Below are 55,166 nucleotides of genomic sequence, written 5' to 3' on the forward strand. Positions count from 1 at the left end.
GCCAGCGCCAGCGCGTCGCGGCCGTGCGCGTCGCGCGGCGCCGGCGAGGCCTTGGCCTCGGCCAGCGCGGCGATCACGCCGGCGGCGCCGGCGCGCGCGGCCTCCATCAGCGCGGTGGTGCCGTGCTGGTCGGCGCGCGCGGGATCGGCGCCGGCGGCGAGCAGCACGCGCACGCATTCGCGATGGCCTTCCAGCGCGGCGTGCATCAGCGCGGTGCGGCCGAGCGCGTTGGCGGCGTCGACGCGCGCCCTGTGCTTGAGCAGCAGGCGCAGACCGGTCGGGTCGTCCTCGGCGATCGACGCGGCGGCCAGCAACGCCGGTTCGCCGCGTGCCGGTTCCGGCTTGGCGCCGCGCTCGAGCAGGAAGCGCACCAGCGGCCAGTTGGCGGCGCGGCAGGCCACCGCCAGCGGGCTCAGGCCGGCGCGGTTCAGCGCGTCCAGCGGCGCTCCCGCGTCCAGCAGCATCGCGGCGACGCCGGCGTCCGCGCTGAGCGCGGCGCCGTGCAGCGGGGTGTTGCCCTCGACGTCGGCGGCGGCCGGATCGGCGCCGTTGGCGAGCAGGGTCATCACCGCCTCGGCGCGGCCGTGGTAGCTGTCGCGGGTGGCGGCGAGCAGCGCGGTCAGGCCGTCGCGTGCGCGGTTGACGTCGGCGCCGCGGGCGATCAGCGCGCGCAGCAGGCGCGTGTCCGGCAGCAGCGCGGCCAGCACCAGCAGCGGACGGCGGTCGCGCGCGCCGGGCTCCGGCTCGGCGTTGGCGTCGGCGCCGGCTTCCAGCAGCGCCAGCGCGCGTTCCGTCTGGCCGTTGCGCGCGGCTTCCAGCAGCGCCGCCTCGCGCGCGCCGGGCAGGGTCTCGGCGGGGCTGAGCCGCACCGGCGGCGCCGCGCCGGGCGTGCCGGCGTGCGCCTTCGCGCCGCCGCCGTGGCGGGCGCGGCGGCGGTCGCAAAGCAGCGCGCGCAGGGTGCGGTCGGCGATCACCAGGCCGCCCAGCGGCAGCACCGCCAGGCCGTACAGCAACAGGGCGGCAGTGCGCAGTTCCTGCGGCAGCACGCCGTACAGCCCGGTCAGCGCCAGCGCGCCGAACGCCAGCACCAGCAGCGCGATCGCGGTGGGCAGGAAGTGGGTGAAGAAGCGGTGCTCCTGGTCGGTGGCGAGGTGGCGCGCGAAGGCCACGCTGCGCGCGATCGCGGTGAAGATCCACGAACGCTCGCCCGGCTCGGGAAAGGCGTCGTCCCACAGCACCAGCAGGCCGAACGCCGGCCACAGCCGCCACAGCGCGGCCAGCGCCACCACCAGCGCGGTGGACAGCAGCAGCGTGCCGGCGAGCGAGGGCGCGCGGGTCAGCGTGACCAAGGGCCAGGCCACCAGCAGCAGCACCAGCGCCACGTAGGCGGTGAACAGCACCAGGTGCGCGGCGCCGCGGCGCAGCACGGTGGAGCGGAAGTCCGGCTCCGGCTCGAAGCCGATCGCGTGGCAGACCGCCGCCAGCGCCAGCGTGTTGGCGGCCAGCAGCGGGATCAGCACCAGCGGATGCACCGCCAGCGCCGCCAGGGCGACGCAGACGAGGGCGGGGAGGAAGTAGGGCAGCGATTTCGTGAGCGGCGGACGGCGGCGCGGCTTGGCGTTCGGCATGGGGAAGGGCACGTTCGTCGGCACGAAATGGCCGCGAGTATACGAAGCGAACCCCGCCGGCGCGGTAACGTGCCGTTAATCGTCGACGGCGTCGAGCGCCTTGCCGGGCGGCAGTTGCAGATGCCAGCCGCGCGCGCCGAGGTTCGCGCGCACGGTGGCGGCGTCCTCGCGCGCGAGCTTGCGGCCGGCCGTCAGCTCCACCGCCAGCACGAAGCGCAGCTCGCCGAGCATCTGCGCCAGCGCGGCCGGCAGCGCGCCGAAGCCGTCGCGCTCGCGCAGGTAGACGTAGGTGTCGGCCTTGGCCAGGCTCTTGTAGACGAAGGCTTGCATGCGCGGGAGCTTAGCAGCGCGGGCGCCGGCGCGCGGCAACCGGTCGCGCATGCTGCACCCGCACTTGCATCCCCGGCACGGCCCGTCCAAAGTGCTGCCCCGCGTCCATGCTCGACCGTATGGCGCGCCGGACTGCCCCGGCACCGTCACCACGCATCAGGGGAAAAACCAGGAGTGTCACGCATGACCAAGAACAACCGCACCCGGCCGGGCTTCCGCCCGCTCGCCGTCGCGGCGCTCGCCGCCGCCGTGCTCGGGGCGCTGGCGCTGTCCCAGCAGGCGTCCGCCGCGGGCTTCCAGCTGAAGGAGAACGACGTCAAGTCGATGGGCCGCGCCTACGCCGGCTCGCAGACCGCCGGCGACGACGCCGCGGTGGTCTCCAACAACCCGGCGGCGATGAGCGCGCTGAAGGGCACGCAGTTCCAGGCCGACATCACCGCCATCAACGTCAGCGCCAAGTTCAGCGGCGGCGGTACCGACGCGCTCGGCCGGCCGCTGACCGGCGGCAACGGCGGCGACGCCGGCGATCTGATCCCGGTGCCGGCGTTCGACTTCGTCACCCAGGTCGGCGACCGCTGGCACCTCGGCGTCGGCGTGCACGCGCCGTACGGCTTCAAGACCGAATACGACCGCGACTGGGTCGGCCGCTACCAGGCGGTGAAGTCCGACATCAAGGTGCTGGACGCGGTGTTCTCGGCGTCCTACGACGTCACCGACAAGTTCGCGCTCGGCTTCAGCGCGATCGCGCAGCGCACCAGCGCCGAGCTGACCCAGGCGATCAACTTCGGCACCATCCTCGCGCTCAATCCGGCGGTGCCGCCGGGCCTGTTCCTGCCGCAGTCGGCCGACGGCTACGGCCGTCTGAAGGGCGACGACTGGGGCTACGGCTGGCAGGTCGGCGCCTACTGGCGGCTCTCCGACGCCGACACCCTGGCGGCCAGCTACCGCAGCAAGATCAACCACACCATCACCGGCAACGCCGAATTCACCGTGCCGGCGCAGGTGCGCGGCGTGTTCGCGCTGAACCCGCTCACCGCCGGCCTGTTCACCAACACCAAGGGCACGGCCGACTTCGACACGCCGGCCTACGCCGAACTGAGCTACTGGCACAAGGTCAACGACGCCTTCGGCCTCGGCGCCGACCTCGGCTGGACCAAGTGGGACTCGCTGCAGACGCTGGTGGTCGACTACGACAACCCGGCGCAGCCGAACAGCACCGAGGTGTTCGACTACAAGAACGCCTGGTTCGTGTCCTTCGGCGGCGAGTATGCGCTGAGCGACCAGCTGAGCCTGCGCGCCGGCGTGGCTTACGACAAGACGCCGACCCGCGACGCCACCCGCGATCCGCGCGTGCCGGACAACACCCGCAAGTGGCTCTCGCTGGGCCTCGGCTACAAGCCGACGGCGAACACCGAGTTCAACCTCGGCTACTCGCACCTGTTCGTCAGCGACGCCAGCATCAACGACACCAGCCCGACGGGCGACCACCTGGTCGGCAAGTTCTCCGACAAGGGCGACCTGTTCGGCGTGTCCGGCCGCTTCGTGTTCTGAGCCGGTGCCGCCCGCACGGGCGGTGGCGTCACGCATGCAGCCCCTCCCCGTGCGCGGGGAGGGGTTTTCTTTCCGACGAGCGCGCGTTCCTAGGCGCGATGCCGCTGCTGGAAGCGGCGCACCTTGGCCGGGTTGCCGCAGGTGCGCATGCTGCACCAGCGGCGCGAGCGGTTCTTGCTGACGTCGTAGAACAGCCAGCCGCAGCCGTCCGGCGCCGGGCACTGCTTCAGTCGCGAGAGGTCGTCGCCGGTCAGCACCTCCGCCGCGGACGCCAGCACCTGCCACAGCGGCAGTTCCAGCGCGTCCTCGGGTTCCCAGCGCCATTGCCAGCCCGCATCCGGCGCCAGCCGGCGGTGCGCCAGCGCTTCCGCCAGCGCGCGGTTCAGCGCGTCGAGATCGGCGCGGTCCGGCGCCGCGCCGCGCGCGGCCGCCTCGAACACCCGGTACAGGCGGTCGCGCAGCGCGCGCGCCGCGGCCATCGTCGCCTCGGTGCGGCGCGGATGCGCGCGGGCCGCGCGCGCCAGCCGCCGCGCCTGCGCCGGCGAAAGCGCGCCGACGCAGTCCTGCGCCCAGCGCAGCAGGTCGGCGTAGTCGCCGAGGTAGTCGCGCGGCTGCGGATCGAAGTGCGAATGGCGCGTGTTGACGAAATCGAGGCAGAGGCGGCCGCCGACCACTTCGATGTCCGCGGGTTGGAGGCTCATGCGCAGGGCTCGCTAACCGGTGAATTCAGTTTGACAGGTTATGACGGCTGGCGCATCATAACCGCCGAATTGCATATAGGCGGTTAGCGCGATGGCCTCCCGGAACCCGCAAGAACACGTCGACGCCGCGCGGCGGCGCCTGCTCGGCGCCTCCGTCGCCGCTCTGGCCTGGCTGGGCGCGGGCGCGCCCGCGCGGGCGCAAGCCGGACCGGGGCCGGTGCTGATCGACGCGCCCTCCAACCTCGGCCTGCGCCCCCTGCGGCCGGGCCACGTGCCGGGCGCCTGGCGCGCGCCGCAGGCGCTGCGCGCGCGCGGATTGCAGGCGCGCCTCGGCGCCGAGGACGGCGGCGCGGTGCCGGCGCCGGCCTACGCACCGGCGCCGGATCCCGCCACCGGCTACCGCAACGGCGCCAACCTCGCCGCCTACACGCCGCGGCTCGCCGCGCGCATCGGCGCGGTGCTGGACCGCCGCCGCTTCCCGCTGGTGCTGGGCGGCGACTGCAGCGTGCTGCTGGGCGGCGCGTTGGCGCTGCGGCGGCGCGGCCGCTACGGCTTGCTGTTCATCGACGGCCACAGCGACTTCTACTTCCCGCGCGACGCGCGGCCGCTGACCGCCGCCGGCATGGATCTCGCGCTGGCCACCGGCCACGGCCCCGACACGCTGGTCGCCATCGACGGCCGCAAGCCCTACTTCGAGGAGCGCGACGTGGTGGTGTTCGGCTACCGCGACTACGGCACGCCGGACGTCGTGCAGACCGAACGCTTCGAGCGCGCGGCGTTCACGCGCCGGCCGCTGGAGGCGGTGCGCGCGCAGGGTGCCGCCGCGGCGATGCGTGCGGCGCTGCCCGTGCTGGAGCGCGCGGAACTGCAGGGCTTCTGGATCCATCTCGACGTCGACGTGCTGGACCCGCAGACGATGCCGGCGGTCGATTCGCCCGATCCCGGCGGCATGACGCTGGCCGAACTGGAAGACGCGCTGGCCGCCGCGCTGGCCTCGCCGCGCGCGACGGGCATGGAGCTGACCATCTTCGATCCGGACCTCGATGCGGACGGCGCGCTGGCCGAGCGCCTGGCCGGGCTGCTGCAGCGCGCGTTCGCGCGGGCGGGCCGCATCGCCGCGAAAACGTCAGCGACGGCATGATCGCGCGGCTGTGGCACGGCACCACCTCGGCGGCGGCGGCCGACGCTTATCTCGCCTTCCTCGAGACGCGCGCGATTCCGGACTACCGCAGCGTTCCGGGCAACCTGTCCGCGCAGGTGCTGCGGCGCGTCGACGGCGCCGTCGCGCACTTCTACACGCTGACGTTCTGGGAGTCCGAGGCGGCGATCCGCGCCTTCGCCGGCGCGGACATCGCGCGCGCCAAGTACTATCCGGAGGACGCGGGTTTCCTGCTCGCCTTCGAGCCGCGCGTGCAGCACTTCGAGCTGCGCGGCGAGCGCGATCCGGCGCTGCCGCTGCGCTGGTGAGGCGCCGCGCCCGCCGGGGCGCGGCGCGCGTTCATTCGCCGAGGGTCAGCAGCGAGGCGTTGCCGCCGGCGGCGGTGGTGTTGATGGTCAGCGTGCGCTCGGTGGCGAAGCGCAGCAGGTAGTGCGGACCGCCGGCCTTGGGCCCGGTGCCGCTGAGGCCCTCGCCGCCGAACGGCTGCACGCCGACCACCGCGCCGATCTGGTTGCGGTTGACGTAGCAGTTGCCGGCGCGCACGCGCTTCTGGATGTGCTCGACGGTGGCGTCGATGCGGCTGTGGATGCCGAGCGTCAGGCCGTAGCCGGTGGCGTTGATCGCGTCGATCACGCGGTCCAGCTCGCTGGCCTTCCAGCGGATCACGTGCAGCACCGGGCCGAACACCTCGCGCTTGAGCACGTCCAGCGAGGGAATCTCGTAGGCGCGCGGCGCGAAGAACGTGCCCTCGGCGCATTCCGCCGGCAGCGCCACTTCCTTGATCAGCTTCGCCTCGCCGCGCATGCGTTCGGCGTGGGCGGCGAGCACGCTGCAGGCGTCGGCGTCGATCACCGGGCCGATGTCGGTGGACAGCAGGCCGGGGTCGCCGACCTTCAGCTCGTCCATCGCGCCGGCCAGCATGGCGATCACCTTGTCGGCGATGTCGTCCTGCACGAACAGCACGCGCGCGGCCGAGCAGCGCTGGCCGGCGGAGTCGAACGCCGAGGCGATCGCGTCCTTGACCAGCTGCTCGGGCAGCGCCGAGGAATCGGCGATCAGCGCGTTCTGGCCGCCGGTCTCGGCGATCAGCGCGGCGATCGGCGCGTTGCGCGCGGCCAGCGCGCGGTTGATCGCCCAGGCGGTCTCGGTGGAGCCGGTGAAGGCGACGCCGGCGACGCGCGGATCGCGGGTCAGCGCCGCGCCGACGGTGGCGCCGTCGCCGGGCAGCAGCTGCAGCACGGCTTCCGGCACGCCGGCCTCGCGCAGCAGCTTCGTCGCCTGGTACGCGATCAGCGTGGTCTGCTCGGCCGGTTTGGCGATCACGCTGTTGCCGGCGACCAGCGCCGCGGTGACCTGGCCCATGAAGATCGCCAGCGGGAAGTTCCACGGGCTGATGCAGACGAACACGCCGCGGCCGTTGAGGAACAGCTGGTTGGATTCGCCGGTCGGACCGGGCAACTGCTCGGGGTGCGCGAACAGCTTGCGCGCCATCGCCGCATAGTAGCGGCAGAAGTCGGCGGCCTCGCGCACCTCGGCGATCGCCGCCGGGATGGTCTTGCCGGCCTCGCGCACGGCGAGCGCGATGAACTCGCCGCGACGCTGCTCGAGCAGGTCGGCGGCGTGCTCGAGGATGGCCGCGCGGCTGGCCGCCGGCAGGCGGTCCCACTGCGGCTGCGCGGCGACGGCGTTGGCCAGCGCGCGTTCGACGGTGGCGGCGTCCGCCGCCTGCCAGCTGCCGACCGTGCGCGAGCGCTTCGCCGGATCGGCCACCTGCACGGTCGGTCCGCCGCTGCTCGCGCCCGGCACCAGCGGCGCGGCGCTCCACGGCGCGCGTGCAGCGTTGACCGCATCGGCGAGCGCCTTGAGTTCGTTGTCGTTGGCCAGGTTCACGCCCATGGAATTCTTCCGAAGTTCACCGTACAGGGCCACCGGCTGCGGGATGCGCGGATGCGGTTTGGAGACGAAGCCGCGGCTGGTCTCGCAGGGATCGGCGACGAGGTCGCGGATGGGGACGTCCTCGTCCACCACGCGGTTGACGAAGGAGGTGTTGGCGCCGTTCTCCAGCAGGCGGCGCACCAGATAGGGCAGCAGGTCCTCGTGGCTGCCGACCGGCGCGTACACGCGGCAGGGCACGTTCAGGCGCTCCGGGCCGACCACCTCGGCGTACAGGTCCGCGCCCATGCCGTGCAGGCGCTGGTACTCGTAGGGCCGGCCCTGCGCGTAGTGGTGGATCGCGGCGATGGTGTGCGCGTTGTGCGTGGCGAAGGCGGGATAGATGCACTCGCTGCCGACGTCGAGCATGCGCCGCGCGCAGGCCAGGTAGGAGACGTCGGTGTTGGGTTTGCGCGTGTACACCGGATAGCCGGCGAGGCCGCCTTCCTGCGCGCGCTTGATCTCGGAATCCCAGTACGCGCCCTTGACCAGGCGCACGCACCAGCGGCGCCCGGTCCTGCGCGCGGTCTCCGCCAGCCAGTCGATCACGAACGGCGCGCGCTTCTGGTAGGCCTGCACGGCCAGGCCGAAGCCGTTCCAGCCTTCCAGCGACGGGTCGGCGAACACCGCGCCGATCACGTCCAGCGACAGCTCCAGGCGGTCGGACTCCTCGGCGTCGACGGTCATGCCGATGCCTTGCGCCTTGGCGAGCTGCGCCAGTTCCAGCAGCGCCGGCGTCAGCTCGGCCCGCACGCGCGCGCGCTTGGCCACCTCGTAGCGCGGATGCAGCGCGGACAGCTTGACCGAGATCGACGGCGCGTCCAGCACGTCCTGCCACGGTCCGCGCCGGCCCAGCGCGACGATCGCCGCCTTGTAGGCGCCGAGGTAGCGGGCGGCGTCGGGCGCGGTCAGCGCCGCCTCGCCGAGCATGTCGTAGGAATAGCGGTAGACCGCATTACCCTTCTCGGCGGCGCGGTCGAGCGCCTCCTCGATCGTGCGGCCCATCACGAACTGGTGGCCCATGATGCGCATCGCCTGGCGCACGGCCAGGCGGATCACCGGTTCGCCGGCGCGGGCGATCAGGCGCTTCAGCGCGCCGGCGAAGTCGCGGCGCGTCTCCTCGGCGAGCTGAACCAGCTTGCCGGTCAGCATCAGGCCCCAGGTGGAGGCGTTGACGAACAACGAATCGCTGCCGCCGAGGTGCTTCTTCCAGTCGGCCTCGCCGAGCTTGTCGCGGATCAGCTTGTCGGCGGTGGCGCTGTCGGGGATGCGCAGCAGCGCCTCCGCCACGCACATCAGCAGCACGCCTTCCTCGCTGGAGAGGTCGTACTGGCGCATGAAGGATTCGACCGCGCTTTGGTCGGCGGCCTTGGCGCGCACGCGCGCCACCAGGTCGGCGGCGCGGGCGAGCACCTGCGCGCGTTCGGCCGGCGGCAGTTCCGCCTGCGCCAGCAGGTCGTTGACCGCCTCGGTCTCGTCGCGCGACCACGCCGCGGTGATGCGCGCGCGCGCGGCGTCGGCGGCGCCGGGCAGTTCGGGAGAAAGGATCTCGGCGTTCACGGGCACTCGTTCGGGAGTTGGCGCGCGCCGCGGCGGACGCCGGCGCGAACGCGCGATTGTAGACGCCGCCCCGATGGGGGCCAAGTGAACGGCGCGCGCGCGGCAGGATGTCGCATGGCCGGCCGGATTGACCGCGATCAGGGCGCGCGCCGGCCGTCCTTGCTCCGCGCCCGGCCGGGGCTCTATCCTTACGCAGTTTCGGGCCCGCTGTGATCCCCATGATCGTGCAGGAGCCGGCTTCGGCGTTGGCGGAGCGTGTGACGGTCTGGCTGCGGCCGAACCGGGCGCTCAGCAAGCGCCACCTGCGCCGCCTGGTGCTGGCGCTGGCGGCGGCCGCGCTGGGCACGGCCTGGCTGGGATCGTTTCAGGGCAACGTGTACGCGCCGCTGTTCGCGCTGGCCGAGATTCCGGCCGTGGCGTTCGCGCTGGGCCTGGCCTGGCGCGCCGGCGAGCGCGGCGAACGCATCACGCTGGACGCGGATGCGCTGGAGGTATGCGCGTTCCCCGGCGGGCGCGCGGGGACGCGCTTCCCATCCTATTGGGTGCGCGTGCAGCTGCGGCCCGGACGCGGGCGGCAGCGGTTGCTGCTGGCCTCGCACGGGCGCGAGCTCGAGGTCGGCGCGTTCCTGGCCGACGCCGAGCGCGAGGAGCTGCTGCGGCGACTGCGGTCGCTGCTGGCCGAACGCACCGGTGCGGGGCATCGACAAACGGGTTCACCAGACTCAGGGTGCAAGACATGAAATTTGGCGGCATCTGGCGAAAGGCGGGGGCTTGGATGGCGGCGGCGGGGATGCTCGCGAGCGGTGTCGCGTCGGCCAACCCGCAGCCCTGGCAGCTCAACCTGACCGCGGGCGTCACCGACACCTCGCACAAGGTCTACGCGATGCACATGGCCGCGTTCTGGGTGTGCGTCGGCATCGGCATCGTCGTGTTCGGCGCGATGATCGTGGCGATGGTGCGCTTCCGGAAGTCGAAGGGCGCGGTGGCGGAGAAGTGGAGCCACAGCACCAAGCTCGAGCTGCTGTGGACGGTGATCCCGGTGCTGATCCTGATCGGCCTGGCCTGGCCGGCGACGAAGACGCTGATCTACATGGCCAGCACCGGCAGCGCCGACATGACGGTGAAGATCACCGGCTATCAGTGGAAGTGGCGCTACGATTACGTCGATTACCAGGGCAAGCCGGTCAACCGCGTCGGCTTCATCTCCAAGCTGGACGCGCAGAGCGACCGCATCCGCCAGCTCGGCTCCGGCCTCGACCCGTGGTCGGCGAAGGACGCCGACGGTTACAACGACTACCTGCTGAACGTCGACCACCCGCTGGTGCTGCCGGCCGGCGTCAAGGTGCGCTTCGTGGTCACCGCCGACGACGTCATCCACGCCTGGTGGGTGCCGCAGCTCGGCTGGAAGCAGGATGCCATCCCCGGCATCATCAACGACCAGTGGACCAAGATCGACGAGCCCGGCATCTACCGCGGCCAGTGCGCCGAGCTGTGCGGCCAGGACCACGGTTTCATGCCAATCGTGGTCAAGGTCGTGCCGAAGGCGGAATTCGAGCAGTGGCTGGCCGCGCAGGAAGCGGCCGGCGCCACCGAGCAGGCCGCGCGCACCGCGCAGGCGAACGTCCCGGCCCGCGCGGGCCAGGGTTGAATCGAACCGGATCGCATTAGACAGAGGTGCAGGTCATGGCTACGCACGCGGCCACCCACGACCACCACGACGAGAAGCCGGAAGGTTTCCTCGACCGCTGGCTGTTCACCACCAACCACAAGGACATCGGCACGCTGTATCTGGTGTTCGCCTTCATCATGGTCTGCATCGGCGGCGCCATGTCCGGGGTGATCCGCGCCGAGCTGATGAAGCCCGGCATGCAGCTGGTGCAGCCGTACTTCTTCAACGAAATGACCACCATGCACGCGCTGGTGATGATCTTCGGCGCGATCATGCCGGCGTTCGTCGGCCTGGCGAACTGGATGGTGCCGCTGATGATCGGCGCGCCGGACATGGCGCTGCCGCGCATGAACAACTGGTCGTTCTGGATCCTGCCGTTCGCGTTCGCGCTGCTGCTGTCGACGCTGTTCATGGCCGGCGGCGCGCCGGCCGGCGGCTGGACCATGTATCCGCCGCTGGTGCTGCAGGGCGGCAACGCCATCGCCTTCATGATCTTCGCCATCCACCTGATGGGCATCAGCTCGATCATGGGCGCGATCAACATCATCGCCACGATCCTGAACATGCGCGCGCCCGGCATGGACCTGCTGAAGATGCCGCTGTTCGTGTGGACCTGGCTGATCACCGCCTTCCTGCTGATCGCGGTGATGCCGGTGCTGGCCGGCGCGGTGACCATGCTGCTCACCGACAAGTACTTCGGCACCAGCTTCTTCAACGCCGCCGGCGGCGGTGACCCGGTGATGTACCAGCACATCTTCTGGTTCTTCGGGCACCCCGAGGTCTACATCATGATCCTGCCGGCGTTCGGCATCGTCTCGGAGATCATCCCGACCTTCGCGCGCAAGCCGCTGTTCGGCTACCGCGCGATGGTGTACGCCACCGCCTGCATCGCGTTCCTGTCGTTCATCGTCTGGGCGCACCACATGTTCACGGTCGGCATGCCGCTGGGCGGCGAGCTGTTCTTCATGTACGCGACCATGCTGATCGCGATCCCGACCGGCGTGAAGGTGTTCAACTGGGTCACCACCATGTGGCGCGGCTCGCTGACGTTCGAGACGCCGATGCGGTGGGCGATCGCCTTCGTCATCCTGTTCACCATCGGCGGCTTCTCCGGCGTGATGCTGGCGATCGTGCCGGCCGACTTCCAGTACCAGGACACCTACTTCGTGGTGGCGCACTTCCACTACGTGCTGGTGACCGGCGCGCTGTTCTCGATCATCGCCGCGATCTACTACTGGTGGCCGAAGTGGACCGGCCGCATGTACAACGAGAAGTGGGCCAAGTTCCATTTCTGGTGGAGCATGGTGTTCGTCAACGTGCTGTTCTTCCCGCAGCACTTCCTCGGCCTGGCCGGCATGCCGCGTCGCATCCCGGACTACAACGTCGCCTTCGCCGACTTCAACTTCATCAGCTCGATCGGCGCGTTCGGCATGCTGCTGACGCCGATCATGTTCTTCTTCATCCTCTGGCACTCGAAGAAGTACGGCGCCAAGGCCGACGCGCGCTCGTGGGAAGGCGCCAAGGGCCTGGAGTGGACGGTGCCCTCGCCGGCCCCGCACCACACCTTCTCGACGCCGCCGGTGATCGACGACAGCGCGCTCGCGCACGGCGACGTGACGCACTGAGCACAGCCAGCCTGCCGCTTCCCGCATGGCGGGTAGCGGCGGCGGAACCTCGGCAGCCAGCGATGAACCGCACTCCCGCCAGCCACGATCCGCAAGCGCGCCGCGCCGGCGTGCGCCGCACGGTGTGGATCGCGGCCGGCGTCGCCGTCGCGCTGTTCCTGCTGATCATCCTGAAAGGGGTGACCGCATGAGCGCCGATCCGCGCGAGCGCGCGCGGCGCGGCAGCGCGCGCATCATCCGCGTCGCGCTGGCGGTCGGCGCGGTGATGTTCCTGTTCGGCTTCGCCTGCGTGCCGATCTACCGCATCGTCTGCACGCACGTGCTCGGCATCAAGCTGGACGAAGGCCCGGCCAGCGCCGGCAAGGTCGACGCGTTCCAGGTCGACGCCTCGCGCGAAGTGACCGTGGAGTTCGTCGGCAACGTCAACAGCGCGCTGCCCTGGCAGTTCGCTCCCGAGAAGGTGCGCATCAGCGTGCACCCCGGGCAGATGACGCTGGCCTGGTTCGACGCGCAGAACGTCTCCGACCGCGCGATCACCGGCCACGCCGTGCCGAGCGTCGCGCCGAACACCGCTTCGCTGTACTTCAACAAGGTCGAGTGCTTCTGCTTCACCGACCAGACGCTGCAGGCGGGCGAATCGCGGCGCATGCCGGTGCGCTTCGTCGTCGACCCGCGCCTGCCGGCGAACATCAAGACGCTGACGCTTTCCTACACCTTCTACGAAAACGAACTCGCCGAGCGGCGCGCCGCGCAATCCGCGGCGCCGGCGGGTTGATCAGGCAACACACCCATCGGGGAACCCAGCATGGCTCAGCAAGGTGCTTACTACGTCCCGCACGGCAGCAGGTGGCCGATCGTCGGCTCGATCGGCCTGTTCACCACCGTGTTCGGCGCGGCGCATTGGATCAACGGCAACGACGGCTGGCGCTGGGTGATGTTCGCCGGCATCGCCGTGCTGCTGGTGATGATGTTCGGCTGGTTCGGCACGGTGATCCGCGAGTCGATCGGCGGCATGTACAACCGCCAGGTCGACACCTCGTTCCGCATGGGCATGATCTGGTTCATCTTCTCCGAGGTCATGTTCTTCGGCGCCTTCTTCGGCGCGCTGTTCTACGCGCGCTCGCTGTCGGTGCCGTGGCTGGGCGGCGAGGGCCACGGCGCGCTAACCCACGACGTGCTGTGGAGCAGCTTCACCGCGGCCTGGCCGACCAACGGCCCGCAGGGCATCGGCGGCGCCTTCGAGACGATGGCGCCATGGGGCATCCCGCTGCTGAACACGCTGCTGCTGCTGAGCTCCGGCGTGACCATCACCATCGCCCATCACGCGCTCAAGGCCGGTCAGCGCAAGAAGCTGCTGGCCTTCCTCGCCGCCACCGTGCTGCTCGGCGCGACCTTCCTGTTCTTCCAGGCGCACGAGTACATCGAGGCCTACACGCACCTCAACCTGACGCTGCAGAGCGGCATCTACGGCTCGACGTTCTTCATGCTGACCGGCTTCCACGGCCTGCACGTGACGCTCGGCGCGATCATGCTGACGGTGATCTGGTTTCGCTGCGCCAAGGGCCACTTCGACAAGGAGCACCACTTCGGCTTCGAGGCGGTGGCCTGGTACTGGCACTTCGTCGACGTGGTCTGGCTGGGCCTGTTCATGTTCGTGTACGTCCTCTGAGCCGGACGCTGCGCGCAGGAACGCGACGGGCCGGCTGCGAAGCCGGCCCGGTCGTTTCCAGGAGGCGCGCCGGCGCCGCGCGGTCCGCAGGGCGGGCTCAGCCGCCGATGTCGTGCGGCCGCAGCCAGCCCGCCCAGATGCCGATGATCACCATCAGGATCAGCAGCAGCGACAGGCCGATGCGGCGCGTCAGCGCCCACACGGTGCGCTTGGTCTGGCCGCGGTCGGTCATCATGAAGTACAGCGCCTGGCCGAGGTTGAACAGCACCACCAGCAGCAGGACCACCAGCGCGTATTTGTACAGGGTCGCCATGCCATGAATCCGGCGAGTGAGCGGGCGCGCAGTATACCCGGGCGCGGAGCGCGGCCCGCATGATGCGGCTGCGCCGGCCGTCGTGGTTCGCGCTGACGCTGACCCTGGTCGGCGTGGTTTTGTTCGTGCGTCTGGGCATTTGGCAGCTCAACCGCGCCGACGAGAAGGAAACGCTGCTGCGACGGTTTGCCGCGGCCGCGCAGGCGCCGCTGCAGGACTTCGCCGACGTGGTCGGCCACGCGGCGCCCGACCGCTATCCGCACGTGCGCGTGCACGGCCGCTTTCTGCCGCGCGAGTATCTGCTCGACGACCAGATCGTCGGCGGCCAGGTGGGCGTGCGCGTCTACGCGCCGTTCGCGCCCGCTGCGGGCGACACCCTGCTGCTGGTCAACCTGGGTTTCCTGCCGCGGCAGGGCGCGCAGCAACGCCTGCCCGACCTGCCGCCGCTGCCCGCCGGCGAAACCACGCTGACCGGCCTGTACGCGCCGCCGCCGTCCGCCGGCCTGAAGCTCGGCGGCAACGCGCTGCCGCGCGAGCCGCGCTGGCCGAAACTGACCATCTACATCGACCTCGACGCGATCGGTGCGGACCTCGGCCGCCGCCTGTATCCGCGCGTGCTGCTGCTGGACAAGGACCCGGCCAGCCCGTACGTGCGCCTGTGGACGCCCGACTTCATGCCGCCGGCGCGGCACCGCGGCTACGCGCTGCAGTGGTTCTCGTTCGCCATCGCCGCGGTGGTGATCTTCCTCGTGCTGCACCGGCGGCGCGACAACGATGAGGCATCGCGATGACTCCGCCCCGCCGCCCGCGCCTGCAGTTGCTGTTGCTGCTCGGCGTGTTCGCCGCCCCGTTCCTGCTCGCCCTGCTGCTGGTGCGCGGCGGCTGGCTGCCGGGGACGAAAAGCTACGGCACGCCGGTGCTGCCGCAGCGGAGCCTGCTCGACGCGCCGGTGACGCTCGTCGACGGCGGCCGCTACGCCTGGAAGGACGCCAGGCCGCGCTGGACGCTGGCCGTGTTGCCGGGACCGGACTGCGCCGCGGCGTGCGCGCGCGAACTCGCCCTGCTGCAGGCCGTGCGCGTGCGCATCAACAAGAAGGACGTGCAGCTGCGCCTGCTCTATCTCGGCGCGCCGCCCGCCGACGCGCAGGCGCGCGCGTTGCTGGCGGGCTGGGCGGTCGGCCGCGACGACGCCGGCCGGCTGGCGGCGTTCCGCCCCGCGCGCGCCGACAGCCTCGCCGCCGTGCTGGTGGAGCCCGACGGCACCGCGCTGACCGCGTACCCCGCCGGCTACGATGCCGAATTGCTGCTCAAGGATCTGCAGAAGGCGATCAAGTGATGCCGCGCCGCCCGCTCTCCCTGCCCGCGAAACTGGCCTGGTTCGCCGCCGCGTTCGCCTTCTGCGTGATCGTGTTCGGCGCGTTCGTGCGCCTGTCCAACGCCGGCCTGTCCTGCCCGGACTGGCCGACCTGCTACGGCCAGGCCACCTGGCCGACGCACGCGCACGAGATCGCGCGCGCCAACGAGGCGTTCCCGACGCGTCCGGTCGAGGCCGGCAAGCCGTGGCGCGAGCAGTTCCACCGCATGATCGCCGGCACGCTCGGCGTGCTGGTGCTGACGCTGGCGCTGGTCGCGGTCTGGCGGCGGCCGCGGGCGCGCGCGCTGGTGCTGCTCGCGGCGGCGGCGGCGGCGCTCGGCGTCGGCCTCTACATGGGCGGCCGGCACGCGGCATCGGCGCTGCTGTCGGCGGCGGCGATCGGCTTGCCGCTGGCGGTGGCGCTGCGCCTGCCGCGCGCGGCGCCCTGGCGGCTGGCGGTGGTGGCGCTGGCGGTGATCATCTTCCAGGCGATGCTCGGCATGTGGACGGTGACGCTGCTGCTGAAGCCGATCGTGGTGATGGGCCACCTGCTGGGCGGCCTGACCACCTTCGCGCTGCTCGCCTACGCGGCGCTGCGGCTCTCGCGCGTCGGCGCCGACGGCGAGGAGTTCGCGCGCCTGCGCCGCTTCGTCGCGCTCGGCGTCGTGCTGCTCGCCGGCCAGATCGCGCTGGGCGGCTGGACCAGCGCCAACTACGCGGCGCTGGCCTGCGGCTACGGCGGATCGGCCTTTCCGCACTGCCTCGGCCAGTGGTGGCCGGCCACCGATTTCCGCCAGGGCTTCGTGCTGTGGCGCGAGATCGGCGTCAACTACGAAGGCGGCGTGCTCGACCTGCCGGCGCGCACGGCGATCCAGCTGGCGCATCGCCTCGGCGCGCTGGTGGTGTTCTGCTATCTCGGCTGGCTGGCGCACCGCGCCGCGCGCGCTGGTTTGCGCGGCTACGGCGTCGCGCTCGGCGCGGCGCTGCTGGCGCAGGTGGCGCTCGGCATCGGCAACGTGACGCTCGGCCTGCCGCTGCCGGTGGCGACCGCGCACAACGCCGTCGCCGCGCTGCTGCTGTTCGCGCTGCTGGCGCTGCTGGCGCGCACGCAACGCCGCCTGGATCCCGCCTGAGGTCCGCCATGCTTGCAGCCGCCGCAGCGAAAACCCATGCTGGCGCCGCCGTGACCGCCGTCGTCCGCCAGTACTGGGCGCTGACCAAGCCGCGCATCGTCGCGCTGCTGGTGTTCTGCGCGGTGATCGGCATGTTCCTCGCCGTGCCCGGCCTGCCGCCGTGGCGCGCGCTGCTGCTCGGCACGCTCGGCATCTGGCTGGCGTCGGCATCCGCCGCGGCGCTGAACCAGCTGATCGACCAGCGCATCGACCGCGTGATGGCGCGCACCGCACACCGCCCGCTCGCCAGCGGCGCGCTGCAACCGCGGCAGGTGATCGTGTTCGCGCTCATCCTGGGCGCGGCCTCGATGCTGGTGCTGGCGCTGTGGGTCAACGTGCTGACGGCGGTGCTGACCTTCGCCGGCCTGATCGGCTACGCCGTGGTCTACACCGCGTTCCTCAAGCGCGCCACGCCGCAGAACATCGTGATCGGCGGCATCGCCGGCGCGGTGCCGCCGGTGCTGGGCTGGACCGCCGTCACCGGGCAGCTGCACCCGTACGCGCTGCTGCTGTGCCTGATCATCTTCGTGTGGACGCCGCCGCACTTCTGGGCGCTGGCGATCTTCCGCCGCGACGACTACGCGCGCGCCTGCGTGCCGATGCTGCCGGTGGTGTACGGCGTCGAGTACACGCGCTGGCACGTGCTGTTCTACACCGTGCTGCTGGTGCTGGTGACGCTGCTGCCGTACCTCACCGGCATGAGCGGCGTGTTCTACCTCGGCGGCGCGGCCGTGCTCGGCGGCGGTTTCCTCTACTACGCGATCCGCCTGATGAACCCGCCGGACGAGCGCTTCGCGATGAAGGTGTTCGGCTACTCGATCGTCTATCTGATGGCGCTGTTCGCGTTCCTGCTGCTCGACCACTGGCTGGTGGCGCCGGCGCTGCAGGGCGGCTTCGTCTACCGGCGCATCGGCTGAATTCAGTCGGCGAGGTCGGCCGACTCCTCGGCCTCGGCCGGCGTCGGCGCGCGCGCGGCGTGCGCCGCGTAGCGCTGCGCGATCGCGGCACAGACGATCAGCTGCAGCTGGTGGAACACCATCATCGGCAGCACGATCGCGCCCAGCCCGCCGGCCTGCCCGGCGAACAGCAGCTTGGCCATCGGCACGCCGCTGGCGAGGCTCTTCTTCGAGCCGCAGAACTGCAGGGCGATGCGGTCGGCACGGGCGAAGCCGAGGCGCTGCCCGGCCCACGCGGTCGACGCCAGCGCGCAGACGAGCAGCAGCGCGGCGACGACCAGCGTGCCGGCCAGCGCGGCGGGCGGCGTGTCGCGCCACAGGCCTGCCGCCACCGCCGCGCCGAACGCGCTGTACACCACCAGCAGCACCGTGCCTTGGTCGGTGTAGCGCAGCAGCCGACGGCGACGCTCCGCCCAGCCGCCCAGCCACGGCCGCAGCAGATGGCCGGCGGCGAACGGCGCCAGCAGCAACAGCACGATGTCGCGTATCGCGCCGAGCGGCGCGGCCAGGCCGCCGTGCGCCGCCAGCAGCGCGCCGGCCAGCAGCGGCGTGAGGAAGATGCCGAGCAGGTTGGACGCCGAAGCCGCGCACACCGCCGCCGGCACGTTGCCGCCGGCCAGCGAGGTGAAGGCGATCGACGACTGCACCGTCGACGGCAGCGCGCACAGGAACAGCACGCCGGCGTACAGCTCGGGCGTCAGCACTGCGCCGGCCAGCGGCTTCAGCGCCAGTCCCAGCAGCGGAAACAGCGCGAAGGTGCAGGCGAGGATCGCCAGGTGCAAGCGCCAGTGCGCGACGCCGCCGAGGATCGCCGCGCGCGACAGTCGCGCGCCGTGCAGGAAGAACAGCAGGGCGATCGCGGCGTCGGTGGCGGCATCGAAACCCGCCGCCGCGGCGCCGCGCGGCGGCAGCAGCGACGCGACGCCGACCGTCGCCAGCAATGCCAGCGTGAACGGGTCGGGGCGGTAGCGGAAGGCGCGCATGCTGCCGGCATTCTAGCGACGCGCTTCCCAAACCACCGCCGCGGTGGCTAACTAGCGCGATCCGCAGCCCCCCGGAGCAGCCATGACCAGCGTCCACGACTTCAGCGCCACCACCATCGACGGCGCCGAGCAGAAGCTCGACGCCTACCGCGGCAAGACCCTGCTGATCGTCAACGTCGCCTCGAAGTGCGGCTTCACCCCGCAGTACGCCGGCCTCGAGGCGCTGTACCGCCAGTACAAGGACAAGGGGCTGGTGGTGCTCGGCTTCCCCTGCGACCAGTTCGGCCACCAGGAGCCGGGCGACGAGGCCGAGATCAAGCGCTTCTGCTCGTTGAACTACGACGTCACCTTCCCGATGTTCGCCAAGATCGAGGTCAACGGCGACGGCGCGCACCCGCTGTACAAGTTCCTCAAGAAGGAAGCCAAGGGCCTGCTCGGCACCGAGGCGATCAAATGGAACTTCACCAAGTTCCTGGTCGACGGCGAGGGCCGCGTGATCGAGCGTTACGCGCCCACCGACACGCCGGAGAGCATCGGCAAGCAGCTGGCGAAGATGCTGTGAGCGCGGCGGCGATGAACGCCGGCGCCGCCGACCGCCCGCTCGACCGCCGCGACCTGAAAACGCTGGCGCTGGCCGCGCTGGGCGGCGCGCTCGAGTTCTACGACTTCATCATCTTCGTCTACTTCACCGCGACGATCGGCCAGCTGTTCTTCCCGGCCGACACGCCGGACTGGCTGCGCCAATTGCAGGCGTTCGGCCTGTTCGCCGCCGGCTATCTCGCGCGGCCGCTGGGCGGCGTGGCGATGGCGCACTTCGGCGACCGCGGCGGCCGCAAGCGCATGTTCACGCTGAGCGTGTTCCTGATGGCGGTGCCGACGCTGCTGATCGGCCTCTTGCCCACCTACGCCAGCGCCGGCTACGCCGCGCCGCTGGCGCTGCTGGCGCTGCGCATCCTGCAGGGCGCGGCGGTCGGCGGCGAGGTGCCGGGCGCGTGGGTGTTCGTCGCCGAGCACGTGCCCGAACGCCGCGTCGGCTTCGCCTGCGGCACGCTCACCGCCGGGCTGACGCTGGGCATCCTGCTCGGCTCGCTGGCGGCGACGGCGGTGAACAAGGTCTACGCGCCGGACGAGGTGCTGGCCTTCGCCTGGCGCCTCCCGTTCCTGGCCGGCGGCGCGTGCGGCTTCTTCGCCGTGTTCCTGCGCCGCTGGCTGGCGGAGACGCCGGTGTTCGACGCGCTGTGCGCGCGCCGGGCGCTGGTGCGCGGGCTGCCGCTGCGCGAGGTGCTGCGCGGCCACGGTGGCGCCGTCGCGCTGTCGATGCTGCTGACCTGGGTGCTGACCGCGGCGATCGTGGTGGTGATCCTGATGACGCCGACGCTGCTGCAGAAGCTGTACGGCTTCGCGCCGGCGCGCGCGCTGGCGGCGAACAGCCTGGCGACGCTGGCGCTGGCCGCCGGCTGCGTGGCGTTCGGCGCGCTGACCGACCGCATCGGCGCGGCGCGCGCGCTGCTGCTCGGCTGCGCGGCGCTCGCCGCCGCGACGTACCTGCTGTATCTCGGCGCGGGCGCGGTGCCGGAGCGGCTGTCCGCGCTGTACGCCGCGGCCGGCTTCTGCGTCGGCGTGGTCGGCGTGGTGCCGGCGGCGATGGTGCGCGCGTTCCCGGCGGCGGTGCGCTTCTCCGGCGTCGCCTTCGCCTACAACCTCGCCTACGCCGTGTTCGGCGGACTGACGCCGCTGGCGGTGGCGCTGATGATCGCGCGCGTGCCGCTGGCGCCGGCACACTATGTCGCCGCGCTGTGCGCGCTGGGCATGGCGGTGGCGTTGTACCTCGCCGGCGCAGGGCGCGTGCGCGCCGGCGTTGCCGCCGCGCTTTGAACACGGCGTCGCCGCCGCAGGGACGACGGACCGGAGCCCGGCCGCGCGCGCGGCGCGCATCGCGACGACGACGGCCGCGCCGCGTGCCGGCGACGTTCCGCCATGCATGTCCGCGCGGCCGAGGCGATACGCATCCCGCGATCCGGACCGCGCGAAATGCAAGTTGTTGTCACGCCGCGCGCGGCACCGCCGTTATCGCCGCTCAACGGCCATGCGAATTGCCTATCGCGTTCGTCGGTTAGCGCTCCCCGCGCGCCGCGCGCGCGGCGTTTCGCGCTTCGGCGGCATCGTCGGGCACGATCCATGCGTCGATGTGCCGATCGCGACGAGCGCGTAGCCTTGGCCGTGCCGTCATCCGAGGCGGCTTTATTGCAGGAGACCTCCCCATGGCTTCCCATCCGGAAAAAATCGAAATGCTCGAGCCGGACAGCTGCGCATTGCTGCTCGTCGACTACCAGGCGCAGATGCTGTTCGGCGTGAAGTCGCGCGACCGCGATGTCGTCATCAACAACGTGGTCGCCCTCACCCGCACCGCGGAGACGTTCAACGTGCCGATCATCGTGAGCACGCTGGCCTCGAACACGCTGAACGGCCCGCTGTTCATGGACCTCCAGGCGGTGCTTCCGCCGGAAGTGCAGACGATCGATCGCACCGCGCTGAATCCGTGGGAGAGCGCCGCGTTCCAGTCGGCGGTCAAGAAGGTCAAGCGCGGCAAGCTGCTGATCGGCGCGCTGTGGTCGCACGTCAGCCTGACCTACACGACGCTGGGCGCGCTGGCGGAGGGCTACCAGGCCTATCCGGTCATCGACGCTTCGGGCGCCCCCACCGTCGAGGCGCACGAGATGGCCGTGCAGCGCATGCTGATCTCCGGCGCGATCCCGGTGAGTTGGCAGCAGCTGATGTTCGAGTTCCAGCGCGACTGGGCGAACACGCGGACCGCCGAGCGTGTGCACGAGATCACGCGGCACTACTTCGGCGCTTTCAGCCAGGGTATCGTGCATCCCCAACTGTTGACCGGCGAGAAGGGGCGGACGGGCATGCGCCCCGGAGAACGCTCGCATTGAAGCGATGCCAGGCACGCCGGCGCGCGCCGCCCGCGGAGCGGCGGCGCATGCGCGGTCCGCCAGGCCGGGCGGCCGCTCAAGTCGGCAGCCGCGCCTTCTGCGCCAGCAGTGCGCGCAGCACGTCCTTCTCCGCGTCGGTGAGGCCGAGCGTGCCCTGCTTCTCGGTCAGCGCGGCGATGCGCGCGGCGACGGTCTGCCGCTCCAGCTGGGCCAGCGCGTCGACGAACTCGGCGCGCAGGGCGTCGCCGTCGGCGGGGAATTCGACCACCGCGAGTTTGTGCAGCGCCGCGGCTTCCGGGCGCTCGGCGAAGTGCTCGAGCAGGGTCGCCGTGGTCATGCCCGGACGCGCGCGCGCCAGCTCCAGCAGTTCGATCAAGAGGTCGATGCCGGGCTTGTCCAGCGCGGCGAACGGGTAGGGCGGCGTCGCCAGCTCGGCCAGCTTGGGCTGCGCCAGCAGCAGCGCGATCACGCTGCGTACCAGGCTGCGCTTGGCGACGGTGCGCGGCGTGGCGCGCGCCGCGGCGGGCGCCGCGCCGCCGACCGCTTCCGCGTGCACGCCGGTGCGCCTGCCGAGCTCCTGGTACATCAGGTCGCGGAACGCGCCGTCGGGCAGGCGCGCCAGCAGCGGTCTGGCGCGTTCGGCGAGGCGCGCGCGCCCGTCCAGGCTGGCCGTGTTGACGTCGCGCGCCAGCTCCTCGAAGAAATAGTCGGACAGCGGCATCGCCTCTTTCAGGCGCCGCTCGAAGCCGTCCTTGCCTTCCTTGCGCACCAGCGTGTCCGGATCCTCGCCCTCGGGCAGGAACAGGAACCAGGCCTGGCGGCCGTCGCGCAGGCGCGGCAGCACCGATTCCAGCGCGCGCCATGCGGCGGAACGGCCGGCGCGGTCGCCGTCGAAGCAGAAATAGACGTCGGGCGCGGCGCGGAACAGCAGCTCGGCGTGGTCGTGCGTGGTCGCGGTGCCGAGCGTCGCCACCGCGATCGGCAGACCCGCCTGGTGCAGCGCGATCACGTCCATGTAGCCTTCCACCACCACCAGCTTGTCGAGCCTGCTGTTGGCCTGCTTCACCTGCCACAGCGCGAACAGCTCGCGGCCCTTGTGGAACAGCGGCGTTTCCGGCGAGTTGAGGTACTTGGGGCCATCACTCTTGCGCGCGTCCTGCGCGCGAGGATCGAGCACCGGCGATCCATCGCCGGACTTTTCAAGGATTCTTCCCCCGAAGGCGATGACTCTGCCGCGGCGGTCGAGGATCGGAAACATCAGGCGCTCGCGGAAGCGGTCGTACTTGCCGCGCTCGCCGCTGGAGACCATGCCGGCCTCCTCCAGCAGCTTGGCGCGCTGCGGCGTGGTGCCGAGCTTCTTCAGCACGCCGTCCCGGCCGCCCGGCGCCCAGCCGATGCGGAAGCGCTTGATCGTCTCGGCGTCGAGGCCGCGGCGCCTGCAGTAGGCCTGCGCCTCGGCGCTCTTCGGCAGCTCCGCCTCGTAGAACGCGGCGGCGGCGTCGAGCAGCGCGTAGAGGTCGGTCTTGTCCTCGCGCGGACGCTCGCCGCCGCCCTCGTAGGGCACTTTCAGGCCGACCGACTGCGCCAGTTCCTCGACCGCGTCCTGGAATTCCAGCCGCTCGTAGTCCATCAGGAACTTGATCGCGCTGCCGTGCGCGCCGCAGCCGAAACAGTGGTAGAACTGCTTGACCGGGCTGACGTAGAACGACGGCGAGCGCTCGTCGTGGAACGGGCAGCGCGCCGTCCACTCGCGCCCCGCCTTCTTGAGCGGCACGCGCCGCTCGATCACGTCGACGATGTCGACGCGGGCGAGCAGGTCGTCGATGAACGGGTCGGGGATGCGGCCGCGCATGATCGGTTAAGCATGCCACGCCGGCCCGCGCAAAAGGGGCGGGCGGCGATGGCGCGGCGGAAACGAAAACGCCGCCTTCGGGCGGCGTCGATGTTCGGCGGGAGGTGCCGGTTCTCAGCCCGCCAGCTTGTCTTTCACGCGCTTGGACACGGCGCCCATGTCGGCGCGGCCGGCGGCCTTGTCCTTGACGATCGCCATCACCTTGCCCATGTCGCGGGCGGAGGTCGCGCCGGATTCGGCGATGGCGGCGGCGATCAGCTGGTCCAGTTCGGCGTCGGACAGCTTGGCCGGCAGGTAGGCCTCGATCACGCCGATCTCGTAGCGCTCTTGCGCGGCGAGGTCGTCGCGGCCGGCCTGCTCGAACTGCGCCAGCGAGTCGCGGCGCTGCTTGAGCATCTTCTCCAGCACCGCCAGGACCTGGGCGTCGTCGAGGGCGATGCGCTCGTCCACCTCGCGCTGCTTGACCGCGGCGCCGACCAGGCGCAGCACCCCCAGCCGGGCCTTGTCGCCGGCCTTGAGGGCGGCCTTCATGTCCTCGTTGAGGCGGTCCTTCAGCGACATCGGGTCATCCTCGAGACGCAAAAGCCGGCACCCGCCGGGCGCCGGCCAGCGGAGAAGGTGCAGCCGAAGCTCAGTACAGGCGCGTGCGGCGCGCGGTCTCGCGCGACAGGCGGCGCAGGTGGCGCTTCACCGCCGCGGCGCGCTTGCGCTTGCGCTCCTGGGTCGGCTTTTCGTAGAACTCGCGCTTGCGGGTTTCGGCCAGAATGCCGGCCTTCTCGCAGGTACGCTTGAAGCGGCGCAGCGCGATCTCGAACGGCTCGTTCTCGCGAACCTTGACGTTGGGCATGGTGTCTCCGCTGATAAACTTGCCCCTTCCGAGGGGGCGAGCCGCAAAGTATAGCGTGAGCGACCGGACACTTTCAAAACCCGTCCTGGGCATCGAATCCTCCTGCGACGAGACCGGGGTGGCGGTGTACGCGGCCGGCCGCGGCCTGCTGGCGCACCGCCTGTACAGCCAGGTCCGCCTGCACGCCGCCTACGGCGGGGTGGTGCCCGAGCTGGCCAGCCGCGACCACGTGCGCAAGCTGCTGCCGCTGGCCCGCGAGACCCTGGCCGCGGCCGGCGTCGGCCTGCGCGAGCTGGGCGGGGTGGCCTATACCGCCGGCCCGGGTTTGGTGGGCGCGCTGCTGGTCGGCGCGGCCTGCGCGCGGACGCTGGCCTGGGCGCTGGAGGTGCCGGCGATCGGCGTGCACCACATGGAGGGCCACCTCCTGGCGCCGCTGCTGGAGCCGGACCCGCCGGCGCCGCCGTTCGTGGCCCTGCTGGTGTCCGGCGGCCATTCGATGCTGGTGCACGTGGCCGGGATCGGCCGGTACCGGCTGCTGGGCGACACCCTGGACGACGCCGCCGGCGAGGCCTTCGACAAGACCGCCAAGCTGATGGGCCTGCCGTATCCCGGCGGTCCGGCGCTGGCCAGGCTGGCCGAGCAGGGCCGCGCCGGCGTCTACCGCTTCGCGCGGCCGATGACCGACCGCCCCGGCCTCGACTTCAGCTTCTCCGGCCTGAAGACCCAGGTGCTGCTGGCCTGGCAGGCCAGCGACCGCAGCGAGCAGACCCGCGCCGACATCGCCCGCGCCTTCGAGGAGGCGATCGTCGAGACGCTCACCATCAAGTGCCGGCGCGCGCTCGCCGCCACCGGCGCGCACACGCTGGTGATCGCCGGCGGCGTCGGCGCCAACCGCCGCCTGCGCGAGCAGCTCGCCGAGGCCGGCGCGCGCGAAGGCTTCCGCGCCTGCTTCCCGCGGCTCGAGTTCTGCACCGACAACGGCGCGATGATCGCCCTGGCCGGCGCGCTGCGCCTGGCCGCCGGCCAGCACGCCGACGCGGCGATCCGCGTGTTCCCGCGCTGGGAGCTGGCCTCGCTGCCGGCGGTGGCGGCGTGATGGTGGCGCTTCGCGCCGTCGCCCGGCGGATTCGAACGCAAACCGAGGCACGTGATCTTCCGGAGCCCCTTGCGTCAAGGGGGCGGCTCGCGCCGGCGCCATCGGCGCGAGCGGAATGGCGGAAGGATGCCTCCCGTCGGGAAGAGCGCATCCTCATCGAACACGACGACATCGCCTTATGGACATCGTTTTCATCCAAGACCTGCGCATCGACACCGTCATCGGCATCTACGACTGGGAGCGCCGCGTGCGCCAGACCGTGGCGCTGGACCTCGAGATGGCGTTCGACAACACGCGGCCGGCGGCCAGCGACCGCATCGAGGACACGCTCGACTACAAGGCGGTGTCGAAGCGGCTGATCGGCTTCGTCGAAGCGTCGAGCTTCCAGCTGGTGGAGACGCTGGCCGAGCGCTGCGCGGCGATCGTGCGCGAGGAGTTCGGCGTCGCCTGGGTACGGCTGAAGCTGTCCAAGCCGGGCGCGGTGCGCGGCTCGCGGGCGGTCGGCGTGTGCATCGAGCGCGGCGTGCGCCCGGGTTGAGCCGATGGCGCGCGCCTGGCTCAGCCTCGGCTCCAACCTCGAACCGGCGCGGCACCTGCGTGCGGCGCTGGACGAACTCGCCGCGCGCTTCGGCGCGCTGACCGTCTCGCCGGTGTACCGCACGCCGGCGGTCGGCTTCGACGGGCCGGACTTCCTCAATCTCGCCGTCGGCCTCGACACCGAGCTCGATCCCGCGGCGCTGGATGCCTGGCTGCACGCGCTGGAGGACCGCCACGGCCGCCGCCGCGACGTGCCGCGCTTCTCGAACCGCACGCTCGACGTCGACATCGTGCTGTACGACGACCTGGTGCTGCGCGGCCCGGGGCATCTCGAGATCCCGCGCCCGGAACTCGCCCACGCCTTCGTGCTGAAGCCGCTGGCCGACATCGCGCCCGAGCTGCGCCATCCCGTCAGCGGCAAGACCATGGCCGAGCTGTGGGCGGCGTTTCCGCGGCACGCCGAGCCGCTGCAGCCGGCGACGCTGGACGACTGAGCGCGCCTCAGATCGCCAGCGCGCGGCCGCCGTCGACGCGCACGATCTCGCCGGTGACGTAAGCCGCGTCGCGCAGCAGCCACAGTACCGCGGCGGCGACGTCCTCAGGCGCGCCGGCGCGGCCGAGCGGCGTGCGCGCCAGCAGCGCCTCGCGTTCGGCCGGCGCCTTGCCGGCCTCCGGCCACAGCACCACGCCGGGGGCGACGGCGTTGACGCGCACCTCCGGGCCGAGGTCGCGCGCCAGCGCCAGCGTCATCATCGCCAGCGCCGCCTTGGCCATGCAGTAGACGGCGTGGTTCGCCAGCGGGCGCTCGGCGTAGATGTCGACCAGGTTGACCACCGCGCCGCGCGCCGCGCGCAGCTGCGGCAGCGCCGCCTGCACCAGGAAGAACGGCGCCTTGGCGTTGCTGGCGAACAGTTCCTGCCACTGCTGCGGCGTGACCGCGCCGAGCGGCGTCGGATAGAACGCCGAGGCGTTGTTGACCACGCCGTCCAGGCGGCCGAAGCGCGCCAGCGTCGCCTCGACCAGCGCCGGCAGGCGGTCGGTGTCGGCGAGATCCGCCTGCAGCGCCAGCGTGGAGTTCGCGCGCGCGGCTTCCAGCTCGGCGATCAGCGCATCCAGCTCCGCGCGCGAACGCCGGCAGTGCAGGGCGAGGTCGTAGCCGGCCGCGTGCAGCGTGCGCGCGATGGCCGCGCCGATGCGGCGGGCGGCGCCGGTGACCAGCGCCACCGGACGCGGATGGGCGGATTCGGGCATGGACGTCCTCCGGCAAACGGCCTGATATGCTTGCGGCCTCGCGCCGAGCGCCGTGATTGCCGCACAACGCGGCGACGAAATCCAGCCGTGTCGACCCCGCTGCCCGAACCCAGTGCCGACGAGCGCGCGCTCTCCCAGCGCCTGCGCGACCTGCTGCGCGAGGAGATCGCCGCGCACGGCCACATCCCGTTCTCGCGCTTCATGGAGCGCTGCCTGTACGCGCCGGGGCTGGGCTATTACAGCGCCGGCCGCACCAAGTTCGGCGCCGCCGGCGATTTCGTCACCGCGCCGGAACTGGGCGAGCTGTTCGCGCGCTGCGTGGTCAACGCGGTGCTGTCGGCGCTGCGCACGCTGGGGCCGCAGGCGGATTTCCTCGAACTCGGCGGCGGCAGCGGCGCCTTCGCCGAGGTGGCGCTGCGCGCCCTCGCCGATGCCGACGCGCTGCCGCGCCGCTACCTGATCCTCGAGCCCAGCGCCGACCTGCGCGAACGCCAGCAGGCGCGGCTGCGCGCGGCGCTGCCGCCCGAGCTTTCCGCGCGCGCGCAATGGCTGGAGCGGCCGCCGCAGGAGCCCTGGCGCGGCGTGCTGTTCGCCAACGAAGTGATCGACGCGCTGCCGGCCACGCGCTTCACCGTGCGCCACGGCGAGGTGCTGGAGGAGTGCGTGGCGCTGGACGGCGAGGGCCGCTTCGCCCGCGTCGACCGCCCGACCGATCCGCTGGTCACCGGCGCCGTACGTCACCTCGAGGCCGACCTCGGCCAACCGTTCGCCGACGGCTACCGCTCCGAACTGCTGCCGCAACTGCCGTACTGGATGCAGGCGGTGGCCGGCTCGCTGGAGGCCGGCCTGATGCTGTTCGTCGACTACGGCTATCCGCGCCGCGAGTACTACCTGCCCGAGCGCAGCGACGGCACGCTGGTCGCGCACTACCGCCATCGCGCGCACGCCGATCCGTACCACCTGCCGGGTCTGCAGGACCTCACCGCGTTCGTCGATTTCACCGCGCTGGCCGAGGCCGGCAACAGCGCCGGCTTCGGCGTCGGCGCCTATCTGCCGCAGGCGCAGTTCCTGATCGCCTCCGGCCTCGCCGAGGCGTTCGCCGCGGCCAGCGAAGCCGCGCCGGACGACGCCGCGCGCTACCGCCTCGCGCAGGAGGCCAAGCGCCTGACCCTGCCCGGCGAGATGGGCGAGCGCTTCCAGGTGATGCTGTTCGCGCGCGGCCTCGATGCCGTGGCGCTGCCCGCCGAGGTGCTGCTGGCCGACCAGGGGCATCGCCTGTGATGCAGGCGTTTCCCGACGTGCTGCTGTCGCCGCTCGGCGCCGGCCTGCTGCTGGCGCTGCTGCTGTGGCTGGCGCGCCGGCGCCTGCCGCGCTGGGCGCTGCGGGGCGGCATCGTGCTGGAAGTGCTGTGCTACGCGCTGATGACGCCGCTCGGCGCCAACGCGCTGGTCGGCATGGTCGAGGCGCAGGCGCCGCGGCCGTCGCAGTGCGGCGCGCCGCGCCCCTCCGCCATCGTCGTGCTGGCCGGCGGCATGGAGCACGCCGCATTGGGGCCGGACGACGCCAGCGTGCTGTCCACCGCCAGCGTGCGGCGCCTGCTGGCCGCGGTCGATCTCTGGCGCGCGATGCCGGACGCGACGCTGGTGGTCAGCGGCGGCGGCCCGTTCGAGCTCGCCGAGGCGACGCTGCTGGCGCACTTCGCCCACAAGCTCGGCGTGCCGGCGGCGGCGATCCGCACCGAGACCCACTCGCAGACCACCTGGGAAAACGCCTTGAACACGCGCCGCCTGGACGGCGTGCCCGCGCGCATCTGGCTGGTCACCTCGGCGCTGCACATGCCGCGCGCGCTGCTGGCCTTCCGCGCCGCCGGCTTCGACGTCTGCGGCTTCCCCGCCGACTTCCGCTACCTGCCGCCGCAGAATCTCGGCGACGCGCTGCCGCAGAGCGGCGCGCTGCAGAAGTCCGAAGCCGCGCTGCACGAACTGGTCGGCATGTTGCTCTATCGCGGCATCGTGCTGAAGCATCGCCTCGCCGGCGACATGCCCGCACCGAGCGCACCGACGGCGTCGCGCAGCTGATTTTTCCCTCTCCCCGCTAAGGCGAGGGGCGGCTGGTGCGCGGCACGGCGGCGATCGCCGCCAGTCGCGCGCGGCGCATGGCTTCGGCGATCGCCGGGCCGGTCAGGCCTTGCGCCACGAACGGCGCGGCCTTGACCGCGGCGGCGGCGGCGAAGGCGGCGCGCAGGTAGTCGGCCTGCGGGTAGGCGGCGTCGGCCAGGCCGAGGCGGCCGCGCTTGTCGGCCTCGCAGGCCAGCAGGAACGCCTCCAGCCGCCCGCCGCGACGGAAGGCGTCGAGCTGTTCCAGCAGTTCCAGCACGGTGCCGGGGCGCAGTTCCAGCGCCTGGTGCGCGACCAGGTGGTGGCGGCAGACGAGCTCGGCCAGCGCGGCGTAGTCGGCCGGCACCTTCAGGCGCGCGCACAGCGCCTGCAGCGGCGCCACGCCGCGCACCTCGTGCATCACGTGACGCGGCCACTCGTCCTTCGGCGTCAGCGCCTTGCCGAGATCGTGGGTGAGCGCGCAGAAGCCGACCAGGGCGTCGCCGGGTGCGAGTCGCGCGGCGGCGTCCAGCACCAGCTCCAGGTGTGCGCCGGTGTCCACCTCGGGGTGGAATTCCGCGCGCTGCGGCACGCCGTACAGCGCATCGACCTCGGGGAACAGCACGGCCAGCGCGCCGCAGGCGCGCAGCGTGCGCAGGAACGCCGACGGCTGCGGCTCGGCCAGCGCGCGCTGCGTCTCCGCCCACACGCGTTCCGGCACCAGATGGTCGACCTCGCCGTCCTCGACCATGCGCCGCATCAGCGCCCGCGTCTCCTCGGCGACGGCGAAGCCGAGCGGCGCGTAGCGCGCGGCGAAGCGCGCCACGCGCAGCACGCGCACGGGATCCTCGACGAACGCCGGCGAGACGTGGCGCAGCACGCGCGCCGCGAGATCGCGCGCGCCGCCGAACGGATCGACCAGCGCGCCGCGTTCGTCCTCGGCCATCGCGTTGATGGTGAGGTCGCGGCGCTCGAGATCCTGCTCCAGCGTCACCGACGGATCGGCGTGGAAGGCGAAGCCGTGGTAGCCGCGGCCGGTCTTGCGCTCGGTGCGCGCCAGCGCGTACTCCTCGCCGGTCTCCGGATGCAGGAACACCGGGAAGTCCTTGCCGACCGGCCTGAAGCCGCGCGCCTGCAGCTCTTCGGGGCGCGCGCCGACGACGACGTAATCGCGGTCGGCAACCGCGCGTCCCAGCAGTTTGTCGCGGACCGCGCCGCCGACCAGATAGATGCGCATGGCGGGATTGTGCCATGCGCCGGGCATCCGCCCCGAGAAGACGGTTGGACGCGGATCGACGCGGATGAAGCTCGATCTGCATCCGCGCTCATCCGCGCAAATCCGCGCAAATCCGCGTGCAAAGATCTAAAGATCTTTGGCGCCCGCTGCGCAGCTAGCTGCGCAGCGGGCGCGCGCGGCCTCGATGCGCGCCTGGCGGCCGCGGCCGTGCAGCAGCGCCGGCAGCATCGGCGCGAAGCGCTGCGGCACGATGCCGAGCGCGGCGAGGCCGTCGACGCTGCCGACCGAATCGGTCAGCAGCGAGCGGAAGTTGTCCAGCGAGAACGGCTTGCCCGGCAGCAGGCCGGCCACCGCCGCCTGCAGCCAGCCCAGCGCATCCGGCAGCGGCAGCACCGCGCGGCGCACGCCCATCGCGTCGCGGATCAGCCGCACGATCTCGAGCAGGGTCAGCACGTCGGGGCCGTACAGCTCGAAGGTGCGTCCGCCGGTTTCGCGCGGATCGGCCACGCAGCGGGCGATCGCCTCGACCACGTCGCCGACGTACACCGGCGCCATCTTCGCGCGCGGCCGCGCCAGCGGCAGCACCGGCAGCAGCCGCAGCAGCCCGGCGAAGCGCGACACCAGGCCGTCGCCGGGGCCGAAGATCACCGCCGACTGCAGCAGCGTCCAGGCGAGGCCGGAGCGTTTCACCTCCGCTTCCGCCTCGCCGCGCGTCCGCAGGTACTTCGATTCGCCCTGGCCCGCTTTCAGCGCGCTCATCTGCACCAGCCGCGGCACGCCCATCTGCCGGCAGGCGTCGACCAGGGTGTGGGTCAGCTCGACGTGCGCGCGGCGGAAGCGCTGGTGGTGCGTCTCGTTGAGGATGCCGACCAGGTTCAGCGCGGCGTCCGCCTTGGAGAGGTGGCGCGCCAGCGCGGCGCGGTCGTAGACGTTGGCGCTCAGCACGCGCACCTGCGGCAGCACGGTCAGCTCGCGATGCAAATCGCGGTTGCGCGACAGTACGGTGATGGCGTGGCCGTCGGCGGCGAGCCGCGGCAGCAGGTGGCTGCCGACGAAGCCGGTGCCGCCGAGGACGAGCAGGCGTAGGGCTGGCATCTGCGTACCCCTCCGGGAATGCGCCGGCGATGCGCGATTCCGTGCTGCCCTAAGGATGAGCTTCGGCGGCCGCAGCGGCAAGCGCGGCGCGCCGCGTATCCCCTTTCGGCCTCGCCCTGCAAACGGTGGGCGGGAATGCGCATGCCGTGGCGACAGGAGTGCATCGAAACGTGGGCTGCGGCGCCAAGCGCAATCCGCTGCCATCCCCTGCGATGGCAGGGAAGGAGCCGGACAAGCATCTCGGGGCGATGCGGAAGCGTCGAGGGCTTCAGCGCGGTGCCGGCGGGCGCTGCGTGACGGTGCTGGCCGCGTCTTCCGCTTGCGGCGGCGCCGGGCACACCACCGGCTTGCGGGCGGCATCGGCGGCCGGCGGCGCGTACGTCACGCCGATCGCCGGCATGCGCGCGGACAGCGCCAACGCGCGGCCGTGCATGCGCCAGTCGTAGATCACGCTGAAGGCGAGGATGCGGGCGACGTATTCGCGCGTCTCGCGCCAGGGGATGGTGGCGATGAACAGGTCCGGCGGCAGGTCGCCGCGCGCGGAAAGCCAGGCGCCGAGCGGGTCGGGGCCGGCGTTGTAGGCGGCGCTGGCCAGCCAGGGATTGCCGAAGCGGTCCTCCAGCCGCGCCAGGTAGCGTGTGCCCAGCGGGATGTTCACCGTCGGATCGAACAGCGAATCGGGGCCGGCGTAGGGCAGCGCCGCCGCCTTGGCCAGCTGCGCGGCGGTGCGCGGCAGCAGCTGCATCAGGCCGCGCGCGTCGGCGCCGGAACGCGCGTCGGCGACCCAGGCGCTCTCCGCGCGGATGATCGCGTAGGCCCAGGCGGGATCGATGCCGGCGGCGCGCGCGGCGCGCCGCACGCCGTCCTCGCGCGCCAGCGGGAAACGCTGCTCGTACAGGCGCAGCGTCTCGCCGCTGCTGAAGGCGAACACCGCGCGGTCGTACCAGCCGCGCCGGTAGGCGAGGTCGGCGGCGACGCGGCGGTCGGCCGCATCGAGCGCGTCCCAGGCGCGCGCCCACTCGCGGCGCGCCTGCGGCAGCATGTCCAGCGCGTGGAACTCGAAAGCACGTTGCATGCCCGGCAGGGCGAGCACGCGTCGCGCGTCCTCGTCGTCGACGGCGAGCGATGCCGGGCAGATCGCATAGGGCGCGCCGACGCGGTCGGCGGCGAGGAAACCGTAGAAATTGGCTTCGCGCGCCAGCGCCTCGTACAGCGGCCGCGCCTCGTCCTTGCGGCCGAGCACCTCCAGCACGCGCGCGCGCAGGTAGCGCCATTCGGCGTCCTCGGCCTGCGCCGGCGAAAGCGCGTCCAGCGCCGCCAGCGCGCCGTTCCAGTCGCGCGCGGCCAGCGCCACGCGCACGCGCCACTCGCGGGTGGCGTCGGTCTGCGCGCCGGCGGGAAGTTCCGCCAGCCGCTGCGCGGCGTCGTCGCCGAAGTCGGTGGCGCGGTACAGCGCGATCGCGGCGAGGATGCGGTCGCGTTCGCCGGGCGTGAAGGCGAAGTGCGTCGACAGCGCGCGCCACGCCGCCTCGGCGCGCGCGCTGTCGCTGCGCGCCAGCCGCGGCATGCCGAGCACCACCGCCAGGCGGTGGCGCGGCGTGTCCGGCCAGTTCGCGGCGGCGGCCATCGCCGCGGCCGGATCGCGCAGCGCGTCGGCGAGACGGCGCGCGGCGTCCTGCTCGTCGGCCGGCAGCCACGGCGTCAGCGCGGCGACGGTGCCGGCGGCGCCCGCCTCGGCGGCGCGTTCGATGCGCGCCCACACGCGCTCGCGGGTCAGCAGGCCGTGGTCGCGCGCCCAGGCCAGCGCCGGATCGCAGGCGTCGGGCAGGCTCGGCTGCTGCCACAGCGCGGCGAGATCGCGGTCGAAATCGAGCGTCCCGCCCTTGGCGAGGCGCGCCTGCAGGGCAGCGCAGGCCAGCGCGTCGCCGCCGCGGCCGTCGTACAGGGCGAGAAAGTCGTCCCAATCCTGCCGACGCGCCAGTTCCTGCAGGAAGTCGCGGCGCAGGTCGGCGGCGGGGATCAGGTCGGGCCAGCGTTTCAGGTAGGCCTCGACCGCCGCGCGGCCGACGTGGTCGAGATCGTGCTCCAGCGCCGCCGCTTCGAGGTAGGGGAAGAGCGGATAGTCCTCGAGCTGCGGCGCGTAGCGCTGCCAGCCGGGGTCGCCGCCGCGCGCCAGCGCGTAGGCCTGGCGGAACGCGTCGCGCTGCGCGTCGAGGTCGGCGGAGGCGAACGGTGCGAACACCGTCAGGCTGGCGAGCAGCAGCAGGCGCAGGGGGGCGGCCATGATGCGAAGGAGGCGGAAACGCGGCGCGGCCATTGTAGTCGCAGCGTGCCCGGACGCAGGTAAAATTCGTGTCACCGCGCGCGCCGCGTCGGCCGTGCTCCCGTTCCGGAATCCGCATGGCGTCCCTCGCCGCTACCGCGCGCCGTCCCCTGCTGTGGCTGCTCCTGCTGCTGCTCGCCGCGGCGGCCAACCTGTATTGGTGGCGGCTGGGCCGGCCGGTGGCGCTGCCCGACGCGCCCGCCGGACGCATCGCCTGCGTGTCGTACACGCCGTTCCATCAGCCGGGCGAGTCGGCGCTCGATCCGCGCGCGGTGGTGACGCCGCAGCGCATCGACCGCGACCTGCGCGCGCTGTCGGCGCGCTTCAGCTGCGTGCGCACCTATTCCGTCGGCGGCGGCATGGACGCGGTGCCGCGCATCGCCCAGCGCTACGGCATGCAGGTGTTGCTGGGCATCTGGCTGGCGCGCGATGCCGCGGCGAACGAGCGCGAGCTCGCCGCCGGCATCGCGCTGGCGCGGCAGTACCGCGACACGGTGCGCGCGGTGGTCGTCGGCAACGAGGTGATGCTGCGCGGCGAACTGACCGCGCCAGCGCTGGCGGCCTACATCGGGCGCGTGCGCCGCGCCACCGCGCTGCCGGTGACCTACGCCGACGTCAGCGATTTCTGGCTGTGCGTGCCGGCGAACCCGCGTTGCCAGGGCTTCCATCGTGACCTCGCGCCGGCGGTGTCGTTCCTGACCATCCACGTCCTGCCCTACTGGGAAGACCGGCCGGTGGCGGTCGGCGACGCGGTCGCGCACGTGCGCGACGTGGTCGCGCGCCTGCGCGCCGCCTATCCGGGGCGCGAGGTGCTGATCGGCGAAACCGGCTGGCCGAGCGCCGGCCGCCAGCGCGCCGGCGCGGTGCCGAGCCGGGTCAACGAGGCGCGCTTCGTGCGCGAATTCCTCGTCTGGGCGGCGCAGGCGCACGTGCCGTACAACCTGATCGAGGCGTTCGACCAGCCATGGAAGCGCGCGCTGGAAGGCACGGCCGGCGGCTACTGGGGCCTGTTCGATGCGCGGTACCGGCCGAAGTTTCCGCTGCGGGGGCCGGTGGTCGAGGAGCCGCGCTGGCGGCAGGGGCCGGCGCTCGGCGCGGCGCTGGCGCTGCTGTTCGCGCTGCCGGCGCTGGCGCGACGCGGCTGGCGCGAACGCGCCGGCGTGGCCGCGCTGCTGCTGGCCGGCGACGCCACCGGCGCCGCGCTGGCGGCGCAACTGCGCTACATGGGCATGGCCGAACGCGATGCGTTCGAATGGGGCGTCGCCGCGGCGTGCACGCTGGCGGCGCTGGCGACCTGCGCGCTGATCGCGGCCGCGCTGGCGCGCTGGCTCGGCGATGGCGCCCCTGCGCTGGCGCTCGACTGCGGCGCGACGGCGCTGCAACGCAAACGCGGCGGCGGCCCGGGACGCGGGCTGGGGCTGGCGCGCTTCGGCTGGCTGTTCGGCGCCGCGCTGGTCGCCTTGCTGCTGGCCTTCGATGCGCGCTACCGCGATTTCCTGCTGCCGCTGTATGCGCCGCCGGTGGCCGGCTTCGCCCTGCTGGCGCTGACCGGCATCGGCGCCCGCCGGCCACTGGCGCTGGAGGAGCGCCTGCTGGCCGGCTGGGTCGGCGCCTCCGCCGCGGTGACGCTCGCGGAGGAAGGCTGGGCCAACGCGCATGCGTGGGCATGGGCGGCGCTGTGCCTGGTCCTTGCCGCTGCGGTGCTGCTGCCCGACCGCATCGCGCGGCGTCGCGCGGGCGCAGGCGGACCTCAACCCGCGGCGTGATTTGCGGGTGTCGAGGCGGGGCGTGCCTGCGACCGCGCCAGCGCCAGCACGCCGACTAGCAACGCCAGCGCGCCGCTCTGGAAGCAGTACAGCACCAGCGCCACCGCCCCGAGCGCGGCGGCCAGCGTCGCCGTGAGCGGATGCCGGCGCAGCAGCGCGAGCGCCCCCGCCAGCAACGCGGCCGCGCCGATCCAGCCCAGCGCGCTGACGCCGGGCGCGTCGCTCCACCAGGTATCGGGTCCGCGGGTGAAGGCGAGGACCGCCGCTTCGCGCAGGCCGCACCACCGGGCCGCGGCATCGGCGTTGCAACGGTGTGCGACCGCCACCGGCTCGATCAGCGCGTAGCGCACCAGCATCGCCAGCGCCGCCGAAGCGGCGACCAGCAACCAGGGCAGAAGTCGGCGCAGGAGGCGGACGGGCATGGCGGCGCGGCGGCGGGAGCCGCGCAGTATGGCATGCGGCGCCGCGGCTGCGCAGCGGTGCGCCGTGCCGCCGGCGGGGTGCCGGTCCACGGCGGTTTTCGTACCACCGCGGTCTATGGCAGATCCATTAAGAAGTCGTTACATTCCGGTGGCGCCCGCGCAGGGGTCGGGCGCCCATCGACCAACTCTCCCCGGGGGATTTTCCATGAACATCAAGCTACGCCGCAGTCCGCTGACGCTCGCCATGCATGCCGCCGGCCTGCTGGCGCTTCCGTTGTTCGCCACGCCGGTCTTCGCGCAGGATCAGCAGCAGGCCACCAAGCTCGAGGTGATCGAGGTCACCGGCTCGCGCATCAAGGGGTCCGACATCGCGACCCAGGTGCCGGTGCTGACCATCAATTCCGACGACATCGAAAAGGCCGGCCTGACCAGCATCGGCGACGTGCTGCAGCAGCTCAGCTCGTCCGGCTCGGCGCTGAACACCAAATTCAACTCCGCCGGCAACTTCGGCTTCCCGCCCGACGGCAGCGGCGTCGGCTCCGGTTCGGCGACGCTGGATCTGCGTCACCTCGGTTCCAAGCGCGTGCTGATCCTGGTGGACGGCCTGCGCTGGGTGAACGAGACCTCGGGTTCGGGCGTATCCGCCTCGGTCGACCTGAACACCATTCCCGCCAGCATCATCGACCGCATCGAGATCCTGCAGGACGGCGCCTCCTCGCTGTACGGCTCGGACGCGATCGCGGGCGTGGTCAACATCATCACCAAACGCTCGCAGAACGGCGCCGCGGTCAATCTCTATGCCGGCGACTACAGCCTGAAGGGCGGCAAGAACACCTCCGGCAACGCCTCGTTCGGCGCCAAGGGCGACCGCTACGAGTTCTTCGTCGACTTCAGCCACGTCAAGCAGAACGCGATCAGCTCCTCCGCCAAGGCGCAGGCCGGCGCGGAGTGCGTGCCGGGCACGGGTCTCGCCAACTGCAGTTCGGCCACGCCCACCGGTCGTTTCATCTTCTTCGACCCCGCCGTCGGCGACGTCGTCAGCGTGACGCCGAATGGCGCGTTCCCGAACGGTCCCAGCTACCCGAGCGACTTCCACCACTTCACCACGGCCGACCGCTTCAACTTCGCGCCGTACAACCTGCTGATGACGCCGAGCGAGCGCAACGCGGTGTTCGCCCAGGCGCGCTACCACATCAGCGACAACGTGACCTGGTACGTGAAGGGCCTGTACAACACGCGCAAGTCGCTGAACCAGGCCGCGCCCGAGCCGATCTTCCTCGGTCCCGGCGCCGGCACCGGCGGCCTCGCCGACTCGGTCGGCGTGGACGTCACCAACCCGTACAACCCGTTCGGCTTCACGCTGGATCCGGACCCGGCCACCGGCAACCTGATCCTGATCGGCCGCCGTCCGCTCGAGGGCGGCCCGCGCCAGTACCGCCAGGACGTCGACACCTACTACTTCGCCACCGGCCTCGACGGCTCGTTCGGCCTGGCCGACCGCGACTACTACTGGGACGTCAACTTCTTCGACAGCAAGAACTCGGCGACGCAGACCGTCAACGGCACCTACAACATCGCGCACATCCAGCGCGCGCTGGGCCCGCTGGCCGACTGCACCGGCAGCTGCGTGCCGCTGAACATCTTCGGCGGTCCGGGCACGATCACGCCGGCGATGCTGCAGTACATCCAGTACATCGAGCACGACACCAGCGAGAACAAGCTGAAGGGCTGGACCGCCAACCTCTCCGGCGAGCTGTTCGAACTGCCGGCCGGCGCGTTCTCGTTCGCCACCGGCTACGAGCACCGCAAGTACGACGGCTCCTACACGCCGGACGCGGTGGTGGTCGCCGGCGAGTCGAACGGCGTGCCCTCGCTGCCGACCGCGGGCAGCTACTCGATCAACGAGTACTACCTCGAGCTGAACGCGCCGCTGCTGAAGGACATGCCGGGCTTCAAGGCGCTGGACCTGTCCGCGGCCACGCGCTATTCCGACTATTCCACCTTCGGCGGCACCACCAACAACAAGTTCGGCGTGCGCTGGCAGGTGTACGACGACCTGACCCTGCGCAGCACCTGGGCCGAAGGTTTCCGTGCGCCGACCATCGGCGAGCTGTTCGGCTCGCCGGCGCGCTTCGACGCCACCCTGCAGGACCCGTGCTCGGCGCCGATCGCCGATCCGGCCACCGCGGCCAACTGCGCCGCGCTGGGCGTGCCGGCCAGCTACTCGCAGCCGAATCCGCAGATCTCGGTGCGCACCGGCGGCAACCGCAACCTGCAACCGGAGACCTCGAAGAGCTTCACCGCGGGCGCGGTGTACAGCCCGGGCTGGGCGGCCGATTCCGGCTGGTCGCAGCGGCTCGACATCACCCTGGGCTACTACCGCATCAACCTGAAGAACGCCATCCAGGCGCCCGACGCGCAGACCCAGTTGAACCGCTGCGTCGCCAGCGGCGATCCCAACTCGGCGTTCTGCCAGGGCATCCACCGCAACGCCACCGGCAACATCGACGGCTTCAACAACACCCTGCAGAACCTCGGCCGCATCGACACCAGCGGCTGGGACTTCGGCGCGGTGTGGAAGAGCCCGCAGTGGAGCTTCGGCCAGTTGACCGCCAACTGGCAGAGCACCTACGTCGAGAAGTACGAGGCGAAGAACGAGGCCGGCGATCTCGAGCCGCGCACGGTCGGCATCGAGGTGACCGACAGCGCCATTCCGCGCCTGACCTCGGTGCTCGGCCTCGGCTGGGCGCAGGGGCCGTGGACGGTGGACTACAAGCTGCGCTACATCAGCCCGCTCAAGGAGGACTGCGCGGGCGCGGCCGGCTTCCCGATCTGCACCTCCCCGAACGAGGTGGCGCCGAACCGTCCGGACGGCACGCACCGCCTGGGCGCGGTCACCTACCACGACATCCGCGCCAGCTGGAAGGTGCCGGTCAACTTCGACCTGACCGTCGCCGCGGGCATCAACAATCTGTGGGGCAAGAACCCGCCGATCTGCGTGTCCTGCTCGCTGAACGGCTACGACGCGTCGACCTACGACCTGTACGGCCGCTTCAGCTACGTCGAGGCCAGCCTGAAGTTCTGAGGCCGGCGCCGACGATGGCGTGAAACGCGAGGGCCGCCCGCGGGCGGCCCTCTTTTTTTGCCGTTGCCGGCGCCGGCTCAGCGGTGCTGGCGGTCGTGCTTCTGCCGGTAGATGCGGCGGCTGTCGCGGTTGTCGGTGCGCTGGATGCGCGCCTGCTCGCGGGCGCCGACGCGGCCGTCGGCGCCGGCGCGCGCCTCGAGGTGGTCGACGTGCGCTTCGCGGCCCTCGAGGTGCGCCGCCTCGCGGTTGGTCAGGGAGCCGCTGGCGACGCCGTTGCGGATGCGCTGCTGCTGGTCGATGTTGCGCTGCACGTCGGCCTGCATGCGTTGCGAGGAACGCGAGTCGGGATTGCCGGTCTGCGCGTCGTGCTTCTGGCTGTAGATCGCCGCGCTTTCGCGGTTCTGCGCGTGCCGGATCTGCGCCTGGTCCTGGGCGCTGAGCGTGCCGTCGCGCAGGTCGCGCTGCTCGATGCGGTCGATGTGCGCCTCGCCCTGCTCGAGCTTGGCGGCTTCGCGGGTGGTGAGCTGGCCGGACTGCAGGCCCTGCTCGATGCGTTGCTGCTGATCGACGTTGCGCTGCGTCACGTTGTCGACGCTCTGGGCCTGCGCGGCGAACAGGACGCCGAAGCCGGCGGCGGCGAGGCCGAATCGGCCGGCGATGCGGGTGATGCGCTTCATGACTTGCCTCCCTGGTAGACGAGCCCGCGGCATGCGGGGTTCGCCTGCCCGGGAACGCCGCGGGAGAGAAGGCGTTGACCGTGCGGCCCGCGCGGCGTTCAGCCGGGCGACAGCGAGGCCGGCACGCGCACCTCGGCGGCCAGCGGCAGGTGGTCGGAGAAGGCGTCGGGCAGGGTCCACAGCCGCTCGACGCGCAGCGGCTTCGACACCAGGATGTGGTCGATCGCGCGCCGCGGCCGCCAGCTCGGGAAGGTGGGCGGGATCTCCTGTGGCGGCTCCAGACTGGTGCGGCGGAACAACTGGCGCATCTCGGCGCTGTCCGGGTCGCAGTTGAGGTCGCCCATCAGCAGCGCATGCGGACAGCCGTCCAGCAGTTCGGCGATGAAGCCGAGCTGGCGCGCGCGCGTCTGCGGTCCCAGCGAGAGGTGGGCGATCACCACCGTCAGCGCCTCGCGGCCCTGGCCGAAGCGCGCCAGCAGGGCGCCGCGACCGGGGATGCGGCCGGGCAGGGGGTGGTCGTAGACCTCGGTCGGCTGCAGCCGGCTGATCAGGCCGTTGGCGGAATGCGCGATGCGCGCCATCGGCCGGTTCGGCTGGTGGCTCCAGTACGGCATGCCGGCGGTCTCGGCCAGGTAGCGCGTCTGGTTGAGGAAGCCGGAGCGCAGGCTGCCGGCGTCGGCCTCCTGCAGGCCGACCACGTCGAAGCCGGCGATCACGTTGGCCAGGCGGTTCAGGTTGGCCTGCTTGTCGCGGCCCGGCAGCACCTGCGTCCAGCTGCGCGTGACGTAGTGGCTGTAGCGGCGCACGCTGGCTCCGGCCAGGATGTTGCAGCTGAGCACGCGCAGCGACGTCGCCGCGCGGCGGCCGGTACGGGCGGAATTCATGCGCTCAGGGTAGAGGCGGTCAGGCCCGCGGACAAGGCCGGGAAGCTCAGTTGCCGCGTTTTTTGCTGTCCAGTTCGCGCTGCACCAACCACTGCGTCAGCTCGACCAGCTTGTCGAAGCTGCCGCCGGCGCTGCCGGCGTCGGCGCGGTATTTGCCGTCGACCACGATGCTCGGCGTGCCGTCGATGCCCCAGGCCTGCTCGCGCTTGACGTCGGCGATCAGCCGCGCGTCGGTCTGCGCGGACTGCGCGATCTCGAGGAAGCGCTGCGGCGCGACCATGTAGCGGCCGGCGTAGAAGCTGGCGAAGTTGTCCAGCGTGGCGCCCTGCGGCGGAATGCTCTGCGCCTGCCAGATGGCCTGGAACACGGCGTCGTGGCTGGCCTGCGCGAGGCCGAGCGCGTCCGCGGCGTAGAACGCCCGCGCATACGGCTCCCACATCGGCGAGAACGTCGCCGGGATCATGCGGAACTCGACGCCCTTCGGCAGGCCGGCGACCAGGCGGTCGACGTACGGCGCGAAATGTGCGCAGTGCGGACAGGCGTAGGAGAACACCTCCACCACCTCGACCTTGCCGTCGCGGCCGAGCGGCTGCGCCGGATCGATGCGGAAGTAGTGCGTGCCTTCCACCCACGGCGCCGCCGCGGCGGCGGGCGCGGTGGCGTCGCTGCCCGCGCTGCAGGCGGTGGTCAGCAGCAGGCTGGCGAGCAGCAGGGGGAGACGCTTCATCATGGACGGCCTCCGCCGCAGCTCAGGGCTGCGCGCCGCTCTCGCGCGTCACCAGCCAGCGCACCAGGTCGATCACCTGGTTGTAGCCGCCGGCGCTGTTGACGTCCAGCCGCCACTTGCCGTTGACGACGATCGTCGGCGTGCCCTCGACGCCGTAGGCCTTGATCAGCGCGTCGGCGCGCTTGACCTTGGCGTTGACCGCGAACGAATTGGCGGTGGCGACGAAGTCTTCCGGCTTGACGCCGTACTTGGCGTAGAACTTGGCGATCTCGTCCAGGCCCGGCTTCAGCGGGCGGTTGGTCGCCGGGTCGAAGGTGGCCAGGCTGCGGTCCTTCCACACGGCGTCGTACATCGCGTCGTGGGTCTTGTCGACGACGCCGAGCGCCTGCGCGGCGTAGAAGGCGCGCTGGAACACCGGCCAGTCCTCGTCCGGGCGGAAGCCGGCCGGCACGTAGACCATCTGCGCGTTGGCCGGCAGGCTGGCGGCCAGCTTGTCGACGACCGACTTGAAGCGGTAGCAGGCCGGGCAGGCGTAGGAGAACACCTCCACCACCTCGACCTTGCCCGGCGTGCTGGTCGGCTGCGCCGGTTCGATGCGGAAGTAGTTCTTGCCCTCGGTCCAGTTCGGCGTCTGCGCGGCCGCGGCGGTGGCGCAGGCGAGCAGGGCGATCAGCAGCAGTACACGCTTCAGCATCGCGAATCTCCGTACGACGGACGGCGGCGACTCTGCCGCGCGGCGGCTGAACCACAGCCGCCCGCGGCGCGGATCATCGGGCGGCGGCGGTCGCGGGCGCCGCGCCCTCGGCCGCGTGCAGACCCTCGACGTAGGTGGACACGGCGGCGATGTCGGCGTCGGTCAGGCGCTTGGCGATCGTCGGCATGATCTGCGCGTGATCGTCGCTGCCCCAGGCGGTGCCGTCGTGCCAGGCCTTCAGCGTGCGCTGCACGTAGTCGGCCCACTGACCGGCCAGCTGCGGATAGGCGGCGCCCGGGTTGCCGCGGCCGTCGGGGCCGTGGCAGGCCATGCACGCCGGGATGCCGCGCGCGGCGTCGCCCTGGCGGTACAGCTTCTCGCCGGCCTTGACCAGCTTGTCGTCGGCCACGCCCGGCAGCGGACTCTTGCTGGCGAAGTAGGCGCCGAGGTCGTGCATGTCCTGCTCGGACAGCGGGCTCGCCATGCCGAGCATGATCGGGTTCTGGCGCGCGCTGCTCTTGAAGTTGTTGAGCTGGCGGACGATGTATTGCTCGTTCTGGCCGGCCAGCTTCGGGTACTGCGCGTCGGCGGAGTTGCCGTCCAGGCCGTGGCAGGCGCCGCAGACGGCGGCCTTGCCCTGGCCGGCGGCGGCGTCGCCCGGCTTCACCGGCGCGGCGGCGGTTTCGGCTGCGGCGGGCGCCGCGGCGGTGGCGGCCGGCGCGGGCGCCGTGCCCTGGGCGGCAGCGGCCGCGCCGAAGGCCAGCGTGGCGGCGAAGGCAACGGTACGCCGAAAACTCATACACTTCTCTCCCGAAAACGCGCTCGTATCCTGAGGATTCCCGCAGGCGCGGGCAGAAACCGTGGAATTATCCTCGTCGCTCCCGAGACGGTCAAACCGCCCGAGCGGCCGTGGCCCGCGTCCATCCAGCAGAGCGTCCCCATGCCATCGAACCCCCTGCAGGGCGCGCGCTTCGCGCTCGCCGCGCACAGCCCCGAGCAGCTGCCGCCGGATGCCGGCGCCGAGGTCGCCTTCGCCGGACGTTCCAATGCGGGCAAGTCGAGCGCATTGAACGCACTGACTGGACAGCGCGCGCTGGCGCGCACCTCGAAGACGCCCGGCCGCACGCAGCAGATGGTGGTGTTCGAGCTCGGCCCGGAGCGCCGGCTGGTCGACCTGCCGGGCTACGGCTACGCCAAGGTGCCGCAGGCGCTGCGCGAGCACTGGCGGCAGGCGATCGATGCCTACCTGCGGCAGCGCCGCGCGCTGCGCGGGCTGGTGCTGATCGTCGACATCCGCCATCCGCTGAAGGACTTCGACCGGCAGATGCTGGCGTTCTGCGCCGACGTCGGCCTGGCCTGCCACTGCCTGCTGACCAAGGCCGACAAGCTGTCGCGCGCGCAGGCGCAGGCCGCGCTGCGCGCGCTGGAACGGGCGATCGCCGACGAAGGCTGGCCCGCCAGCGCGCAGGTGTTCTCGGCCCACGACGCCACCGGCGTGGAGGCGGCGCGCGCGGCGGTGATGCGCCTGCTGGAGACGCCGCGGCGGTGACATGCCGGCGGTCGCGTCACCGCGCGGGGGCGAAAGACCTGCGAGCCGGGCGTGGTCCCCTTTCAAACGGCCGCGCCGCCCCCATCTCGGCGCCGCCCTCCTCGAAGGATCGTCCTCGTGTCCAGTCCCAGCGCCGTGAGCACCACGCCGATCCACGATCGGCGCCAGTTGGTCGAGTACCTGGCCGAGGGCGGCAAGCCGGCGGCGGAATGGTGCATCGGCACCGAGCACGAGAAGTTCGGCTTCCGCTTCGACGACCTGCGCCCGCTGGACTACGAGGGCCCGCGCGGCATCCGCGCGCTGCTGGAAGGGCTGACCCGCTTCGGCTGGGCGCGCGTCGAGGAGAACGGCCATTTGATCGCGCTGACCCGCGGCGGCGCCTCGGTGACGCTGGAGCCCGCCGGCCAGCTGGAACTCTCCGGCGCGCCGCTGGAAACCATCCACGACACCTGCTGCGAGGTCGGCAGCCATCTGCACGAAGTGAAGACGGTCGCCGACGAACTCGGCGTCGGCTTCCTCGGCATGGGCTTCCAGCCGAAGTGGAAGCGCGAGGAGATGCCGTGGATGCCGAAAGGCCGCTACGCGATCATGCGCCGCTACATGCCGACGCGCGGCAACCTCGGCCTCGACATGATGACGCGCACCTGCACGGTGCAGGTCAACCTCGACTTCGCCGACGAGGCCGACATGGTGAAGAAGTTCCGCGTCGGCCTGGCGCTGCAGCCGGTCGTCACCGCGCTGTTCGCCGACTCGCCGTTCACCGACGGCAAGCCCAACGGCTACCTGTCCTACCGCTCGCACGTCTGGACCGACACCGATCCCGACCGCACCGGCATGCTCGACTTCGTGTTCGAGGACGGCTTCGGTTTCGAACGCTACGTCGACTACCTGCTCGACGTGCCGATGTACTTCAGCTACCGCGACGGCCGCTACGTCGACCTCGCCGGCCGCTCGTTCCGCGACTTCCTCGCCGGCAAGCTCGACGCGCTGCCCGGCACGCTGCCGACGCTGCGCGACTGGTCCGACCACATGACCACCGCCTTCCCCGAGGTGCGCCTGAAGCGCTACCTCGAGATGCGCGGCGCCGACGGCGGCCCGTGGAACCGCCTGTGCGCGCTGCCGGCGTTCTGGGTCGGCCTGCTGTACGACGCCACCGCGCTGGACGCGGCCTGGGATCTGGCCAAGGACTTCACGCCGGCCGAGCGCCACGCGCTGCGCGACGGCGTGCCGAAGCACGCGCTGAAGCTGCCGTTCCGCGGCGGCAGCGTGCGCGACCTCGCGCAGGAAGCGCTGAAGATCGCCGCGCACGGCCTGAAACGCCGCGCCCGCCTGAGCCCCGGCGGCGCCGACGAGAGCCACTTCATCGAGCCGCTGATCGAATACGCCGAGGCCGACCAGACGCCCGCCGAGCGCAAGCTCGAGCTGTACCACGGCCGCTGGAACGGCAGCGTCGATCCGGTGTTCCGCGAGTTCGCCTACTGAGCAGCCCGGTAGCCGGGGTCTTCACGCACGGTCACGGGGATTGTGGTAGTTTTCTATCCAGACCCCGTGCTGCGCGAACGCCCAAGTGCCACTTGGGATGGTCCCGGGAAACCGGCTAGCGCACGCGGGGTCATTTCTTTTTGTGCTTGCCGAATTCGGGGCGCACCTGCGAATTGCTGGAGACGAACAGCCAGTGGCGGTAGGGGTCGTGCCACCGGTTGGCGTAATCGCCGCGCATACTGGTGCTGATACCGATGTTGAATCCCGGATAGATGCGGCGCACACGCGCCAGAATGTGCTTGTAGACGCGTTCTTTGGCGATCGTCCGCTTGCCGCGCCGGCGGGCGCCTGGCGGCTTTTCTTTGTGCTTGTCGTTCAAACGGAACTGCATCGCGCCCAGCACGACGTCGATGCATTGCAGCAACGCGTGCTGCTTCGAGTCGACCTCGCCGATGGCGTCGGGCGGCAGCACGATCCCGGCCTGCTGGAATCCGTGCCAGCGATTCAATCCCGCGATGTAGCCTTTGAACGCTTCCCGCTTATCTTGGGTGTCGGGAAGCTGATCGAAGAGCAGACGTAGCCGGGTCCTCGCGCCGGGAAGGCCGGCATGCCGCAAGCCGAATGCGTGCTTGACGAACTGGTAGTACAGGAGAAAGAACGCGTTCTCGCGTTGTTCGGACGACAGACCGGTTGCCGAGAAGTAGTTCTGGGTGAACATCACCCGCAGCTTGAGCTTGCCTTCCTCGGCGAGGTCGAAGACCGCGTCCATCAACTCGGCATACTTCGGCGCGTAGGTTTCCGAGATCTTCTGCCACTTCACCTCGTCGCGAAGACGCAAGGCCTCGCGACGCGCGAGGATGCGCTCTTCGACTTCCGCCAGATGCCTCGACTCGACCAGCAGCCCGCCGTAGAAGTTGGCGAAATGCCGCCCTGAAATGTCCGATTCGTCGCAGTAGAGGACCAGTTCGCGCGCCATCCGTGGCTTCCCGTCAATGCAGCGGCCAGCCGCCGGCGTCGTCGACGGCACAATCGATGTCGGCCTGCAGTTCGAGCGTGCGCGCGAGCGCGGCGATCACCGCTTGGTAGTGGGTGAGGTCGTCGTAGGTGAGCTGACGGCCCTTGCGGTCCTTCAGCCATTTCTCGGCGACGCGATAGCCGCCGATGTACGTGTCCCATACGCGCTGCGGCACGCCGTCGAAGTACTGCGCGTCGTTGATGTAGACGCGGCCCTTGTCGCCCGCCGCGTCCGGCGCCCAGCGCACCTTGGCCACCTCGTTGCTGCCGGCGACGTCGTACCGCGTGATGCGCGGCAGCGTGGTCTGCATCGTGTGCAGCGCGATGAGCTCGTGGCCGATGGCGACCAGCCGCTCGAACAGCGCGCGGTTGCGGGTGAGCGGCACGCGCGGGAAATCGCGCTTGAGGAAGTCGGCGTAACGCGTGCGGTAGCCCGGCGCGTACAGCACGGCGTAGATGTACGCCAGCGCGTCCTCGGGGCTGGGCGCATGGCCGACGGCCTCGGCCAGCGCGGCGACGAATCCGGGTGCCAGGTTCGCGGTCTTCTCGCGTGGTGCGGTGTCCAGCAGGTCGGTGGATTCGCGGGGATAGAGCCAAAGGGGGAAGACGAAGCCGTTGTTGGATGTCTTCGGCGACATGCAGATCACTTCCGTGATCTCGCGGGTGATCTGCGCGTGGGCAAACGACTCGCCCTTTGTCATTCGAGAAGTGATCAGGCCGATGTTCTCGCGATGAAAGAATTGCCCCATTACGGCTGGGCGCGGCATGCAGTGATAGCCACGTGAGCGCCCGGTGTAGTAGGTGAACCGCACGTCGAATGGGCGGTAGTGAATGGGGGTCAATCGGCCGGGGTTGGGGCCAGAGTCAATCAGATCCTTTTGCGCAAGGCCGACTTTCCAGTCGCGTGCGTCTTTGCCAAGCCGGTACTTCTGTCTCGCTTCTTCAACTTCTAGCGCAGAAAAGTCCTCGACTGCCCGCCAGGCATCGTTCTCCGAGAAGTGGATGGTGAGGGAGTCGCGTCCTGTGGCGATGCCCACGCTGTTTAGCGGCATAGCTTCCGTGATCTTCCAGCTGCGCTCGTACTCCTCCCGCAGCGCGCCATCTTGAGGCACGAAGTAGTAGCTGGGCGACGAGGGCGACAGCTCGCGCCACTCGGTGTGCTCCGCCGAGTCGGATTGCAGCGCCGCGTACTTGAATTCGCGAGCCCCATACAGGTCGGCATGAAAGACGCGGGCCCGATGGTCGTTGCTGCGCTCGCGGCTCTGCCGGCGCACGAAGATGCCGATGGCGACGCCCTGCTGGATGTCGAAGACGTTCTCGTCCTTGCTGCCGTCCGGCGCCGTCTCCTTCTTCTTGCTGTTGCCGTGCAGGTCGAGGACGTAGATCGCGTCGAAGGCGCGCAGCAGGCTTTCGCGCATGCCGCGGAACGTCGGATTGTCCAGATACCCGTGGTTGGTGACGAACGCGAGGATGCCGTGACCGGTCTGCTCGATGCGCCACTGGGCGAAGCGGATAAACTTCACGTAATCATCGTTCAGCCATTTCGGATTGCGCTCGCCAAGCGGCCCGCCGTCTACTTCGAAATAATTTGCCGTCTCCTCGCCGGTCATGCTGTCATGACCGCGCAGCAGCCCGGCAATCCAGGCACCGGTGTTGGCCGAATGCCCCGAGTATGGCGGGTTGCCCAGTACCACCATCACCGGCGCGTCGCGCTTGATGCGCGAGGCGGCGTGCGATTCCTCGGCCAGCCATTGCGTGAACAGCGGCAGGCCGGTCAGCTCGTGCGCCTCCTCCAGCGAGTTGGTGAGGAACACTCCGAGGCGCTGGTCGGAGGCGAAGTCGTAGCCGGACTGCTCCAGTTCCAGGCCAAGCTTCATGTGCGCGACCGCGTAGGGCGCCATCAGCAGCTCGAAGCCGAACAGGCGCGGCAGCAAATGCTCCGCCACGTAGCCCGGCCAAGCGCCGGCGTTGCCTTCGAATTGCTCACGAATCTTCTGGATCACCGCGTAAAGGAACGTGCCGGTGCCAGTGGCGGGGTCGAGGATCTGCAGGCGGTGGGTTTCGACGGTCTCCGTGGCCGGAGCCGCGCGCGATGGCCTGGCGGTGCCGCGACTTTGCGGGGCTTCCACCCGCCGCGTCAGCTTGACCTTGCCGGCATGGGCCAGTCCGTCCGTGAGGCCGAACTCGCTGCGCAGCAACGCGTCCACGCTGCGCACGATGTAGCCGACTACCGGTTCAGGCGTGTAGTAGACGCCGCGCGTCTCGCGCAGCTTCGGGTCGTAGGCGGCGAGGAACGTCTCGTAGAAATGCACCACCGGATCCTCGCGCCGGGTGCGCTGGCCGAAGTCCTCGAGGATCGCGGTCATGTCCGCGCGCGCGAGCAGGTCGGCGAGCTGGTCGACCGCCCAGGCGATGCGCGGGTCGAGCTCGGGGCCGGCGATGGTGTTGAACAGCTTGCGCAGAAACGGGTTGGTCCTGGGCAGCGCGTTGGTAGCGATCTGTCGCGTGAAGCCCTGCGCAGGGGTGTTGCAGCGGGCGGCAAACAGCCCGTAGCACAGCGTCTGCGCGTACATGTCGGCGAACTGTGAGGGCGTGAGCGAGTCGATCAACACTTTGCGGAACGCCTCGAACTGGGCGTGCAGCTCGCCGGTTTCGTTTTCGTTGCCGAAGGTCCTCTCGATCAAGTCACGAATCAGGCGCGCCAGTCCGGCCATGCGCGTGGCGAGATCCTTCGGCGTGGCCTTGAGTGGGATGTCGGCCTGCAGGAACTGCGTCAACAGCTGCGCCACCTGCGAGGCGTCGTCGTTCCAACGGATGCGACCGTCGCGGCCAGGTCGCGGCAGAGTGGCGCTCAGGCGCAGCTCGCCGTCGAGATACCAGCGGAATTCGAGGTAGTCGGTGAGGACGAGGTTGGCTAGCGATTCACGATAGCGGTCGAGCTGCTCGGAGCGCTCGACGCGGCCGAGATCGCTGCCGACGTCCTTGGCCTCGACGTAGCCGAGTGGCACCGTGCCGCGGACGACGATGAAGTCGGGCGCGCCACAGTCGATCTGGCGTGGCTCGTTGATCGCGTCCACGCCCTGGCCGCCGAGTGCTTCGAGCAGCGCTTCCAGCGCCGGGCGGTGGGTGTGTTCGGTGGCGTTGCCCTGCTTAAGGGCGGACTCGACGGTGCGCAGATATTCCTTGAGCACGTTGCTCGCCTGGACCGGCATGGTGGCGTGTTCCCCCAGCGATATGCGTAAGCCCGAACGATAGCGCAGCCGCGCTGGAAAGACAGGTTCGATGACCCCGAAAAGCGCCAGGCCCGCGTTGCGCGGGCCTGGCGGGGAAGCTCACTTGGTGTCCTCGGGTTTGAGGCCGCGCTGCTCCAGCAGCGGCTCGACGCTCGGGTCGCGGCCGCGGAAGGCGCGGTACATCGTCGCCATGTCCTCGGTGCTGCCGCGCGAGAGCACCATGTCGCGGAAGCGCTGGCCGTTCTCGCGGGTCATGCCGCCGTGCTCGCGGAACCAGTAGTAGGCATCGTGGTCGAGCACCTCGCTCCACAGGTAGGCGTAGTAGCCGGCCGCGTAGCCGCCGCCCCAGATGTGCGCGAAGTAGCTGGAGCGGTAGCGCGGCGGCACATCCGGCATGGCCACGCCGAAGCGCTTCAGCGCGTCGGCTTCGAACGCGTCGACGTCCTGCTTCGGCGCGTCCGCCGGCAGCGTGTGCCAGGCCATGTCGAGCAGCGCCGCCTCGAGGTATTCGAGGGTGGCGAAGCCCTGGTTGAACTTGCGCGACTTCTTCACCTTCTCGAGCAGTTCCTGCGGCATCGGCGCGCCGGTCCGGTAGTGCCTGGCGTAGTGCGCCAGCACGCTCGGCTCGGTCGCCCAGTGCTCGTTGAACTGCGAGGGGAACTCGACGAAGTCGCGCGGCACGTTGGTGCCGGCCAGGGTCGGGTATTTCACGTCCGAGAACATGCCGTGCAGGGCATGGCCGAACTCGTGGAACATGGTGGTGACGTCGTCGAAGCTGAGCAGCGCCGGCTGGCCCGGCGCCGGCTTGGTGAAGTTGCAGACGTTGAACACCACCGGCTTGGTGCCGAACAGCCGGGACTGGTCGACGAAGCTGTCCATCCATGCGCCGCCCGACTTGTTGTCGCGCTTGAAATAGTCGGCGTAGAACAGCGCCAGCGGCTTGCCGTCCTTGTCGAACACCTCGAACACGCGCACGTCCGGCTGGTACACCGGGATGTCGTGACGCTCCTTGAAGGTCAGGCCGTACAGCTTGTTGGCGGCGTAGAACACGCCGTCCTTCAGCACGCGGTCGAGCTCGAAGTACGGCTTGACCTGCGACTCGTCGAGATCGTACTCGGCCTTGCGCACCTGCTCGGCGTAGTACTGCCAGTCCCACGGCGCCAGCTCAAAGCCGCCCTTCTGCTGGTCGATCAGGGCCTGCATCCTGTCGGCCTCGCCCTGCGCCTTGGCCATCACCGCCGGCACCATGTCGGTCATCAGCTTCTCGGCGCGCGCCGGCGTCTTCGCCATCTGGTTCTCGAGCGCGTAGGCGGCGTAGGTGGGGAAGCCGAGCAGCTTCGCCTTCTCGGCGCGCAGCTGGGCGAGGCGCTGGATCGTCGCGCGGGTGTCGTTGGCGTCGCCGTGCTCGGTGCGCTCGGTGGAGGCCTTGAACAGGCGCTCGCGCACCGCGCGGTCGCTCAGCTCGGCCTGCGCCGGCTGCTGCGTGGTGTTCTGCAGCGGCAGCACCCACTTGCCCTGGAGGCCGCGCGCCTTGGCCGCTTCGGCGGCGGCGGCGATCTCGCCGTCGGCGAGACCGGCCAGCTCGGCCTTGTCGCCGATCACCAGGCCGCCGGCCTTGGTGGCGGCCAGCAGCTTGTTCTGGAACTCGGTGCTGAGCTTCGACTCCTCCTGGTTCAGCGCGCGCAGCTTCTGCTTGTCGGCGTCCGACAGCCTGGCGCCGGCGTGCACGAAGTCGCGGTAGTAGCGCTCGACCAGGAACTTCTGGTCCGGCTGCAGGCGGTCGCGGCGGTCGTAGATCGCCTGCACGCGCGCGAACAGTTTCGGGTTGAGGTAGATCCCGTCCTGGTGCGCGGCGAGCTTCGGCGCCTCCTCTTCCTCGACCTTCTGCAGCGTGTCGTCGGTGTTGGCCTGGGTGATCGCGAAGAACACCTTGGCGACGCGCGTCAGCAGCACGCCGGAACGTTCCATCGCCAGGATGGTGTTGTCGAAGCTGGCCGGCGCCGGGTTGTCGGCGATCTTCTCGATCTCGGCGAGGTGCCGCTTCATGCCTTCTTCCAGCGCGGGCTGGTAGTCGGCGTCCTTGATGCGGTCGAACGGCGGCGCCTGGAACGGCAGCGTGCTCTTGCTGAGGAACGGGTTGGTGGCCGGCGCGGCATCGGCGGCGGCGACCGCGGCGCCGAGCGCGACGGCGCAGGCCGCGGCGAGAAGACGGATCGAGGGCATCACGCGTTTCCTGTGCGAGGGGCGGGCGGGCCGCCGTAGGGCAAACGCCCGCATCTTAGCGGCTGCGCGCGCGGCGGCCATAGGCCATTCCGGCCAGCGCGCCCCGCGTCAGGGCGCGGGACGCCGCGGCGTCAGCAGGCGCTGCTCGAGCAGCGCCGCGTCGCTCCAGGTCAGCGGCGGGCGGCGGTCGAAGCGTCGCGCCAGACGGCGCGCCCAGCGCTTGCGCGCCAGCAGGCGCAGCAGGCGGTCGCCGATCGGGCGCGTGGCGATCACGTGCAGCCGGCGGCCGTCGCTGGCGAGGTGGCGGCCGAGCCGGCGCGCCACGCCTTCCAGACTGGCGCGGGTGAAGAAGCCGACGTGCTGGCCGGTCTGCGGCGCGTAGTAGTGCCATTCGCCGGGACGGTTTGCCGTCGCCGGCAGCAGTTCGGTGGCGAACACCAAGGTCGGCGCGCGCGCCGCCAGCGCGTCGAACGTGACGAGCGGATCGACCAGGTGCTCGACGACCTCGAAGCAGGTGATCAGGTCGAAGCGTTCGTCGTCGCCCGCCTCGAAACCGCGCGCGAACAGGTTGGGGCAGTGACGGTCCTGCCAGCGGAAGTCGTAGCCGCGGTCGCGCAGCAGGCGCACGAACAGGCCGCCGCCGCCGCCGTAGTCGAGGCAGCGGCCGACGCCGCGGAAGCGCAGCGCCAGCAGCGCCGCCACGGTGTCGGCCAGCCACAGGTTGCGATGGACGATGCCGGTGTCCAGGGCGGCGATCGCGCTGCTGGCGTAGGCCTCGTCCAGCCAGTGCGGGTTCTCGACGAACACGTAGCCGCACGCCGTGCAGCGGCGATAGGCGGCGCGATGGCGGCCGAGGACGAGCTGTTCGCCGAACGGCGCCGTTTCCGCGGCGCACAGCTTGCAGGCGGGCATGGGCGCGGGAGGATTCAGGCGGCGCGCACGTCGCGCAGCGTCCAGTGCCGGCCGACGAGCAGGGCGAGGCGGTGCTTCAGCACCGCATGGGGCAGCGAGGTGACGATCTCGACGTCGGTGCGCAGGTCGGCCTGCTGCGCGTTCACCGTCGCGCCGGGGTCGCACGCGCCCAGCGCGTCGTCCACCGCGTCGGGATCCGGCTGCGCCGCCCGCCAGCGATGGAACAGCGAGGGCTCGCGCAGCGCCTGTTGCAGGGCGGCGGCGAACGCCTCCGGGCTCTTGCCGGCGAAGGCGAAGGCGGGATCCTCGCCGCGCGCGCGGGCGAGGTCGTCGATGCCGAGGTAGTAGCGCTGCCGCATGCGGATCGCCTCCGGGTTGCCGCGATTATGCCGCAGCCGCGGCGGCCGGCGGACGTCAGGCCGCGGCCGCGCGCAGCGCGGCGACGGCGCGCGCCAGCGCTAATGCCTGCGCGGCGGGTTCGCGGTCCGGGGCGAAGTCCAGCACGCCGAGGCAGGGCGCGGGCAGCAGGCGGCGCAGGGTGTCGAGGTTGTCGTCCAGGCGCGCCATCGTCGGATCGACCACGTTGCCGATCCAGCCGAGCAGCCGGCAGCCGTCCGCGGCGATCGCCCGCGCGCTGAGCTGGGCGTGATTGAGGCAGCCGAGGCGCAGGCCGACCACCAGGATCACCGGCAGGCCGAGCCCGCTCGCCAGCGCCGAGGCGGGCAGCGTGTCGGACAGCGGCGCCAGCCAGCCGCCGACGCCTTCGACCACCACCCGCTCGCGGCCGGCCGCCAGCGCCGCGTACGCGGCGCGCAGCGGCGGCAGCGTGACCTCGACGCCGGCCGCGCGCGCGGCGAGATGCGGCGACACCGCCTCGGCCAGCGCGACCGGATTGACCAGCGCGTAGGACGGCATCGGCGGCGCGCTGGCCGCCTGCAGCGCCAGCGCGTCGGCGTTGCGCAGGCCCTGCGGCGTCGCCTCGCAGCCGCTCGCCACCGGCTTCATGCCGACCGCGTCCACGCCGGCGCCGCGCAGCGCGTGCAGCAGCGCGCAGCTCGCGTAGGTTTTGCCGATGCCGGTGTCGGTGCCGGCGATGAACACGCCGCGCGCCGTCATGGGGCGTCGCCCGTGCGCGCGTCGGCCGCGGTGCGACGCGGCGGCGCGTCGCGGCGGCGCGGGTCGTTGGAGGCGTACGTGATGGCGTCGTGCATGCGGAACCCTCGCCGGCCGGTCAGTATGCCAGCGCCCGCGCCCGCGGGCTTACAATGGCCGTCCCTCCTCCCCTGCCGCAGGTGCGCCGATGTTCACCGCCGCCCCGATCCACGCCGCCAGCAAACCCGAGCTGTACGCCGAGCTGCTGCAGCAGGTGCGCGGCCTGCTGCACGGCGAACGCGACCTGATCGCCAACGCCGCCAACTTCGGCGCCCTGGTCTACGACGTGCTGCCGGACCTCAACTGGTGCGGCTTCTACTTCTTCGACGGCCGCGAACTGGTGGTCGGCCCGTTCCAGGGCAAGCCGGCGTGCGTGCGCATCGCGCTCGGCAAGGGCGTGTGCGGCACCGCCGCGGCGACGCGCGCGACGCAGGTGGTGCCCGACGTGCACGCCTTTCCCGGCCACATCGCCTGCGACGCCGCCTCGCGCTCGGAGATCGTGGTGCCGCTGGTCCGGGCGGACGGCAGCCTGCTGGGCGTGTGGGACGTGGACAGCCCCAGGCCGGCGCGCTTCGACGACGATGACCGCGCCGGCATGGAGGCGCTGTGCGCCGCGTTCATGGCGTCGCTGGGCTGAGCGCGCGCCGGGTCGCGTCGTGAACGCGCCGGGCAAGATCCGCAACATCGGGCCGAAGTCGGCGGCCTGGCTGCGCCAGGTCGGTGTGCACACGCAGGCCGACCTCGAGCGCCTGGGCGCGGTGGAGACCTACCTGCGGGTCAAGCGCGCCGGCTTCCGCGCCAGCCTCAACCTGCTGTACGCGCTGGAAGGCGCGCTGGCCGGCTGCCACTGGGCGGAGCTGCCGGCGGAGCGCCGCGGCGAGCTGCTGCTGGCGGTGGACGCCGCCGAGGCGCTGCTGCCGGCGCGCGCGCGCGGGCGGCCGGCGGCGTCGGCGGAGCGTGCGCCCGACGGCGAGGCGAAGGCGGAGGACGCCGATGCCGGCGCCGAGCCCGCCGCCGATGCGGACGACGCCGCCGCCGCCATCGACGAGTGACGTGCCCGCGGCCGCTTCCCGTCTCCCGCGCCCTACCGCACCACCGCGAACTCGCGCGCGTTGTCGTGCCAGCGCGGCGTGGCGCGGATCGTCGGCAGCACGTCCTCGACGTGCTCGACCAATTGCCACATGCCGGCGTGTTCGGGGTTCATGAAGCGCTCGTCGATCGCCGTGCGCAGGAACGCGTCCAGCGGCGCGTAGAAACCGCGCGTGTTCAGCAGCACGATCGGGTTGAAGTACAGGCCGAGGCGCTTCAGCGTGATCGCCTCGAACAGTTCCTCCAGCGTGCCGCAGCCGCCGGGCAGGGCGATCACCGCGTCGGAACCGGCCAGCAGCTTGTGCTTGCGTTCGCGCATGTCCTCGACCAGCTCGAGGCGGGTCAGCCCCGGGTGGCCCCATTCGAGGTCGGCCATGAAGCG

The 55,166-nt window shown here is 71.5% G+C and carries 53 protein-coding genes (1 of these 53 running past the window's edge); 27 read left to right on the plus strand and 26 right to left on the minus strand.

Annotation, left to right across the window (positions count from 1 at the left end; genetic code table 11):
* Together MBSD_RS03190 and MBSD_RS03195 are read right to left on the minus strand one after the other, a co-directional pair.
* Positions 1–1,628: ankyrin repeat domain-containing protein (locus MBSD_RS03190; RefSeq protein WP_187300544.1), on the minus strand; the 1,628-nt coding region annotated here is incomplete at its 3' end.
* A gap of 75 nt (positions 1,629–1,703) precedes the next feature.
* A complete protein-coding gene (locus tag MBSD_RS03195) occupies positions 1,704–1,958 on the minus strand; it encodes a YcgL domain-containing protein (RefSeq protein WP_062535096.1) in 255 nt (84 codons plus the stop codon).
* Positions 1,959–2,141: 183 nt separating this feature from the next.
* Between MBSD_RS03195 and MBSD_RS03200 the strand changes: the two genes are divergently transcribed.
* Complete coding sequence (locus tag MBSD_RS03200; protein WP_062534997.1) at positions 2,142–3,509, plus strand: OmpP1/FadL family transporter; 1,368 nt, start codon at positions 2,142–2,144, stop codon at positions 3,507–3,509.
* 89 nt (positions 3,510–3,598) lie between these two features.
* Here MBSD_RS03200 and MBSD_RS15700 read toward each other — a convergent pair whose 3' ends face one another.
* Positions 3,599–4,210, minus strand: a complete 612-nt coding sequence (locus MBSD_RS15700; protein ID WP_062534999.1) for a CGNR zinc finger domain-containing protein — start codon at positions 4,208–4,210, stop codon at positions 3,599–3,601.
* A 91-nt stretch (positions 4,211–4,301) separates the two neighbouring features.
* On the opposite strand from MBSD_RS15700, the gene MBSD_RS03210 reads away from it, so the two are divergent.
* Both MBSD_RS03210 and MBSD_RS03215 read left to right on the plus strand, forming a co-directional pair.
* Positions 4,302–5,351 (plus strand): arginase family protein, encoded by a 1,050-nt coding sequence (locus MBSD_RS03210; protein WP_082306446.1) that lies wholly within the window; start codon positions 4,302–4,304, stop codon positions 5,349–5,351.
* Positions 5,348–5,677: an antibiotic biosynthesis monooxygenase family protein gene (locus MBSD_RS03215; protein WP_062535001.1), complete on the plus strand. Its 330-nt coding sequence runs from the start codon at positions 5,348–5,350 to the stop codon at positions 5,675–5,677. Before MBSD_RS03210 ends, MBSD_RS03215 begins: the two co-directional genes overlap by 4 nt.
* A gap of 31 nt (positions 5,678–5,708) precedes the next feature.
* On the opposite strand, the gene putA is transcribed toward MBSD_RS03215, so the two are convergent.
* Entirely contained in the window at positions 5,709–8,861 is a 3,153-nt protein-coding gene (putA, locus tag MBSD_RS03220; protein ID WP_114693193.1) for a bifunctional proline dehydrogenase/L-glutamate gamma-semialdehyde dehydrogenase PutA, read from the minus strand.
* Positions 8,862–9,079: 218 nt separating this feature from the next.
* Here putA and MBSD_RS03225 point away from each other — a divergent pair, with 218 nt between their 5' ends.
* The 6 genes from MBSD_RS03225 (at position 9,080) to MBSD_RS03245 (ending at position 13,824) form a co-directional block, all read left to right on the plus strand.
* A complete protein-coding gene (locus tag MBSD_RS03225; RefSeq protein ID WP_062535003.1) occupies positions 9,080–9,601 on the plus strand; it encodes a DUF2244 domain-containing protein in 522 nt (173 codons plus the stop codon).
* A gap of 50 nt (positions 9,602–9,651) precedes the next feature.
* The gene (coxB, locus tag MBSD_RS03230; RefSeq protein WP_237071734.1) at positions 9,652–10,509 is read left to right on the plus strand and encodes a cytochrome c oxidase subunit II; all 858 of its coding nucleotides are present in this window, start codon (positions 9,652–9,654) and stop codon (positions 10,507–10,509) included.
* Between the two features lie 35 nt (positions 10,510–10,544).
* Positions 10,545–12,155 carry a cytochrome c oxidase subunit I gene (gene ctaD, locus MBSD_RS03235; protein WP_062535008.1) on the plus strand — a complete coding sequence of 537 codons (1,611 nt, stop codon included), beginning with the start codon at positions 10,545–10,547 and terminating at the stop codon, positions 12,153–12,155.
* A 62-nt stretch (positions 12,156–12,217) separates the two neighbouring features.
* Positions 12,218–12,346, plus strand: coding sequence for a hypothetical protein (locus MBSD_RS15875; protein ID WP_272898331.1), 129 nt, complete (start codon positions 12,218–12,220; stop codon positions 12,344–12,346).
* Complete coding sequence (locus tag MBSD_RS03240; protein WP_062535010.1) at positions 12,343–12,930, plus strand: cytochrome c oxidase assembly protein; 588 nt, start codon at positions 12,343–12,345, stop codon at positions 12,928–12,930. The genes MBSD_RS15875 and MBSD_RS03240 overlap by 4 nt, the downstream gene beginning before the upstream one ends.
* A gap of 30 nt (positions 12,931–12,960) precedes the next feature.
* On the plus strand, positions 12,961–13,824 hold the full coding sequence (locus MBSD_RS03245; protein ID WP_062535012.1) for a cytochrome c oxidase subunit 3: 864 nt from the start codon (positions 12,961–12,963) through the stop codon (positions 13,822–13,824).
* Between the two features lie 97 nt (positions 13,825–13,921).
* On the opposite strand, the gene MBSD_RS03250 is transcribed toward MBSD_RS03245, so the two are convergent.
* Positions 13,922–14,137 carry a twin transmembrane helix small protein gene (locus tag MBSD_RS03250; RefSeq protein ID WP_062535015.1) on the minus strand — a complete coding sequence of 72 codons (216 nt, stop codon included), beginning with the start codon at positions 14,135–14,137 and terminating at the stop codon, positions 13,922–13,924.
* A gap of 59 nt (positions 14,138–14,196) precedes the next feature.
* Between MBSD_RS03250 and MBSD_RS03255 the strand changes: the two genes are divergently transcribed.
* The 4 genes from MBSD_RS03255 to cyoE are packed head-to-tail and all read left to right on the plus strand — an operon-like array spanning position 14,197 to position 17,580.
* Positions 14,197–14,928 carry an SURF1 family protein gene (locus MBSD_RS03255; RefSeq protein WP_062535017.1) on the plus strand — a complete coding sequence of 244 codons (732 nt, stop codon included), beginning with the start codon at positions 14,197–14,199 and terminating at the stop codon, positions 14,926–14,928.
* On the plus strand, positions 14,925–15,473 hold the full coding sequence (locus tag MBSD_RS03260; protein WP_062535019.1) for a hypothetical protein: 549 nt from the start codon (positions 14,925–14,927) through the stop codon (positions 15,471–15,473). The genes MBSD_RS03255 and MBSD_RS03260 overlap by 4 nt, the downstream gene beginning before the upstream one ends.
* A complete protein-coding gene (locus MBSD_RS03265; RefSeq protein ID WP_062535021.1) occupies positions 15,473–16,624 on the plus strand; it encodes a COX15/CtaA family protein in 1,152 nt (383 codons plus the stop codon). Before MBSD_RS03260 ends, MBSD_RS03265 begins: the two co-directional genes overlap by 1 nt.
* Positions 16,625–16,632: 8 nt before the next feature.
* The gene (cyoE, locus tag MBSD_RS03270; RefSeq protein WP_062535023.1) at positions 16,633–17,580 is read left to right on the plus strand and encodes a heme o synthase; all 948 of its coding nucleotides are present in this window, start codon (positions 16,633–16,635) and stop codon (positions 17,578–17,580) included.
* A gap of 2 nt (positions 17,581–17,582) precedes the next feature.
* Here cyoE and MBSD_RS03275 read toward each other — a convergent pair whose 3' ends face one another.
* Complete coding sequence (locus tag MBSD_RS03275) at positions 17,583–18,602, minus strand: bile acid:sodium symporter family protein (protein ID WP_062535025.1); 1,020 nt, start codon at positions 18,600–18,602, stop codon at positions 17,583–17,585.
* Between the two features lie 82 nt (positions 18,603–18,684).
* Here MBSD_RS03275 and MBSD_RS03280 point away from each other — a divergent pair, with 82 nt between their 5' ends.
* The 3 genes from MBSD_RS03280 to MBSD_RS03290 all read left to right on the plus strand — a co-directional run bounded on the left by MBSD_RS03280 (position 18,685) and on the right by MBSD_RS03290 (position 21,541).
* Positions 18,685–19,164: a glutathione peroxidase gene (locus MBSD_RS03280; RefSeq protein ID WP_062535027.1), complete on the plus strand. Its 480-nt coding sequence runs from the start codon at positions 18,685–18,687 to the stop codon at positions 19,162–19,164.
* An 11-nt stretch (positions 19,165–19,175) separates the two neighbouring features.
* Complete coding sequence (locus MBSD_RS03285; RefSeq protein ID WP_062535099.1) at positions 19,176–20,477, plus strand: MFS transporter; 1,302 nt, start codon at positions 19,176–19,178, stop codon at positions 20,475–20,477.
* A 386-nt stretch (positions 20,478–20,863) separates the two neighbouring features.
* Positions 20,864–21,541 (plus strand): isochorismatase family protein, encoded by a 678-nt coding sequence (locus MBSD_RS03290; protein WP_187300545.1) that lies wholly within the window; start codon positions 20,864–20,866, stop codon positions 21,539–21,541.
* A gap of 76 nt (positions 21,542–21,617) precedes the next feature.
* Here MBSD_RS03290 and dnaG read toward each other — a convergent pair whose 3' ends face one another.
* The 3 genes from dnaG to rpsU form a co-directional block, all read right to left on the minus strand.
* The gene (gene dnaG / locus MBSD_RS03295) at positions 21,618–23,393 is read right to left on the minus strand and encodes a DNA primase (RefSeq protein ID WP_062535031.1); all 1,776 of its coding nucleotides are present in this window, start codon (positions 23,391–23,393) and stop codon (positions 21,618–21,620) included.
* 114 nt (positions 23,394–23,507) lie between these two features.
* Entirely contained in the window at positions 23,508–23,954 is a 447-nt protein-coding gene (locus MBSD_RS03300; protein WP_062535033.1) for a GatB/YqeY domain-containing protein, read from the minus strand.
* A 70-nt stretch (positions 23,955–24,024) separates the two neighbouring features.
* Entirely contained in the window at positions 24,025–24,240 is a 216-nt protein-coding gene (gene rpsU, locus MBSD_RS03305; protein ID WP_062535035.1) for a 30S ribosomal protein S21, read from the minus strand.
* A gap of 55 nt (positions 24,241–24,295) precedes the next feature.
* Between rpsU and tsaD the strand changes: the two genes are divergently transcribed.
* From tsaD to folK, 3 genes are all read left to right on the plus strand, one after another.
* Positions 24,296–25,336 carry a tRNA (adenosine(37)-N6)-threonylcarbamoyltransferase complex transferase subunit TsaD gene (tsaD, locus tag MBSD_RS03310; protein WP_062535036.1) on the plus strand — a complete coding sequence of 347 codons (1,041 nt, stop codon included), beginning with the start codon at positions 24,296–24,298 and terminating at the stop codon, positions 25,334–25,336.
* Positions 25,337–25,514: 178 nt separating this feature from the next.
* On the plus strand, positions 25,515–25,874 hold the full coding sequence (gene folB / locus MBSD_RS03315; protein ID WP_062535038.1) for a dihydroneopterin aldolase: 360 nt from the start codon (positions 25,515–25,517) through the stop codon (positions 25,872–25,874).
* A gap of 4 nt (positions 25,875–25,878) precedes the next feature.
* Positions 25,879–26,367 (plus strand): 2-amino-4-hydroxy-6-hydroxymethyldihydropteridine diphosphokinase, encoded by a 489-nt coding sequence (gene folK / locus MBSD_RS03320; protein ID WP_062535040.1) that lies wholly within the window; start codon positions 25,879–25,881, stop codon positions 26,365–26,367.
* A 7-nt stretch (positions 26,368–26,374) separates the two neighbouring features.
* Here folK and MBSD_RS03325 read toward each other — a convergent pair whose 3' ends face one another.
* Positions 26,375–27,124: a pteridine reductase gene (locus MBSD_RS03325; RefSeq protein ID WP_062535042.1), complete on the minus strand. Its 750-nt coding sequence runs from the start codon at positions 27,122–27,124 to the stop codon at positions 26,375–26,377.
* 87 nt (positions 27,125–27,211) lie between these two features.
* Between MBSD_RS03325 and MBSD_RS03330 the strand changes: the two genes are divergently transcribed.
* Both MBSD_RS03330 and MBSD_RS03335 read left to right on the plus strand, forming a co-directional pair.
* Complete coding sequence (locus tag MBSD_RS03330) at positions 27,212–28,405, plus strand: class I SAM-dependent methyltransferase (RefSeq protein ID WP_062535043.1); 1,194 nt, start codon at positions 27,212–27,214, stop codon at positions 28,403–28,405.
* Positions 28,405–29,202, plus strand: a complete 798-nt coding sequence (locus MBSD_RS03335) for a YdcF family protein (protein ID WP_062535045.1) — start codon at positions 28,405–28,407, stop codon at positions 29,200–29,202. The genes MBSD_RS03330 and MBSD_RS03335 overlap by 1 nt, the downstream gene beginning before the upstream one ends.
* A 16-nt stretch (positions 29,203–29,218) precedes the next feature.
* On the opposite strand, the gene MBSD_RS03340 is transcribed toward MBSD_RS03335, so the two are convergent.
* From MBSD_RS03340 to MBSD_RS03350, 3 genes are all read right to left on the minus strand, one after another.
* Positions 29,219–30,457: a multifunctional CCA addition/repair protein gene (locus MBSD_RS03340; protein ID WP_062535048.1), complete on the minus strand. Its 1,239-nt coding sequence runs from the start codon at positions 30,455–30,457 to the stop codon at positions 29,219–29,221.
* 126 nt (positions 30,458–30,583) lie between these two features.
* Positions 30,584–31,552: a complex I NDUFA9 subunit family protein gene (locus tag MBSD_RS03345; RefSeq protein ID WP_062535050.1), complete on the minus strand. Its 969-nt coding sequence runs from the start codon at positions 31,550–31,552 to the stop codon at positions 30,584–30,586.
* 268 nt (positions 31,553–31,820) lie between these two features.
* The gene (locus tag MBSD_RS03350; RefSeq protein WP_114693194.1) at positions 31,821–33,836 is read right to left on the minus strand and encodes a transglycosylase SLT domain-containing protein; all 2,016 of its coding nucleotides are present in this window, start codon (positions 33,834–33,836) and stop codon (positions 31,821–31,823) included.
* 116 nt (positions 33,837–33,952) lie between these two features.
* Between MBSD_RS03350 and MBSD_RS03355 the strand changes: the two genes are divergently transcribed.
* On the plus strand, positions 33,953–35,641 hold the full coding sequence (locus MBSD_RS03355; protein WP_062535055.1) for a glycoside hydrolase family 17 protein: 1,689 nt from the start codon (positions 33,953–33,955) through the stop codon (positions 35,639–35,641).
* Here MBSD_RS03355 and MBSD_RS03360 read toward each other — a convergent pair.
* Positions 35,626–36,063 carry a hypothetical protein gene (locus MBSD_RS03360; RefSeq protein WP_082306452.1) on the minus strand — a complete coding sequence of 146 codons (438 nt, stop codon included), beginning with the start codon at positions 36,061–36,063 and terminating at the stop codon, positions 35,626–35,628. The genes MBSD_RS03355 and MBSD_RS03360 overlap by 16 nt on opposite strands.
* A 205-nt stretch (positions 36,064–36,268) precedes the next feature.
* On the opposite strand from MBSD_RS03360, the gene MBSD_RS03365 reads away from it, so the two are divergent.
* Positions 36,269–39,148 carry a TonB-dependent receptor plug domain-containing protein gene (locus MBSD_RS03365; protein ID WP_062535059.1) on the plus strand — a complete coding sequence of 960 codons (2,880 nt, stop codon included), beginning with the start codon at positions 36,269–36,271 and terminating at the stop codon, positions 39,146–39,148.
* A gap of 77 nt (positions 39,149–39,225) precedes the next feature.
* On the opposite strand, the gene MBSD_RS03370 is transcribed toward MBSD_RS03365, so the two are convergent.
* The 5 genes from MBSD_RS03370 to MBSD_RS03390 all read right to left on the minus strand — a co-directional run bounded on the left by MBSD_RS03370 (position 39,226) and on the right by MBSD_RS03390 (position 42,929).
* A complete protein-coding gene (locus tag MBSD_RS03370) occupies positions 39,226–39,825 on the minus strand; it encodes a hypothetical protein (protein ID WP_062535060.1) in 600 nt (199 codons plus the stop codon).
* Positions 39,826–39,923: 98 nt separating this feature from the next.
* Positions 39,924–40,709, minus strand: coding sequence for an endonuclease/exonuclease/phosphatase family protein (locus MBSD_RS03375; protein ID WP_062535063.1), 786 nt, complete (start codon positions 40,707–40,709; stop codon positions 39,924–39,926).
* Positions 40,710–40,755: 46 nt separating this feature from the next.
* Positions 40,756–41,439 (minus strand): thiol:disulfide interchange protein DsbA/DsbL, encoded by a 684-nt coding sequence (locus tag MBSD_RS03380; RefSeq protein ID WP_082306450.1) that lies wholly within the window; start codon positions 41,437–41,439, stop codon positions 40,756–40,758.
* Between the two features lie 19 nt (positions 41,440–41,458).
* Complete coding sequence (locus tag MBSD_RS03385; RefSeq protein ID WP_062535067.1) at positions 41,459–42,130, minus strand: thiol:disulfide interchange protein DsbA/DsbL; 672 nt, start codon at positions 42,128–42,130, stop codon at positions 41,459–41,461.
* 73 nt (positions 42,131–42,203) lie between these two features.
* Entirely contained in the window at positions 42,204–42,929 is a 726-nt protein-coding gene (locus tag MBSD_RS03390; protein WP_062535069.1) for a c-type cytochrome, read from the minus strand.
* A gap of 141 nt (positions 42,930–43,070) precedes the next feature.
* On the opposite strand from MBSD_RS03390, the gene yihA reads away from it, so the two are divergent.
* Both yihA and MBSD_RS03400 read left to right on the plus strand, forming a co-directional pair.
* On the plus strand, positions 43,071–43,679 hold the full coding sequence (gene yihA, locus MBSD_RS03395) for a ribosome biogenesis GTP-binding protein YihA/YsxC (RefSeq protein ID WP_062535071.1): 609 nt from the start codon (positions 43,071–43,073) through the stop codon (positions 43,677–43,679).
* Positions 43,680–43,796: 117 nt separating this feature from the next.
* Positions 43,797–45,161: a glutamate--cysteine ligase gene (locus MBSD_RS03400; RefSeq protein WP_062535073.1), complete on the plus strand. Its 1,365-nt coding sequence runs from the start codon at positions 43,797–43,799 to the stop codon at positions 45,159–45,161.
* A gap of 130 nt (positions 45,162–45,291) precedes the next feature.
* Here MBSD_RS03400 and MBSD_RS03405 read toward each other — a convergent pair whose 3' ends face one another.
* The 6 genes from MBSD_RS03405 to bioD form a co-directional block, all read right to left on the minus strand.
* A complete protein-coding gene (locus MBSD_RS03405; protein ID WP_062535075.1) occupies positions 45,292–46,137 on the minus strand; it encodes a DUF3800 domain-containing protein in 846 nt (281 codons plus the stop codon).
* A gap of 13 nt (positions 46,138–46,150) precedes the next feature.
* Positions 46,151–49,387 carry a type ISP restriction/modification enzyme gene (locus MBSD_RS03410; protein WP_062535077.1) on the minus strand — a complete coding sequence of 1,079 codons (3,237 nt, stop codon included), beginning with the start codon at positions 49,385–49,387 and terminating at the stop codon, positions 46,151–46,153.
* Positions 49,388–49,507: 120 nt separating this feature from the next.
* Positions 49,508–51,631, minus strand: a complete 2,124-nt coding sequence (gene dcp / locus MBSD_RS03415; protein WP_062535079.1) for a peptidyl-dipeptidase Dcp — start codon at positions 51,629–51,631, stop codon at positions 49,508–49,510.
* Between the two features lie 108 nt (positions 51,632–51,739).
* Positions 51,740–52,543 carry a class I SAM-dependent methyltransferase gene (locus MBSD_RS03420; RefSeq protein ID WP_062535081.1) on the minus strand — a complete coding sequence of 268 codons (804 nt, stop codon included), beginning with the start codon at positions 52,541–52,543 and terminating at the stop codon, positions 51,740–51,742.
* 14 nt (positions 52,544–52,557) lie between these two features.
* Complete coding sequence (locus MBSD_RS03425; protein ID WP_062535083.1) at positions 52,558–52,902, minus strand: hypothetical protein; 345 nt, start codon at positions 52,900–52,902, stop codon at positions 52,558–52,560.
* A 55-nt stretch (positions 52,903–52,957) separates the two neighbouring features.
* Positions 52,958–53,659, minus strand: coding sequence for a dethiobiotin synthase (bioD, locus tag MBSD_RS03430; protein ID WP_062535085.1), 702 nt, complete (start codon positions 53,657–53,659; stop codon positions 52,958–52,960).
* A 184-nt stretch (positions 53,660–53,843) separates the two neighbouring features.
* On the opposite strand from bioD, the gene MBSD_RS03435 reads away from it, so the two are divergent.
* Complete coding sequence (locus MBSD_RS03435; RefSeq protein WP_062535087.1) at positions 53,844–54,332, plus strand: GAF domain-containing protein; 489 nt, start codon at positions 53,844–53,846, stop codon at positions 54,330–54,332.
* 19 nt (positions 54,333–54,351) lie between these two features.
* Positions 54,352–54,747, plus strand: a complete 396-nt coding sequence (locus MBSD_RS03440; RefSeq protein ID WP_062535089.1) for a TfoX/Sxy family protein — start codon at positions 54,352–54,354, stop codon at positions 54,745–54,747.
* Positions 54,748–54,779: 32 nt separating this feature from the next.
* Here MBSD_RS03440 and MBSD_RS03445 read toward each other — a convergent pair whose 3' ends face one another.
* Positions 54,780–55,166, minus strand: the 3' portion of a protein-coding gene (locus MBSD_RS03445) for an LOG family protein (RefSeq protein ID WP_062535091.1). It continues 192 nt past the right edge of the window; the window shows 387 of its 579 coding nt (coding positions 193–579); its start codon lies beyond the right edge, outside the window; it ends in the stop codon at positions 54,780–54,782.

It is taken from the genome of Mizugakiibacter sediminis (genome assembly GCF_000953855.2).
GTDB classification, from domain to species: domain Bacteria; phylum Pseudomonadota; class Gammaproteobacteria; order Xanthomonadales; family Rhodanobacteraceae; genus Mizugakiibacter; species Mizugakiibacter sediminis.

Coding starts and splice junctions, on each gene's coding strand:
- MBSD_RS03290 (WP_187300545.1), top strand. CDS start 20,864: ATGGCTTCCCATCCGGAAAAAATCGAAATGCTCGAGCCGGACAGCTGC.
- MBSD_RS03245 (WP_062535012.1), top strand. CDS start 12,961: ATGGCTCAGCAAGGTGCTTACTACGTCCCGCACGGCAGCAGGTGGCCG.
- MBSD_RS03215 (WP_062535001.1), top strand. CDS start 5,348: ATGATCGCGCGGCTGTGGCACGGCACCACCTCGGCGGCGGCGGCCGAC.
- dnaG (WP_062535031.1), bottom strand. CDS start 23,393: ATGCGCGGCCGCATCCCCGACCCGTTCATCGACGACCTGCTCGCCCGC.
- MBSD_RS15700 (WP_062534999.1), bottom strand. CDS start 4,210: ATGAGCCTCCAACCCGCGGACATCGAAGTGGTCGGCGGCCGCCTCTGC.
- MBSD_RS03340 (WP_062535048.1), bottom strand. CDS start 30,457: ATGCGCATCTATCTGGTCGGCGGCGCGGTCCGCGACAAACTGCTGGGA.
- MBSD_RS03200 (WP_062534997.1), top strand. CDS start 2,142: ATGACCAAGAACAACCGCACCCGGCCGGGCTTCCGCCCGCTCGCCGTC.
- MBSD_RS03350 (WP_114693194.1), bottom strand. CDS start 33,836: ATGGCCGCCCCCCTGCGCCTGCTGCTGCTCGCCAGCCTGACGGTGTTC.
- MBSD_RS03365 (WP_062535059.1), top strand. CDS start 36,269: ATGAACATCAAGCTACGCCGCAGTCCGCTGACGCTCGCCATGCATGCC.
- MBSD_RS03240 (WP_062535010.1), top strand. CDS start 12,343: ATGAGCGCCGATCCGCGCGAGCGCGCGCGGCGCGGCAGCGCGCGCATC.
- MBSD_RS03250 (WP_062535015.1), bottom strand. CDS start 14,137: ATGGCGACCCTGTACAAATACGCGCTGGTGGTCCTGCTGCTGGTGGTG.
- MBSD_RS03370 (WP_062535060.1), bottom strand. CDS start 39,825: ATGAAGCGCATCACCCGCATCGCCGGCCGATTCGGCCTCGCCGCCGCC.
- MBSD_RS03385 (WP_062535067.1), bottom strand. CDS start 42,130: ATGCTGAAGCGTGTACTGCTGCTGATCGCCCTGCTCGCCTGCGCCACC.
- bioD (WP_062535085.1), bottom strand. CDS start 53,659: ATGACGGCGCGCGGCGTGTTCATCGCCGGCACCGACACCGGCATCGGC.
- MBSD_RS03420 (WP_062535081.1), bottom strand. CDS start 52,543: ATGCCCGCCTGCAAGCTGTGCGCCGCGGAAACGGCGCCGTTCGGCGAA.
- MBSD_RS03410 (WP_062535077.1), bottom strand. CDS start 49,387: ATGCCGGTCCAGGCGAGCAACGTGCTCAAGGAATATCTGCGCACCGTC.
- MBSD_RS03300 (WP_062535033.1), bottom strand. CDS start 23,954: ATGTCGCTGAAGGACCGCCTCAACGAGGACATGAAGGCCGCCCTCAAG.
- yihA (WP_062535071.1), top strand. CDS start 43,071: ATGCCATCGAACCCCCTGCAGGGCGCGCGCTTCGCGCTCGCCGCGCAC.
- MBSD_RS03195 (WP_062535096.1), bottom strand. CDS start 1,958: ATGCAAGCCTTCGTCTACAAGAGCCTGGCCAAGGCCGACACCTACGTC.
- MBSD_RS03425 (WP_062535083.1), bottom strand. CDS start 52,902: ATGCGGCAGCGCTACTACCTCGGCATCGACGACCTCGCCCGCGCGCGC.
- MBSD_RS03375 (WP_062535063.1), bottom strand. CDS start 40,709: ATGAATTCCGCCCGTACCGGCCGCCGCGCGGCGACGTCGCTGCGCGTG.
- MBSD_RS03435 (WP_062535087.1), top strand. CDS start 53,844: ATGTTCACCGCCGCCCCGATCCACGCCGCCAGCAAACCCGAGCTGTAC.
- MBSD_RS03405 (WP_062535075.1), bottom strand. CDS start 46,137: ATGGCGCGCGAACTGGTCCTCTACTGCGACGAATCGGACATTTCAGGG.
- MBSD_RS03355 (WP_062535055.1), top strand. CDS start 33,953: ATGGCGTCCCTCGCCGCTACCGCGCGCCGTCCCCTGCTGTGGCTGCTC.
- MBSD_RS03360 (WP_082306452.1), bottom strand. CDS start 36,063: ATGCCCGTCCGCCTCCTGCGCCGACTTCTGCCCTGGTTGCTGGTCGCC.
- MBSD_RS03280 (WP_062535027.1), top strand. CDS start 18,685: ATGACCAGCGTCCACGACTTCAGCGCCACCACCATCGACGGCGCCGAG.
- MBSD_RS03390 (WP_062535069.1), bottom strand. CDS start 42,929: ATGAGTTTTCGGCGTACCGTTGCCTTCGCCGCCACGCTGGCCTTCGGC.
- MBSD_RS03260 (WP_062535019.1), top strand. CDS start 14,925: ATGACTCCGCCCCGCCGCCCGCGCCTGCAGTTGCTGTTGCTGCTCGGC.
- rpsU (WP_062535035.1), bottom strand. CDS start 24,240: ATGCCCAACGTCAAGGTTCGCGAGAACGAGCCGTTCGAGATCGCGCTG.
- coxB (WP_237071734.1), top strand. CDS start 9,652: ATGCTCGCGAGCGGTGTCGCGTCGGCCAACCCGCAGCCCTGGCAGCTC.
- MBSD_RS03335 (WP_062535045.1), top strand. CDS start 28,405: ATGCAGGCGTTTCCCGACGTGCTGCTGTCGCCGCTCGGCGCCGGCCTG.
- MBSD_RS03325 (WP_062535042.1), bottom strand. CDS start 27,124: ATGCCCGAATCCGCCCATCCGCGTCCGGTGGCGCTGGTCACCGGCGCC.
- MBSD_RS03380 (WP_082306450.1), bottom strand. CDS start 41,439: ATGATGAAGCGTCTCCCCCTGCTGCTCGCCAGCCTGCTGCTGACCACC.
- MBSD_RS03265 (WP_062535021.1), top strand. CDS start 15,473: ATGCCGCGCCGCCCGCTCTCCCTGCCCGCGAAACTGGCCTGGTTCGCC.
- dcp (WP_062535079.1), bottom strand. CDS start 51,631: ATGCCCTCGATCCGTCTTCTCGCCGCGGCCTGCGCCGTCGCGCTCGGC.
- folK (WP_062535040.1), top strand. CDS start 25,879: ATGGCGCGCGCCTGGCTCAGCCTCGGCTCCAACCTCGAACCGGCGCGG.
- cyoE (WP_062535023.1), top strand. CDS start 16,633: ATGCTTGCAGCCGCCGCAGCGAAAACCCATGCTGGCGCCGCCGTGACC.
- MBSD_RS03225 (WP_062535003.1), top strand. CDS start 9,080: ATGATCGTGCAGGAGCCGGCTTCGGCGTTGGCGGAGCGTGTGACGGTC.
- folB (WP_062535038.1), top strand. CDS start 25,515: ATGGACATCGTTTTCATCCAAGACCTGCGCATCGACACCGTCATCGGC.
- ctaD (WP_062535008.1), top strand. CDS start 10,545: ATGGCTACGCACGCGGCCACCCACGACCACCACGACGAGAAGCCGGAA.
- MBSD_RS03255 (WP_062535017.1), top strand. CDS start 14,197: ATGATGCGGCTGCGCCGGCCGTCGTGGTTCGCGCTGACGCTGACCCTG.
- MBSD_RS03210 (WP_082306446.1), top strand. CDS start 4,302: ATGGCCTCCCGGAACCCGCAAGAACACGTCGACGCCGCGCGGCGGCGC.
- MBSD_RS03285 (WP_062535099.1), top strand. CDS start 19,176: ATGAACGCCGGCGCCGCCGACCGCCCGCTCGACCGCCGCGACCTGAAA.
- MBSD_RS15875 (WP_272898331.1), top strand. CDS start 12,218: ATGAACCGCACTCCCGCCAGCCACGATCCGCAAGCGCGCCGCGCCGGC.
- MBSD_RS03275 (WP_062535025.1), bottom strand. CDS start 18,602: ATGCGCGCCTTCCGCTACCGCCCCGACCCGTTCACGCTGGCATTGCTG.
- MBSD_RS03345 (WP_062535050.1), bottom strand. CDS start 31,552: ATGCCAGCCCTACGCCTGCTCGTCCTCGGCGGCACCGGCTTCGTCGGC.